Origin of the sequence: Flavonifractor sp. An4 (assembly GCF_002161755.1) — a bacterium.
GTDB lineage: Bacteria > Bacillota > Clostridia > Oscillospirales > Oscillospiraceae > Flavonifractor > Flavonifractor avicola.
Window position 1 is genome coordinate 1 of record NZ_NFIL01000001.1, and the last position, 57,671, is coordinate 57,671.

Genomic DNA, 57,671 nt, shown 5'->3' on the forward strand with positions numbered 1-57,671 from the left:
CTTCAAAGAAATTAAATCAAGAGCCTTCTTTCAAGCTTTGCTTGTCAGAAGGACTTCTCGTCCTTTCTGGTGCTTCGTGTTTCTTTCACGTTGTTTAATTTACAAGGTACACGCTCTTGCCAGCCATTCGGGCTGACGTGCTATTTATTTTAGCACACTCTGTTTCGCTTGTCAAGGACTTTTTCAAGTTTTTTCAGGGCTTTTTAGCCCCGAACCGCTTGTTTCGGTTCTTTTTCAAGCTCGTTCGTGCCTTCCGGCGCGAACTCATTTAGTTTACCACGCACACTCGCGTTTGTCAAGCACTTTTTTCTGATCTCTTTCCGCAAGGCTGTCCAGGTTCCCCTCGGTTTCTTCCGGTTTTGGTCAGATTTTCATGCCCTCTCGCAAGGCGCTCAGATAGAATATCACCCTCAACTCCATTTGTCAACACCTTTTTTCACTTTTCTTTCGACTTTTTGCGCCGCTCCAAACACTACCTATATATAGTAGAAAATCAGAGCCTTACCCACAAGATGCCCCTCTACCCTCTCTTACGGAACAGAGAGATGACAAACAGCAGCAGCGGACCGCCCAATCCAAAGAGGATACCGCCCCACAGCACCGGCCCTTCCAGAGCCCGATCCAGGGCAAAGGCGTCAGGAAAGAGCCAGATGGCTCCTGCCGCAGCCGCCAGAATGATGGGCAGCACGGCGGTGCTTCTTTTCTGAATCGCAAACCCTTTCTGGGCCAGTTCCGAACAGGCACAGGCCAACAGGGACAGCAGGGCCAGATCCGCCAGTACCCACAGGGCAATGATGACCGACTCCATCCGCTGGAAGGTGCCTTCAAAGCCAATGCCTTTTACCATCATAAAGAAGGGGGTATCCATACGCCCGGCCAGGCCGGGCCCAAAATTACCCAGGCATACCACCTGCAGAGCGGTCAAGGTGAGGCACAGGCCCACTGCCCAGCGCAGGATCTTTCTCCGCCCCCCCTCCTCAGGCACCACATGGCCCCCCAGGCAGGGGGCAAATACCACATAGCCCAGCAATCCCAGCACCGGCAGGGTGGCAGAGCCCACAGCGGGCAGATCCTCTACCCACACGGGCAGCAGATTGGCGGTATCCACCTGAAAGGCACCCAGCAGCAGGGACAGGGTCAGCCCGGCGGCCAGGGTGAGAAAAAACACTTCCCCCGCTCGGGCCAAAGCCCGCACCGGCTTGCGGACCAGCCAGAAGGTCACCCCCAGCAGGGCCAGCAGAAAGAGCACCATAGGGGCGTTGCGGTAGCTGATGGTAAGAAAGCGCAGGGCCACCTGCCGAGCGTTGGCCGCCAGCAGATAGAGCCCCCACAGAAAGTAGAGCAGGCAGAAAACCCGCCCCAGGGTGGGACCCAGCAGCTGTTGGGCGGTATTGGGCAGACCACCCCCGTCCGGGCCGCCCCTGAACAGCCGCCACAGCAGCCAGCACAGTCCCAGCAGCACCGGCAGAGCGACTAGAGTGGCCAGCCACCCAGCCTCCCCGGCCCGCCGGGCGGTGCTGCCGGGCAGCAGCTGAATGGCGGGGGACAGCAGGGCCGCAAAGGTCAGGGTCAGCAGCTGCCGCAGAGAAATGCGGTCGTCGGGCATGGTGTCACCTCCTACATATAATAGTGAATCGTCATTACCCGTCAGCGTGGTAACTGCGCTGGATTATCGCCTCGGCGGTGGCCTCCAGCTTCAGGTCTTTCATGGAATAGCTGCCCAGCAGCACCTCCTTGTGCCAGGGCACGGCAAAGGCGGCGGATTGGCGCAGCCCCAGATAGTCGGCGTCCAGCGCCCGGGACAGCTCCAGCGCCCGGGCCATCCGCTCCGCCTCCACCTGAGTCAGCTCCACCTCCAGGGCGTCCAGGGTGGCCTGGTCGGGCATGGCGCTCCCCTCCGCCAGATTGGCATCCACCTTACAGTGGACCTTTAACCCGGCCAGAGTGTCCCCCTGCCAGATGGGCCGCACCGAGGCGGCGGCCCCCACCACACGCAGGGCGGCGGCGGTGCCGTCGGGGGCCTGTACCTCCACCACGTCGGCGTCCACCTTGCCGAAGATCAGATTGACCCCCAGGGCGGCGTCTCCCTCCGCCCAGCCCACCAGCACCCCATCCTTCAGGATGCCGTAACCGGCGGCAGTCAGCCCGCCGTCCGCCAGCACTGCCGGCAGAAAGGAGGCCCCCTGCCGGTCCAGCTCGGCCAGCACGTCCTTCACCGTCCGGGGCATGGAGTTGGCGGTGAGCCCGGCGTCGTCGGCCAGGGCCTCCAGCCGGTCGGTGGCAGAGCCGTCGGCGGCTGCAGCCTCAATGGCCTGACCCGCCGTGCCATTGCGCACCACATAGAGGGCGGTCTCCAGGCGCATCTCCACATCCCGCAGCACATAGTCCAGAGAGGGCATGACCCCCCGTTTGGCCAGCCCCTCCCCCAGCAGCAGCTGGGTGACGTGGCCGAAATAGAGGTAGGAGGACCCCTCCCCCTGGAGTTCCAGCACGGCGGCGCTGATGGTACCCGCTTCCCCGGCCACAACCTCAGTCTCCTCCTGAGAGGTGCCGCCGGAGGCGGTGATGGCCACCCCGGCATCCCCAGCCGTATCCACTCCCAGGGTGCGGATCAGCTCCATGTCCTCGATCTCCCGGGCGTATGGCAGAAAACCGGAGTACCGGCGGCAGCCGGTGAGCAGGAGCATAAGGAGCAGCACCAACAGAACCTGTTTTTTCACCGCTGTTTCCTCCTATTCCTGGGTTTGAGGGCGGCAGGCCGGTCCTTGATCTGGGGCATGGGCCGCCGCAGCAGCACGTGCTCCCGGGGCCTGCGGCCGGTACCCACCGCAAAGGGGGTGAGATAGGGCACCCCAAAGCTCTCGATGCCCGCCAGATGGACGATGAGTACCGCCGCGCCCATAACGGTGCCGAAGAGCCCCGCCGCGCTGGACAGCAGCACCAGCACAAACCGCCAGATCCGCAGGGCGCCCCCCAACTCCTGAGAAGGCATGGTGTACCCGGCGATGCCGGCCACCGCCACCACAATAAGCACCGCCGGGGAGACGATCTTGGCCTCCACCGCCGCCGAGCCCACCACCAGACCGCCGATGATGGAAACCGTCTGACCGATGGACTGGGGCAGCCGCAGCCCCGCCTCCTGTAGGATCTCAAAGGCGATGAGCAGGACGATGACCTCAAAAGCCGAACGGAAGGGCACGTTCTGCTTGGCGGCGATAATGGACAGGGCCAGTCGGGTTGGGATCATCTCCTGATGGAAGGTGACCATGGCGATATAGAGGGCGGGCAGCAGCAGGGTGGTAAGCATACAGAAGTAGCGCAGCACCGTCAGGGCGGTGGCCAGCAGCCAGTTGGAGGACTTGTCCTGGGGGGCCTGCAAAAAGTTGCCCAGCACCGCCGGAGCCAGATAGCCCAGAGGGATGCCGTCGATGAGGATGCCCACCCTCCCCTGGGCCAACCCGGCGCAGAACCGGTCGGACCGCTCGGTGTACTGGATGAGGGGAAAGGGGGTGTGGGCGGCGGGCACGATATACTCCTCAATGGCCCCGGTGGAAAACACCCCGGCAATGTCGATGTCCCGCAGCTGGGCGGTCACCTGCTCCACCAGATGGGGATTGGTGATTCCCTCTATATATAGGATATCCACCAGCGTGGCCGACTGGCGGCCCACGATCTGCTCCTGAATCCGCAGCTCCGGGGCCTTCAAATGGCGGCGGACAATGCTGGTGTTGGTGCGCACGCTCTCCACAAAGGCGTCCTTGGACCCCTTGAGCACCGTCTCGTTGTCGGGGGCGGACACAGACCGCTTCTCCTCGGTACCCACAAAGCAAGACAGCACCGTGCTTTCCCCGGGAAACAGAAACACGCACCATCCGGCCACCAGGTCAAAGACCACCTGATCCAGCCGGTCCCGCTCCTCCACCGTCAGGTTGTACAGAGCCCCCTGGCGCATCCGCTCCATCATGGGCGTGGTTCCGGCGCATCGGGCCAGCTCCGGGTCTTGGGCCATGGGCCGCAGGAGATAGTCGCTGATGCGCTCCATCCGTACCATGCCGCTGAGGTAGCACAGGGTCAGGCTGTGCCTGGGGTCCTCCCCCACCCACACCGTCCGGTGGACGAAATCCACGCAGTCCCGGAAGATCTCCTCCAGCCGAGCCAGGGTGATGGCCCCCGGATAGCGGGGCTCCTGCCGGGGGTGGGGATGGGTCTGTCCGTCGGAGCGATCATGGGCCATGGCAAGTCCTCCTTTGTCTGAATGTGCGCATCAACGCTCTCTGCGTTTCCCCATTCAGAGCTCTTTTTTACAGTCCCACGGCCCTGTTTGGGTGAATTTGACGAATTGAACTTTTTTATACTGCCCTGTTTTCGCCTTGTTATACAAACTTGAAGGTAACTGTTGCAATTTTCCAAAAGAATTGATATACTTGAAAAAACTCCCCGGTTCATATGGTAAACTAGTCACCTTCCGGTAAGTATCCCGCCGCTCCGGTGGAGCAATTCTAACAAAGAGGAGGAGCCCCTATGAAGCCCTTTACCCAAGCCGCCGACGTTCTAGACAAGGAGCTGGCGGACAAGATCGACGGCATCATCTCCGCCCACAACGGGGACACCACCCAGCTGGTGGGTATCCTGCTGGACGTGGAGGCCGCCGTGGAGCGGCACTACATCCCGGAGTCCGCCGCCTACTATGTGGCCGAGAAGCTGGGCGTCAAGCCCACTCAGGTCTACGATGTCATCTCCTTCTACACCGCGCTCCATTCCAAGCCCCGGGCCAAGTTCACTCTGGAGGTGTGCAACTCCGCCCCCTGCCGGGTGAAGGACAGCGACACTCTGGTGGAGACCCTCAAGCGCCTGCTCAACCTGGAGGTGGGCGAGGTCACCTACGACGGCCGCTTTTCCATCGAGAAGGTCCCCTGCTTCGGGGCCTGCGACGTGTCCCCCGCCGTGCGGGTCAACGGCGTGGTGTACGGCCATCTGGACAGCGAGGAGCGTATCCTGGATATGCTCCAGCAGCTCAATTAAGGGGGTGCCGGTATGAGCAAGAAAGTCTGTTTTATCACCCGTAACTTCGGGAAGTACGATCCGGACAGCCTGAAGAGCTACGAGTCCATCGGCGGCTTCACTGCCCTGCGGAAGGCTCTGACCATGGACGGCAACGAGATCGCCGACGTGCTGGCCGCCAACGGCGTTCAGGGCCGCGGCGGCGCCGCCTATGACATGGGCAAGAAGTGGCGCCAGGCCCGTGAAGTCAAGGGTGCCCACAAGTGCGTGGTGTGCAACGCCGACGAGGGCGAGCCCGGCACCTTCAAGGACCGTGAGCTGCTCACCAACGATCCCTTCCAGCTGCTGGAGGGCATGATCATTGCCGGCTGGTCCGTGGGCGCCGACAACGGCTACATCTATATGCGTGAGGAGTATTCCCACCTGCGTCCCCGCCTGCTGTCCGCCATCGCCCAGTGCGAGGAGGCCGGCTACCTGGGCGACGATATCCTGGGCTCCGGCCTGAACTACCGCATCCACCTCTACTCCGGCGCCGGCGCATACGTCTGCGGCGAGGGCTCCGCTCTGGCCGAGTCCGTCGAGGGCAAGGCGGGCCGTCCCCGTATGAAGCCCCCCTTCATCAAGCAGTGCGGCGTGTTCCACCTGCCCACCTGCGTCAACAACGTGGAGTCTCTCTCTCTGGTGGCTCCCCTGCTGCTGGACGACGAGGGCTACTACAAGAGCCAGGGCACCGAGGACTGCCCCGGCACCAAGATGATCTCGGTCTCCGGCAACGTGAAGAACCCCGGCGTGTTTGAGGTGCCCTTCGGCATCACCATCCGGGAGATCATCTACGACCTGGCCGGCGGTATGGAGAACCCCGAGTATCCCCTGCGCCTGGTGCAGCTGGGCGGCGCTTCCGGCCGGATCTGCGCTCCCTCCCAGCTGGACACCCCCTACACCTACAAGGGAATGCGGCAGGCCGACCTGACCGCCATCGGCTCGGGCGCCGTGCTGGTGGTGGACGAGCGCACCAGTGTCATCGGCTTCCTGCGGATGACCCAGGAGTTCTTCTCCCACGAGAGCTGCGGCCAGTGCACCCCCTGCCGGGAGGGCAACCGCCACATCGCCATGCTGCTGGATAAGATCGCCGCCGGCGAGCACACCCAGAAGGATGTGGACACCCTGAAGAAGTTTGCCGACATCATGTCCTGCGCTTCCCTGTGCGGCCTGGGGGAGACGGCGCAATCCGCCCTGCTGTCCGCCATGAAGCGCTTCCCTGAAGTCTTTGCCGTCAAAGAGGAGGTCGCGGTCCGATGAGCAATACGGTACATCTTACCATTAACCATATGCCGCTGGAGGTGCCCGCCGGCACCCGCATCATCGAGGCGGCCAAGATGCTGAACATTGACATTCCCCATCTGTGCTATCACCCCGACCAGACCATCAAGGCCCACTGCCGGATGTGTATGGTGGAGGTCACCGGCCAGCGCAAGCTGCTGGCCGCCTGCTCCACCGTGGTGTGGGAGGGCATGGAGGTCTTTACCGACACCAAGAAGGTGTACGACGCCCAGGTTGGCGTGCTGGACCTGATTCTGGCCGACCACAAGCAGAACTGCCTCTCCTGCGCCCGCAACGGCAACTGCGAGCTGCAGAAGCTGTGCCGCCGGTTCAACCGCCTGCTGCCCGAGCTGCCCGACATCTCCTCCAACGAGCCTCTGCGCATCGACAATCCCTCCATCGTGCGGGACCCCTCCAAGTGCGTCAAGTGCGGCCGCTGCGTAAAGGTGTGCGCCGAGGTCCAGGGCTGCGCCGCCCTCACCGCCGCCAACCGCTCCGGCGACTTCAAGATCACCACCGCCTTTGACCTGCCCATGGACCAGACCGACTGCGTCCTGTGCGGCCAGTGCTCCCTGGTGTGCCCGGTGGGCGCCATCGTGGAGGTGGACAACACCAACGACGTGGTCCGCGCCATTCAGGACCCCCGCAAGCACGTTGTGGTACAGGTGGCTCCCTCCGTCCGCGTGGGTCTGGGCGACGAGTTCGGCCTGGAGCCCGGCGCCATCGTCACCGGCAAGATGGTCACCGCCCTGAAGATGATGGGCTTTGACAAGGTGTTCGACACCAACTTCACCGCCGACCTGACCATCATGGAGGAAGGCAGCGAGCTGCTGGACCGCATCAAGAACGGCGGCAAGCTGCCCATGATCACCTCCTGCTCCCCCGGCTGGGTCACCTACATGGAGAAGCATCACCCCGAGCTGTGCGACAACCTGTCCACCGCCAAGAGCCCCCAGGGTATGTTCGGCGCCGTGGTCAAGACCTATTACGCTCAGAAGATGGGCTGGGACCCCCACGACATCGTGTCCGTGTCCGTCATGCCCTGTACCGCCAAGAAGTACGAGGCCTCCCGTCCTGAGCTGGGCCGGGACGGCTACCGGGACGTGGACTATGTTCTCACCACCCGCGAGCTGGCCAAGCTGATCCGCTACGAGGGCCTGGACCTGTCCGTGCTGCCTGAGAGCGAGTTTGACTCCCCCTTGGGCATCGGCACCGGCGCCGGCGCCATCTTCGGCGCCACCGGCGGCGTGATGGAGGCCGCCCTGCGTACCGCCTATGAGGTGTACACCGGCCAGACTCTGCCCCGTCTGGAGTTCGAGGACGTCCGCAACGACGTCAACGCCATCAGGGAGGCCACCATTGACCTCAACGGCACCCCGCTGAAGGTGGCCATCGCCAACGGTCTGAAGAATGCCGAGGAGATCATCCGCCGGGTGGAGAGCGGCGAGGCCGACTACATCTTCATCGAGATCATGGCCTGCCCCGGCGGCTGCATCGGCGGCGGCGGTCAGCCCATCGGCACCAACAACGCCGTCCGGGACGCCCGCATCAAGGCCCTGTACGAGATCGACCGGTCCCTGCCTCTGCGTAAGAGCCACGAGAACCCGGAGATCAAGACCATCTATGAGGAGTTCTTCGGTGCGCCTCTGTCCCACCGCTCTCACGAGCTGCTCCACACCCACTATCACGCCCGTCCCAAGAAGCACGACTTCTCTCACCTGAAGTAAGCAGAAGGGTCTGCTGCAAAACCGCTGTCTTACACAAGCCTGTCATTGCGAGCCAGTGCGCACACTGGCGTGGCAATCCGTTTCCCCGGCAAAAGGGGCGGATTCCCACGAAAAACGGCCGCCCACCGGGCGGCCGTTTTTCTCGGAATGACGGGTCTTTGTACCGGCTGCGCAGTTTGCAGCAGGTCCCCATTTTGTCATCCTGAGCGTCAGGGTCGGATCTTTTCTGCCAGTTTGTCTGCCACAGGAAGATTCTTCGCCCCGCTGGGGCTCAGAATGACCGCTGTATTCTATTTTGCAGCAGGCCTTTTTTGTGCTTCACCCTGTAGGGGCGGCCTTTATGGCCGCCCGCCATATCCCCCATCCACGCAAAAAGGCCGGCGCTGACGCGCCGGCCTTTTACCGTATGGACTTACTTCTGCTGGGTCTTGCGCCACTCGTTGAGGACGGCGCAGAACACCAGGGACAGGAAGCTCTCCTCCGCCTTGGCGGAACGGGAGGTCAGGGCGATGGGCACCTTGGCGCCCACCACGGCGCCGCAGGTGGTGGCGTGGGCGTGGATGAGCCAGCTCTTCACCAGGATGTTGCCGGCGATCAGGTCCTGGGCGATGATGCCGTCGAAGCCGCCGCCGGACCAGGGGCACTCGTAGTTCTTCAGCCGGCAGGCCTCCTTGGAGATGATGAGGTCGTAGGAGATGGGGCCCCACAGCTCGCAGTCGGCGAAGGGGTGCTGCTTCTGCTCGCTCACCAGGCGCTGGGCCTCGATGGTGTCGGGCATATGGAAGTTGACGTTCTCCACCAGAGCCATCAGAGCCAGCTTGGGATTCTCATAGCCGAAAGCCTTGAGGGCGTCGGCAGTGTTCTTGATGATGGCCTTCTTCTGGGTGGGGTTGGGGCTGACGATGATGGTCATGTCGGACAGAGCCAGCAGCTTGGGATACTCGGGGATGGAGGCCAGAGACACATGGCTCATGAGGCGCTCGGTCCGCAGGCCGTTCTTCTTGTCCAGCACGGGCATCAGGAAGTCGCGGGTAGGCATATTGCCGCGCATGAGGATGTCGCCCTCGCCGCAGTGGATCACGTCGATGGCGGCCTGGGTCACATTGTGGCCGGGAGCGGTGTCCACCATGGTGTAGGGCTCCTTGTCCAGGCCCAGCTTCTCCAGCTGCACCATGGTACGGGCCCGGTCGCCCACCAGCACGGGCTGCACAAAGCCCTCCTTCTGAGCCTGGAACAGGCCGCGGAGCATATTCTCGCCGTCAGAACCGGCCAGGACCACGCGCAGAGGAACATTCAGCTTGGGAACACGGCTGATGATATTGTCAAAATTCTTCAATTCCATGGGATGATCCCTCACCTTTCCATTGATGCCGCGCAGCGGCGTTTGTTCTATTATTATACCGGATAGTTTCGGAGAATACAAGGTATTTCCATAGGAATCGGAACAATATTTCCCCTTATAGCGGGGCAATCCCCCCTTCTTTCTCCGGTGTTTCCGTGCCGTGCACAAAAAGACCGCCGCGGGAGGATTTCCCGCGGCGGTCCGGATAGTATTGCTTCTTACTTTGCCACGTTCTCGCAGAAGCGCATAAGGATGGTGGCAACCTCAGCGCGGGTGGCGGTGCCGGTGGGATCCAGCTTGCCGCCGTCCTTGCCGGTGATGAGCTCAGCGCCAACCGCCCAGGTCATGCCGTCGGCCGCCCAGGTGGACACGGTGCTGCCGTCGGCGAAGGTGGTCAGGTCGCCCTTGGCGGACACGTCGTACTCCTTGTACTCGGCATAGCGGTACAGGATGGTGGCCAGCTGCTCACGGGTCACGGTGTCGTCGGGGGCAAACACGGTGTCGCTGTAGCCCTTGACGATGCCCTCGGCAGCCGCCCAGCGGACCGCCTCGGTGTACCACACGCCGCTCTCCACATCGCTGAAGTTCATGGCGTAGTTGACCACAGGGCTGCCCGCCTGACGCCACAGAATGGTGACGATCATGGCCCGGTTGGTGGTCATGAGGGGGGCGAAGGTGGTGGAGGAAGTGCCGTCCATCAGCTTGTTGTCGTAGGCGTACTTGACGGCCTCATAGAACCAGTCGTCGGCCTTCACGTCGGTGAAGGGCAGGCCGGTCTCCACAGGGGTGTCGTCCTTGGTGAAAGAGGCTTCCACGGTGACAGCGGAAGCGGGCATGGTGAAGGTATACTTGCCGTCGCCCTTGTCGGTGAGCTTGAGCTCATTGCCGTTCTTGTCGGTGACGGTGATGGTATCCAGCTTGTAGCCCTCGTCAGCCTTCACGGTCAGGGTAATGGTCAGACCCTTGTTGGCACGGGTCCGGCTGGCGGTAACGGTGCCGTTGTCTGCCTTGCTCACGGTGATGGCGTAGGAGGTACCGGAAGAAATCACGCTCCACTGGGCAGTGAGGGTCTCCGTCTTGCTGACGGCGTAGGGGCTCTCCACCTTGTTGCCGTCGGCGTCATACCAACCCAGGAACACATAGCCGTCCCGGCTGGGCGTGGGCAGGGGAACCTTGGTGTTCTCCTCCACCGTATACACAGAATCCGCGGTGGCGTTGTCGTTGTACTTCAAGGTCAGGGTGTGCGTGGTGGTGGTCGCCTTCAGATCGGTGATGCTGTCGCCCTGCTGGGCAGCCTCCAGGGCAGCTTCCATGGTGGTGTAGTAGCTGTGGGTGTCACCGCTCTGCACCTTGGCGGCGGCTCTATCTGTGTCGTCAATAAATTTGTCCACGCTGGCGCCAAAGGAGCCACCGTTGATGGTAATATTCGGCTTAAGGCTTTCCACGACCTGCTGCAACTCATCATCAGAGTTGGTCTGCTTCCCAATTATCAGATCTCCGGTGATGGTACCGCCGTTGACGGTCAGAACACTCTGATTCCCCTCATATGCATCCTGACCCCACAGGCCAAGTTCCACATTACCTTCAACAATTGCACCCTCATTTACAGTCACGCGGGCGCCATCCTCATAACTTGCCGCCCAGCAGACATCCATGGCGATATCATCATCTGTACGGGGGATAATCGTTGTCCCGGTGTTCAGGTTGATTTCACCGTTGTTGTTGGACAGGGTGTAGTTGAGGCCGGTATAATCCGTCATGCCGGTGCCGTCCAGCGTGACATTTTCCAGGGTGAGGTTGGAATAGTTCTGGATCAGGATCTTGACTTGCTGTCCCTCCTCAGGATCCGCGGCAATGGTCCCGTTCTTAAAGGTAATGTTGTTATTTTTGATTAGCTGGAACCCGTTGGTCTCAGTACCGGCAGAACCTACGCCGCTGGTGATTGTATAGGTATGTCCGCCCAGGTCAAAAGTAAGATTTCTCTTCACGGTGCCATTCACGACTACGCCAGCGCCGGCAGTATCTTTCAGCAGAGTAATCGTCGTATTCTCAGTCGTGGTCACCGCGTCAACGGCATCCTGGAGAGTATTATAGCCTGTGGTGCCGATGCGGGCGACATAGTCATCGTTGATGGTTCCACCCTCTTCAGCAACAACATCGCCACCGTTCACAGTACCGAGCTGCTTAAAGGTCGCGCCGGTATCCACAGTCAACTTGGACGCAGCATCCATGTCGATAGTACCCACATTGGTAAGCGTATTGTTCTCCGCCACCGTTGCGGTCACACCGCTGAGTTTCAGCGCACTTCCCTCAGGCACGGAGAAAGTGTTCAATGTTACAGACGGGGTACCACTACTAGTGTACACCGGAGAAAAGTCACTGATCGCTGCGGAAATCGGAGTTCCCGCCTTCTGGATGGTCAGGTTTTCGTAGGTGGTAGCATAGGTGGCATTGCTGGAACTCCCGGTGCGGACGACCAGGGGAGTAATCTGCGCAGCAGTTACGTTGGTAGCTTCGTCGATGTTCCAAACCGAGGAACCTGTAACACCACTGCCGTCCGGCGTACCAGAGTCAGTGCTAAAGCAGCCGTTGGCCGCGCCGAAATTCAGCTTTCCGGTAATATCGCAGTCATTCAGATCCACATTGGCCGTGCCCACAAAGCCACGGTTTGTGGCGGAGAGATCCTCGATGGTACAGCCGGTGGCTACAATAGAAGAATCCACCACTTCTCCGTTGATGCCGCCAAGGTAGAGGTTGTTCAGCTCACAATTATTCAGCGTCACGCTGCTGGAACGCACCTTGGTGCTGCCGCTGCCGCCGCCGCCGAGCAGGTAGAACTTGCTGTTTTCGGCTTTAATGACGACCTTATCTGCCACAGCTTCGGTATCCATAGTGCCGCCCGCAATATTGCGTGTCCCTTCATTTCCGTTTCCCCAGGACCCGCCGTTGACATAGAGTTGGCTGCTGGGATCAGAGAGGTCAACGTCGTCAAACTCCATGGTTATGGTGCCGTTTACACAGGTATTGCGGGCGCCCGCTCCGTGAAGAAGGTTCTTCACAACGGCGTCGCCGGAAAGGGAAATGTTCACATCTCCCGTCACAACGGAGCAGTAATCTGTCGTAGAGCCCTCTTCTCCGTAGTTGCCGCCGAACAGTCTCCAGATCGTGCCGCCGGTCATGGTGATGCTGGTGCTTTCCACCGACACCGCCTCCGTCCGGCCATCGGCGCCGCCAAAAACATTGACATATTTAGCCGCGTCAACACCTATGTATTTGGTCGTGCCGTTGTCATCCCAACTGATGTAGGCGCTTTCGCCCGTGGCGGTGAAATCATTGAATGTCGCCGCCGTTCCATTCTCCGGCGCCGCGGCCGTGATAGTGATGGGCGTACCATTGGCAAAGAAGTATGTGCCGCTGGCTGTGGGGGCCCCATCCGCAGGCTTAGGCTCCGCCGCCAGCGCCGTTACCGGCAGCAGCGACAGCATCATGGCCAGCGCCATCGCAATGGATAGCATCTTTCTTTTCATTTGTCTCACGCTCCTTATTTCTATTCTACCAACATCAAGCCATTTTTCTTTGGCCTGACCGCATCTAGTTTAGCGTATCTCTTTGTCAAAATCAAGTGCTGTCCGGTAAATGTATCCATTTCGTAAGAATTGTTCTTACGCCGCATCCTATATCATACATTTTTCAACAAAAAACGAGCCAGCCGCCAATTTCTTGCAGCTGGCCCGTCCGGTCAAATCCCTTTATTTTGAGGAATGTCAGGCAGGGAGTCAAAGCCCTTTTGCAGATCCTCGTCGGTGGGGATATAGTCGGTCATCTTGCCGGTGAGGTAGTTCTCATAAGCAGTCATATCAAAGTAGCCGGTGCCCGTGAGGCCGAAGAGGATGGTCTTGGCCTCGCCGCTCTCCTTACACTTGAGGGCCTCGTCGATGGCTCCCTTGATGGCGTGGGCCGACTCGGGAGCAGGCAGGATGGTCTCCTGCTTGGCAAAGAGCACCGCCGCCTCAAAGACCTTGGTCTGCTCGTAGGCCACCGCCTCCATGTGCCCGTCGTGGTACAGCTTGGAGAGGACGGGGCTCATGCCGTGGTAGCGCAGGCCGCCGGCGTGGTTGGCGGAGGGGATGAAGCCGCAGCCCAGAGTGTACATCCGGGCCAGAGGGGTCACCCTGCCGGTGTCACAGAAATCGTAGGCGTACTTGCCTCTAGTGAGGGAGGGGCAGGAGGCGGGTTCCACCGCCACGATGCGGGGGTTCTTCACGCCCTTCAGCTTGTCGGCCATAAAGGGGGCGATAAGGCCGCCCAGGTTGGAGCCGCCGCCGGCGCAGCCCACCACCACGTCGGGGTACTCCCCCAGCTGCTCCATGGCGATCCTGGACTCCAGGCCGATGATGGACTGGTGGAGGAGCACCTGGTTGAGCACGCTGCCCAGCACATAGCGCTTGGTGCCGCCGCTGTTGAGGGCGGCCTCCACCGCCTCGGAGATGGCGCAGCCCAGGCTGCCGGTGGTGCCCGGGTTCTCCGCCAGGATCTTGCGGCCCACCTCGGTGAGGTTGGAGGGGGAGGGGGTGACGTCGGCGTCAAACACCCCCATCACCGCCTTGCGGAAAGGCTTCTGCTCGTAGGAGCACTTCACCATAAACACGTCGCAGGTCAGCCCGAAGTAGGAGCAGGCCTCGCTGAGGGCGGTGCCCCACTGGCCGGCCCCCGTCTCGGTGGTGACGCCGGTGAGGCCCTGCTGCTTGGCGTAGTAGGCCTGGGCCACGGCGGAGTTGAGCTTGTGGGAGCCGGAGGTGTTGTTGCCCTCAAACTTATAGTAGATCTTGGCCGGGGTGCCCAGGGCCTTCTCCAGGTTGTAGGCCCGGATCAGAGGAGATGGCCGGTACATCTTGTAGACCTCCTGGATCTCCTCCGGGATGTCGATAAACTCGGTGGTGCCGTCCAGCTCCTGCTTGGCAAGCTCGGTGCAGAAGATGGGGGCCAGATCGTCCACCCCCAGGGGCTGGAGGGTGGCGGGGTGAAGCATAGGGTCGGGCTGCTCTGCCATGGCGGAGCGCAGGTTGAACCAACGCTGTGGCATCTGGTCTTCGGTGAGGTACAGGCGGTGAGGGATCTTGGTCATGTTCATGCACTCCTTCAAGTCTGGTTTTGCGGGAGAGGGCATGAATTTTTTCTGCAAGGCAGGCATGAAAAAACGCCCTCGTCCCAAAGATTCTCTGGGACAAAGGCGTGATAAAAACCTCTGCGGTGCCACCCGGATTGACGCATTCAAACAATGCGCCCGCTCACTTTCGCGTGCCTGCCAGCACACGCTCCCCTGATAACGGGTGGAGTCCCCGTCGCGCTACTCGGTTTCCCTTTCGCAAAGCCCTCAAAAGTCCATTCACCCGGACGCCGCCTGCCGCGATCCCACCACCCGCGACTCTCTGTGAGGCCTTGATACCGGACTACTCCTCTTTCTCATCGGTTTGACGATTTAGTTTGGCATAGTATACCGCCCCGTTTTCTCTTTGTCAAGGGGTAATTTTGATTTTTTTGCGCTACCGGCCCGCCGCCGCCTTGGCGGCACTCACCCGCTTGCCCGGTTTGTGGCTGCGGCGGAAGGCCTTGGCCGCCTCGCACACCACCACCGGCGTCACCGCCAGGCAGGCCACCACCCCCCAGGCCCGGGGGGACAGAGACACGGTGGAGAATACAGTCTGGAGCGGGGGCACCAACAGCACCGCCAACTGCATAGCAAGGCCGATGAGGAAGGCTTTGTTCATAGCCGGGTTGGAGGTCACTCCCAGCCGGAAAAGGGATGCCTCCTCGCTGCGCACGTCAAAGGCGTGGAAGAGCTGGCACAGGGTGAGGGTGGCGAAGGCCATGGTGCTGCCCGCCGCCAGGGAGCAGCCAGGCAGCACCCAGGCCCCCAGCACATAGGCCGCCAGGGTGAGGGCCCCCACCATCACCCCCTGCCAGGCCAGCCGGAAGGCAAAGCCGTGGGCAAAGAGGGACTCCCCCGCCTGCCGGGGCGGCCGGTCCATCACCCCCGGCTCCACCGGCTCCACCCCCAGGGCCAAAGCGGGCAGGGAGTCGGTAACCAGATTGAGCCACAGCAGCTGGACCGGGGCCAGGGGCATCTCCGGAAACCGGAACAGGGTAGCCAGAGCAATGGTCAGAATCTCCCCGATGTTGCAGGAGAGCAGATAGTGGATGGCCTTTTTGATGTTGGCGTAGATCCCTCTCCCCTCCTCCACCGCCGAGACGATGGTGGCGAAGTTGTCGTCGGTGAGGATCATGTCCGCCGCCCCACGGGCCACGTCGGTACCCCCCTTGCCCATGGCGCAGCCGATGTCGGCGGCCTTGAGGGCGGGGGCGTCGTTGGTGCCGTCGCCGGTCATGGCCACCACCTTCCCTCTGGCCTGCCAAGCCTTTACAATCCGTAATTTATGCTCTGGAGATACCCGGGCGTATACCGCGAATTTGTCCACTTCCTCCTCCAGAGCGGGCTGGGGCAGAAAGTCCAGGTCCTCCCCGGTGAGGGCCCGGTCCCCCGCCCGGCAGATGCCCAGCTCTTTGGCCACCGCCACGGCGGTGAGCTTGTGGTCGCCGGTGATCATCACCGGCCGTACCCCCGCCTTGTAGCACTGGTCCACCGCCCGTTTCACCTCCGGCCGGGGCGGGTCCATCATGCCCAGCAGTCCCACAAAGGTGAGGCCCTGCTCCACGCTGTCGCTGTCCAGGCTGCGGGGCTGTACCTCCACATCCTTGTAGGCCACCCCCAACACCCGCAAAGCCTTGCCCGCCATGGCCTCGTTGCGGCTGGTGATCCGCCGCAGGGCGCTCTCGGCCAACCGACACCGCCGGGCCAGCACATCGGGGGCGCCTTTCACCATCACCCGGTATCCCCCGCCCGGCCTGCTATGTACGGTGGTCATGAGTTTACGTTCCGAATCAAAGGGAATCTCCCCTTTTCTGGGCCATTCCTCCCCCAATTTATTCTTATCCAGTCCGGCCCGGGCTGCCGCCTCCACCAGGGCGGCCTCGGTGGGATCGCCGGTACACACCGGGCTCTTCCCCTTCCAATTCAGCTCGGCATCACCGCACAGGGCCCCGATGGTGAGGGCCAGATCCCGCTCCCCCTGGGAGAGCGTCCAGATGTCCACCACCGTCATTTTGTTCTGGGTCAGGGTGCCTGTTTTGTCGGAGCAGATCACCCCGGCGCACCCCAAAGTTTCCACCGCAGGCAGCTTTTTGACGATGGCCCGCCGCTTGGCCATGCGGCTTACCCCCAGGGCCAGCACAATGGAAATAATGGCGGGCAGGCCCTCGGGGATGGCGGCCACCGCCAGAGATACGGCAGTGAGGAACATTTCCAGCAGATTCCGCCCCTGGAGCAGCCCCACCCCGAACATCACCGCGCACACGCAAAGGCACAGGAAGGACAAACTGCTGGAAATCTCCCCCATCTTCTTCTGTAAAGGTGTTTCACTTTCCCCCTTATCCATCAAGAGACCGGCGATATGACCCACCTCCGTATCCATTCCGGTGGCGGCTACCAGGCAGGTGGCCCGGCCCCGGGTGACCACCGTGGCGGAGAGGAGCATATTGCGCCGCTCCGCCAGGGGGGTGTCGGGGGGCAGGGGGCCCAGGGCCCCCTTGCTCACCGGGGCGGACTCGCCGGTCATGGCGGATTCGTCAGCCTGGAGTCCTGCCGCCTCCAGGATGCGGCAGTCGGCAGGCACCAGGTCCCCCGCCTCCAGGCGGATCACGTCGCCGGGCACCAGCTTGTCCGCCTCCACCCGGGTCAGCACCCCGTCCCGCAGGGCGTGGGCCGCCGGGGCGGACATCTGGCTCAGGGCCTCCATCGCCTTGCGGGCGCTGTCCTCCTGGGACAGGGAGATAATGGCGTTCACCGCCACGATGCCCAGAATGATGGCGGCGTCCAGCCAGTCCTCTCCCCCGCTGGCCCACAGGGACAGGGCCGCTGCCGCCAGCAGCACCAGAATCATGGGGTCCTTCAGCTGGCCCAGCAGCCGGGCCAGGAAGGACTTGTCCTTCTTGTGGGCCAGTTTGTTGGGCCCGTGAGCCACCAGCCGCCGGGCGGCCTCCGCCCCGGTCAGTCCGCCCTGATTGCTTCTCAATTCCTCCAGCGCCTGCTTGGCGCTGTACGCATACCACTGTGTCATGGTGACCGCTCCTCGCCTGTTTGTTTTCCAGCTTTTGGATACAGTATAGCAGGCCTGTCCCCCGGAATTGGGGGAAACCTGGCGGGGCGGACACGCAAAAAGCGGCCCCCGCGTGATGCGGGGGCCGCTGGAGACTGTCGAAAAAGTGGCACACCACTTTTTCGAGGGGGGTGCAGTCTGCCGCGCGCAGGGCCTGTCCGCTGGAGGCGGACAGGCCCCACACTTGCAGCCTGAGAAGTGTTTTCATCCACGCACAGGTCGCGGCTGAAAACGGATTTGACTTTATTCGCGCCTGCGGGCGCGAACTCTGCGAGGCTTTTTTCGCAAACGGAAGCGGCCCCCGCGTGATGCGGGGGCCGCTGGATTCATTGTGCGATCTCCCAATAGGCAAACTGGAAGAACAGATTCTGCTGGGTGGGCGTCATATTGGAGACGGCGTTCCACTGGGAGAGCACGGACCAGTTTTTGAAGCAGATCACCGCGAAGGGTGGCTCCTCCGCCAGCCGGGCGTAGAGCTGACGGGCGCTCAGGTCCCGGCTCTGGCCGTTGGTGGCCCGATAGGTCTGGAGCAGCTGGGCGGCCTGAGTGTCGCTGTAACCTCCGTAGTTGAGGGAGCCCCCGGCGGTGATGAGGGCGGTGAGATCAAAGTCGGCGGTAAGCCGCACCTCCCCCAGGTAGAGGTCAAAGTTCCCACTCTGAAGGGCGGAGACATAGGCGTCCCAGTCCAGCTTGGTGAGGGTGGCCCGGATGCCCAGATCGTTGAGGCCGTTGACCAGGTGCTGGGCCGCCGACACCCGGTCCTGATTTTCGGCGGACACTACCAGCTCCAGGCTGAGGGTCTGCCGTCCGTTGACCCAGCCGCTGTCGGTGGCAGTCCAGCCCGCGGCGGTGAGGGCCTCGGCCACCGCCTGGGAGGAGTAACTGAGGGCGGAGGCCTGATCCTCATGGTAGAGGGCGCTGCCAGGGTGGACCGGCAGGGCGGCAGGCTGGGCGTGGCGGGAGAAGATGGCGGTGGATACCGACTCCCGGTCAAAGGCCCGCAGCAGGGCCTTCCGCACCCCGGCGTCGGCGCAGGGGCCGCTGACGGTGTTGAAGCCCACATACACCATGGTGGAGGTGGGATAATCCAGGGTATCAAAGGAGCCGGAGAAGCCCAGGGCATTGGTGGCGGTCAGGTCGGTGGACACCAGGGAGATCTCCTTGGTGTCGAAGGCGTGGATCAGATCGTCGGCCTCCTGAATGGCCTGGAGGGGAATGGTGTCCACCGGCAGCTTCTCCCCCTGCCACCAGCTTCCGTTGGCGGTGAGGGACAGGTCGTTGCCGCTGCCGGTGAGCACATAGGGCCCGGTGCCCAGCGGGGTGCCGCCGGTCTCCTTGACGATGGGGATGTCCAGCAGGGCTGGCAGGGACCCGTTGGCCCGGGTCAGGGTCATGGTCACCGTTCCCTCCCCCGCCGTGATGGCGCCAATGTCGGCAAACCGGGCGGAGTAAAGGGCGCTGGTGCGGGCGGTCTCCAGGGAGGAAACCACCTCCGCCGAGGTGAGGGGGCTGCCGTCGGAGAAGGTGACGCCGGAGCGCAGGGTGAAGGTCCAGGTCAGCCCATCCTCCGAGGCGGTATAACCGGAACACAGCACCTGACTGACCTCAAACTGCTGATCCAGGGCAAACAGGCCCTCATACATCAGCCCACCCAGAGACAGGTTGGTGCGGTTGCCGCCGGTAATGGGATGGAATCCGGCCTGAGGGTAGCAGGCCAGGGTAAATTCCGCCGTCTCAGAGGTTGGGGCGGCGGAGACGGTGGGTTCCGGCGTGGGGGTAACCTCCGGCTCCGGCCCGCCGGTACAGCCCGCCAGGACCAGGCAGAGGGCGGCCCCCAAAGCCGCCAGCCGCAGTGGTATTCGTTTGTTCAAGGGCAGCCCCTCCTTGTCTGTTTGCGGTATAAAAAAATGTCTTTCCGGGAATTCACTTCCCGGAAAGACACCCCGACCCGCGCCACGAGCGCGAAACCGGGGGTATCGAGCCAAGTCGCCGGCGTTTCGTCGGCACGCAGGCTCGTATCTAGGGGGTATTGGGTACCCCCTAGATGATTGCGATCATTGCAGCCTGGCTGCCCCGTTCGCCCTTGGTAACCCGGTGAGACCAGTATTTCTCCGGCAGGCAGGCGGTACAGTCGCCGGACACGGCAATATGCTCGGGGTCCAGACCGGCGTTCTCCAGCCGCTTGGCGTTGAGAGCCTTCAGATCCACATGGAACTTGCCGGTGGGCAGCACCTGGATGCAGTGGAGGGCGGAGGCCCCCATAGCCTCGGTCATAGCGTTGGGCACGTCCTCGTGGGTCTCAAAGCAGCACTTGGAGATGCCGGGGCCGATGGCGGCCAGAATGTCCAGCCGGTCGCAGCCGTAGCAATCCACCATCCGCTCCACCGCCTTGGCGGCGATGCCCAGAGCGGTGCCCCGCCAACCGGCGTGGACCGCCCCAACCACCCGGCGCACCGGGTCGTAGAGCAGAATGGGCAGGCAGTCGGCGGTAAAGACGGTGAGCACCACGCCGGGGATATCGGTGACCAGGCCGTCGGCCTGCCAGGGTTCCGGCTCATCCAGGGCAATGCCCAGGTCGGCGGTGGTGACGGAGCGCACCGTGTCCCCGTGGACCTGGCTGGCGCACACCACACCCTTCACATCGGCGCCGATGGCGGCGCAGAAGCGGCGGTAATTCTCCGCCACTTTGGCCGGCTCGTCTCCCCGGTTCATGCTCAGGTTGAGGGAGGCAAACTTCCCCTCCGACACCCCGCCCAGCCGGGTGGAAAAGCCGTGGGCCACTCCGCCGGCGGCCTCAAAGCCGTCGCAGGACAGATAGAGCAGGCCATTTTTGTTGTGTTCAATGATGTTCATGGGGTCCTCCATCTGGGACGGGCGACCGCAAGGGTCGCCCCTACGGAATCATTAATCGTGGGGGCGGCCTTTACGGCCGCCCCCTGACAACCATCAGTCCTCTTCGTGCATCCCGCAGCACTTCTTGTACTTCTTGCCGCTGCCACAGGGGCAGGGATCGTTGCGGCCTGGCTTCTTGCCCTTCTTGACGGGCTGCTTCTTTACGGTGCCGTCGGCGCCGGCGCTCTCGCCGGTGACCTTGGCCACCCGTTCGCGCTTGACGGTGGAGCCCACCTGCACCCGGGCCAGGAAGATCCGGCGGAGGGTCTCCTCCTGGATGGCGGCGATCATGCGCTCGAACATCTCGTAGCCTTCCCGCTTGTACTCCACCACGGGGTCGTTCTGGCCGTAAGCCCGCAGGCCGATGCCCTGGCGCAGCTCCTGCATGGCGTCGATGTTGTCCATCCAGTACTCGTCCACCACCCGGAGCATCATCACCCGCTCCAGCTCACGCATGAGGGGCTCGCCCAGCTCGGCTTCCTTCTTGCTGTAGACCTCGGCGGCCTTCTCCAGCAGCAGCTCCTCCAGCTGAGAAGCGGTGTATTTCTCCAGTTCGGCGTCATCGAACTTGAACTCGTCGGGGGTGAGGAACAGGCCCCGGAACTGGGCGCACACCTCCCGCCAGTTCTCGGCGTCCATGTGCTTCTGCTCGCCCATATGGGCCGCCACCTCGTTGGAGATGACGGTGGACAGCATGGTCTGGACAGCCTCCTTCAGGTTCTCGCCGTCCAGCACCTTGCGGCGCTGCTCATAGATGACCTTACGCTGGGTGTTCATCACGTCGTCGTACTCCAGCACCGTCTTACGGGTCTGGAAATTCCGGGACTCCACCTGCTTCTGGGCGTTCTCAATGACGTTGGACAGCATCTTGGAGTCCAGGGGGGTGTCCTCGTCCACACCCAGCCGGTCCATCATGCCCATGACCCGCTCGGAGCCGAACAGGCGCATGATGTCGTCCTGGAGGGAGAGGAAGAACCGGCTCTCGCCGGGGTCACCCTGACGGCCGGCACGGCCCCGCAGCTGGTTGTCAATGCGGCGGGACTCGTGGCGCTCGGTGCCCAGAATGAACAGGCCGCCGGCGGCACGGACCTTCTCGGCCTCCTCCTTGATCTCGTCCTTATACTTGGCCTCCGCCTCGGTAAACATCCGGCGGGCCTCCAGGATCTCCTGGTTGTCGGTGTCGGCAAAGCCGGTGGACTCGGCGATGAGCTCGTCGGACAGTCCGGCCTTCCGCAGCTCGGCCTTGGCCAGGAACTCGGCGTTACCGCCTAGCAGGATATCGGTACCACGGCCGGCCATGTTGGTGGCCACGGTGACCGCCCCCAGCTTACCGGCCTGAGCCACGATCTCGGCTTCCTTCTCGTGGAACTTGGCGTTCAGCACGTTGTGGCGTATGCCCTTGCGCTTGAGCATCTCGGAGATCTGCTCCGACTTTTCGATGGAGATGGTGCCCACCAGCACAGGCTGGCCCTTGGCGTGGCACTCCTCGATCTGCTTGATGATGGCCCGGTATTTGCCGGCCTCGGTCTTGTACACCACATCGGGGTTGTCGATGCGGGCCAGGGGCTTGTTGGTGGGGATCTCCACAATGTCCAGGGAGTAGATGGTACCGAACTCCTCCTCCTCGGTCATGGCGGTACCGGTCATGCCGGACAGCTTGTGATACAGGCGGAAGTAGTTCTGGAAGGTGATGGTGGCCAGGGTCTTGGACTCCCGGGCCACGGTGACGCCCTCCTTGGCCTCGATGGCCTGATGGAGGCCCTCGTTATAACGGCGGCCGTACATGAGGCGGCCGGTGAACTCGTCCACGATGATGACCTCGCCGTCCTTCACCACATAGTCGATGTCCCGCTTCATCAGGCCCCGGGCCTTAATGGCCTGGTTGATGTGGTGGGAAAGGGTGGTGTTCTCAGGATCGGCCAGGTTCTCGATCTGGAACTGCTGCTCAGCCTTGGCAATACCGCGGGCGGTGAGGGTGACGGTGCGGGCCTTCTCATCCACGATGTAGTCGGCGTCCACGTCCGGGTCCTCTTCCTCCTTGGTGTCCACCTTGGCCACCCGCTGGCCCTTCAGGCGGGCCACGAAGGCGTCCACAATGGTGTACAGCTGGGTGGACTTGTCACCCTGGCCGGAAATGATGAGGGGGGTACGGGCCTCGTCGATGAGGATGGAGTCCACCTCGTCCACGATGGCAAAGGCGTGGCCCCGCTGCACCATCTCGGTGGCGTAGATGCACATATTGTCCCGCAGGTAGTCGAAGCCGAACTCGTTGTTGGTGCCGTAGGTGATGTCGGCGGCGTAGGAGGCCTTGCGGTCCTTGGGCTGGATGTCGTGGATCACCAGACCCACGGTGAGGCCCATGAAGCGGTAGACCTTGCCCATCCACTCGGAGTCACGCTTGGCCAGGTAGTCGTTGACGGTGACGATGTGGACGCCCTCGCCGGCCAGGGCGTTGAGGTAGGCGGGCAGGGTGGCCACCAGGGTCTTGCCTTCGCCGGTCTTCATCTCGGCGATACGGCCCTGATGGAGGATGATGCCGCCGATGAGCTGCACCCGGTAGGGCTTCATACCCAGCACACGCCAGGCCGCCTCCCGGCAGGCGGCAAAGGCCTCGGGCAGGATATCGTCCAGGGTCTCGCCATTGGCCAGACGCTCTTTAAATTCAGGAGTCTTGGCCTTGAGCTGCTCATCGGTGAGCTTGGAGTACTCCTCATCCAGGGCCTCGATCTTGTCCACGATGGGTTTGATGGCCTTGAGCTCCTTGGCGGAGCTGGTGCCGAACAGCTTTTTCAACAGTCCCATGTGATTGTTTCACCTTTCTGATCTTCCACAGCGCAAAACGCGGCTGTTGACATTGATTCAGTTTCCTAGTATAGCATAACCCCTGAAAAGAAAAAAGAGTAAATTGTGAACAAATTGCATGATCTACCCTTTTCTGTTCCAGATCGCGGATCTTATTCTCTTTATGCAATAAGTGTGCAATTCTGCACACCTGCCGGTGGAGAAACTATGATACACTCTTTCCAAGTCCCCGACCGGGTAGTATAATGGATGACAGTTACCTTTTTGTAAATTGTTTCTATCCCATAAAGAAAGGAGGGGCGCTGTGAAAACCACGGATGAACTGCGCAATGCCATGCGCTCGTCCTCGGATCCCGCCATGCTGGCGGGGGGCGCTTTTACGCCGCCGGACTTCACTTTTTATCTGTGCAACCTGCTGGAGCGGCGGGGCTGGCTGGTGAAGGACGCCATCCGGGCCTGCTATCTGGAGCGGTCCTACGGCTACCAGCTCTTTAACGGCACCCGTCCTCCCACCCGCACCTTTTTGCTGCGGCTGGCTCTGGCCCTGGACCTGGGGGAGGAGGAGACCCAGAAGCTGCTCACCCGCTGCGGCAGGGCCTCCCTCTATCCCCGCAGCCGGTTTGACGCGGCGGTGCTCTACGGACTGACCCACCACCTGACCCTGGAGGAGACCGACGAGCTGCTCCTCTCTCTGGGAGAAGGGGGGCTTCTGTGAGCCGCGCCGAGGAATTCCGCAATCATTACCGGCAGGTGGTGGACAGTCTGGCCCTGCCTGACCGCATCGCCCTGGTGTACCGGCCGGAGGCCTGTCTGGCGGAGCGGGAAAGCCGCAGCGTGTGGCTCCTCCGCCGCCGGTGCGACGAGGCTCCCTATGTGCTCAAGATTGCCCGGGAGGGGGGCGAGGACCTGGAGGAGGAGTTCCGGCTGCTCACCCAGCTCTACCCCGCTCTGGCGGGCCGTGTGCCTTTGGCCGCTGACTGCTTCCGGCAGGAGCAGACCGTCTATCTGGTCCGCAGCTACCTGCCCGGGCAGTCTCTGACCCGTTATCTGGACCGCACCGGCCCCTGTGACGAGGCAAGCTGCCGTCAGATGGGACTGAAGCTTCTGTCCCTGCTGGACCAGCTCCACCGGATGGACCCGCCCATCATCCACCGGGACATCAAACCGGACAACATCATCATAGGACCCGACGGAGATGTGGGGCTCATTGACTTCGGCATCGCCCGACAGTACAAGCCTCACCGGGACAGCGACACCCGCATTATGGGCAGCTCGGTCACCGCCGCCCCCGAGCAATACGGCTTTGCCCAGACCGACGAGCGCACCGACCTGTACGCCCTGGGCGCCACCCTGATCTGGACCCTCACCGGCTCCTACGACCGGGACAGTCTGGAGGCGGCTCCGGTATCCCGGCAGCTGAAGGGGGTCCTGCGCAAATGCACTACCTTCAGTCCCGAAGACCGCTACCCCACCGCCGCAGCACTGAAGGACGGGCTGGGCGGCAAGGCCCGCGGGAGGCAGCGCAAACTCTTAGCGGCGGTCTGTGCCCTGGCCCTGTGTCTGGGGGCCGCCGGAGCTGTGGCTCTTCCCCAAATGCAGGGGTCCCAGCCGGTGGAATTTTCCTCCTACTGCCTGGAGCTGGCGGTGCGGGAGGAGCTGGACCGGCCTCTGGGAGAGATCACCTACAGCGATCTGGAGCAGGTGGAGCGGCTGGCACTGCTGGGTAATGAGGTGCTGGAGGACCCCTCGTCCTACTCCTATTATATGAATGATATGACCGGCGACACCTCCTACGGCGATGTGTCCGACGGAGACTGGTCGGTGCTGGGCACGCTGCCCCTGCTGGAGGAGCTCTCCCTGTGGGCGCCGCCGGAGGAGGCGGTGGCCGCCCTGGTGGAGCGGGACCAGCTGCCCATTCTCAACGTGGGCCTGCTGCCCTGTGAGGACCTGTCCATTCTGGCGGGCTGCCCGGTGGTGGACCTGCGTCTCCACGCCGGACAGAACTCCCTGGAAGGCGCGGGGGACCTGCCCCGGCTGCGCAATCTGGGGCTGTTCAGCTCCAACGTCACCGACCTTTCCCCCCTGGCAGAAGCGGATCTGCTGGAGACCTTCTGCTTCAACGGCCCCGCCATCCCCGACTTTTCCCCCTGTCCGCCCTGCCCCGGCTCAATACGGTGCTGGTGCCCCAGTCCATGACGGCAGCGGCGGAAGCGGCCTGCCCCGGCCGGGTCAGCCTGCTGAACTGAGTCGTACACAGTGTGCGTATATGCACACCAATCCTGCCAGGAACTATGGTATCATCACCATAGTTCCTGGTTTTTTATTCATATTTTTTCACAAAAGGAGGTACACGGATATGAAATTCCATTCCATTCGGGGCACGCTGCTGGCCGTGGTCCTGGCGCTGGCACTGACGGTCCCCGCTCTGGCCTACGACGACACCGCCGGTCACTGGGGCGCGGAGGCCATCGACCGCTGGAGCGAGGAGGATGTTCTCCAGGGCTATGCCGGCCAATTCCGTCCCGACGCGCCCATCACCCGGGGCGAGCTGGCGGTGATCCTGGACCGGCTGATGGACTACCAGACTCTGTCCGACACCGCCTACCCCGACGTGGAGGCGGACAGCTGGTACGAGGAGGCGGTACTGGGGGCCGCCGCCGCCAACATTCTCCAGGGGGACGGTACCTCCCTGCGGCCCCTGGACCCCATCACCCGGCAGGAGGCGGCGGTGCTGCTGGGCCGGGCTCTGGGCGTGACGGAGAACGCCGCCGGGTTGGAGGGTTTTACCGACAGCGGTGAGGCGGCCAGCTGGGCCGCCGGCTATCTGGGCGGCATGGCCCAGGCCGGCATCCTCAACGGTTATCAGGGCAAGATCATGCCCGCCGCCACCATCACCCGGGCGGAGGTGGCCCAGCTACTGGACAACGCCATTACCGCCCGCTATGATGAGGCAGGCAGCTACACCGCCGACGCCGACGGCAACGTGATCGTCAGCGCCGCTGGGGTCACGCTGTCCGACATGACCATTGACGGCAACCTGATCGCCACCGAGGGCATCGGCGACGGGGACCTGATCCTGGACAACGTCACCGTGAAAGGCGCCTTGGTGGTCCGGGGCGGCGGCGAGCACTCCATCATTATTCGAGGCAACTCCTCCGTTAGCACCATCACCGCCCAGCGGCGGGACGGCGGGATACGCCTGTCGGTGGAGGACGACGCCTCGGTGGAGATCATCACCATTGACGACGGCTCCGACGCCGTCATCGTGGCGGGTACCGTGGGCACCCTGAACGTGGCCGGGACGGAAGCCCAGGTCACCGTGGCGGGCACCGTGGACACCCTCACCGTCTCTGAGCAGGCCGAAGGTGCCAGCATCACCGTCTCCGGCGGGGCTACGGTGAACAATCTGACCGCAGCCGCCCCCAACACCGCCGTTACCGTGGGCAAGGGCGGTACGGTGGAGAGCGTCACCGCCGACGGTGCGGGCACCACCGTCACCGGCTCCGGCAAGGTGAATAACGTCACCGCCAACGCCGACAACGTGGCCGTATCCACCCCCAACACCAAGGTGGAGGCCTCCGAGGGCACCTCCGGCGTCACCGCCGGGGACAAGGATGTGGCCGGCGGCTCCTCCGCCACCACCCCCGGTATTTCCGGCGGCGGCTCTTCCTCCGGCGGCGGCAGTACCCCTGTCACCTACTACACCGTCACCTATCAGTTCCTGGATGAGGTGCTGGGCACCGAGCAGGTGGCCAGCGGCGGCCATCCCACCGCCAGCGGCATCACCGTGCCCGGTAAGGCGGGCTATGACTTTATGGGCTGGAAGGTGGAGGGTGAATGGCCTCCGGTGGAGCTGAGCGATATTACCGTCACCGGCAATGTGACTCTCTATGCCCAGCTGGCCGCCGTGCCTGACGGCACGGTGACGGCCATTACCGAGGGCATTACCATCGGCGAAACCGACCCGGATACCTTCCTCAACCCTGTCACCGGCAACCTGGCTCCCAACGAAGAGGGCGACTATGTACTTACCCTCCAGCTCAAGGCCCCGGAGGGGGTGGAGTGTGAGCCCATGGTGGATGTGCTGCTCCTCACCACCTCGGCAGACGGCTATGAGGGCGCACAGGTCTGGTATCCTTACGATGCTTTTGACGAGAACGGCATCCTGACGCTGGACTATGTGGTGGCCCCGGCAGGCACTACTTCCTGCAATCAGGTCCTCACTTTCTTCCTGAAGTGGCACGGCGTGAACAGCGATGCCGATATGGGCGGCTGGGCCATGGATCTGGATCTCAGCAGCCTGACTCTGGTCGGTGTCGATCCATCCGATACGGTGGCCACCGTGGGCGGCGTGGGCTATCCCACCCTGAAGGCTGCTGTGGATGCCATTCTGAAAGATCCCGGAAGTGCGGGTGAATTCTATCTGGTAAGCGACTACACCCTGACCGAAGATGTGACCCTCCCCGACTACTGGACCCTGGGCATCCATGAGGGAGTCACCCTGACCATTCCGGAAACTGTCACCCTGGACAACCTGTACGCCATCCTGAACCACGGCACCATCAGCGGCGAGGGCACCCTGCGCAGCGGCAACACCATCTGGAACCGTGGCGTCATCGACTGTACCGTGGTCAACTACCAGCCGGAAGGCTCGGACTGGGCCGTGGAGTACTACCAGTACGCCCAGTGGAACGGCGAGGGCTGGACTCTGGCCCCCCTGCCCAATATGGCAAATGAAATCGACTGCTCCATCTTTGCCGCCTTCAATTTCGAGGAGGACCTGAACGGCAGCGATACCGCTCTGGCTAAGGCCATCGACCGCATCAACGACATCCCTGAGAGCGCGGGCTATACCTTCCACCTGCTGGAGGCCCGCTGCCAGCTCACCGTCAACACCCCCCTGACTCTGCCCGGAAACACCAGTCTGGCCCTCATGGGGGGCGAAAACCGGGGCATTACCATTGAGTCCGGCGGCAGCATTCTCAACGGCAATGTGGAGATCATCACCTTCGATGGCCATCCCGTGGCCCAGCTCACCGTGAAAAACGGCGGCGCCCTGACCGGCGAGCTGTACATTACCGGCAACATCAACGACTGCCTGGTGCTGGAGGACGGGTCCACTGTACAATGCCGTCTCTTCCACCGGAACACCCAGGAGGAGGAGTACCGCCCCGTCGGTGAGGCGGAATATGACGGTCGGTTCTGGCTCACCCTGGAGGATGCCCTGAATGCCGCTCAGGCCAACGGCGGCGGCGAGGTAATCCTGCTCCAGAACGCGGCGGTAGAGGGCAATCTGGTAATCCCCGCAAACGTGGTCCTGTGGAACGACCGGTTTGACCTCACCGTCACCGAGACCATGACGGTGGACGGTGAAGTCCACATCCAGGGCGGTACCACCGTCACCGCCGACTCCCTGGCCCTCCCCCTGGAGGGGCAGAGCCGGGTCTATGTGGACTATGACGCCGCCCTGAATGTTTCCGGTCTCCTTACTCTGGATGGTGAGCTGTACATAGACGGCACCGGCCGCGTCACTGCCCAGAGCATCGATATAAGCGCCGGGGCCTTCTATTACCACGGCATCGGCGTCAACGAGAACGGCGGCTGGACCATTCCCGACCATCCCCCCATTGACGCCGAGGACCTCAGCCGGGTCAACTGCGCCCTGAACTTCCCCGATCTGGGGAACGACAACGCCGCTGTGGACGCCATGATCCGTGCCACTATCGAAGCCGTACAGAACAACAATTCCTACAGCAACTACTACCTGGAGCTGCGCAACAACTACACCCTGGCCGCCGGGGAGACCCTGACCCTGCCCGACAATGTGACCCTGCTGGTCCGGGACAGCTCCGACAACTGGGAGCTGGAGGAGCAGATCCCCTACCTCATCACCATCGCGGGCACCCTCACCGGCGGCAAGCTGGACTCTGCCAGCAGCGGCTTTGAGGGCTTTGAGGGCCACACCTCCCTGATCATCAAGGACGGCGGCACCGTCTCCTGCAACCAGTACTGGCTGGAGGGGGACGACAAGCTGGTGGTGGAATCAGGCGGTAAGCTTATGGTCCCCGACTTTGTCGAAGCCGAAAACGACGGTGGCTGGATGTACCTGGTGGACGGCATGAACCTGGTGATTGACCAGGGCGGTACCATGACCTGTTCCGGCATCCTGCGCATCTGGCCGGGCAGCACCCTAACCATCAATGGCACCATGGAGCTGGCCGGCGACGCCCACGCGGGCTACCAGGGCGATATCAACGGCACCGGTTCTATTACCGGTACCGGCACCCTCCAGAATCGAGGCGGTAACCTTACCGTTACAACCATTGGCTCTGATATCATCCAGGATGCCTATAATTCCGAACCCTAAATCTTTCCAAACTTCCTTCCCTTCCCAATGCAGCAGGGCCCGGCGTGATACGCCGGGCCCTGCTGTTTTCCTTCCGGTGTGTACGAGTGTGCTGTTATGCACACCACTTTCTTACAGTACTGTGGTATGCTGGTTTTAGCTTGCAAAACCCGCAGTTCACGAAAGGAAGTGTCTCTATGAAGAAAAAGACCCGCATGGCCGCCCTGGCTCTGACCCTGGTGCTGGGCACCGGCACCGCCGCCCTGGCCGCCGGTAATCTGGTCAACATCGCCGTCAACCCCGGCATGAAGCTGTCCATCAACGGCGAGGCCTTTGTGCCCACCGACGTCAACGGCAAGGAAGTGGACGTGTTTGCCTACAACGGCACCACCTATGTGCCCATCCGTGCCATCAGTGAGGCTTTCGGCAAGGAGGTCAGCTACGACGCCTCCACCCAAACCGCTGTTATTGAGTCGGTGCTGCCCCCCTATGATCCCGACGCGGTGGACTATGTGCTCAGCGTAGCCCCCGAGACCTATACCGACGAAAACGGCAACCCGCAGACCTGGTACAACGGCGTGGGCTACGAGTTCCGCTGGTGGCTGCCCGAGGAGCAGCAGAACAGCTTTACCGTCAAGCAGGTGTCCGGCCAGCTGCCCGACGGCATCACCCTGGTGGGCGACCACCTGGAGGGCGAGTGCCAGGGCGTGGCGGAGGCCGACGTGACCTTTACCGTCACCCCCAGAAACGGCGAGGCCGTCACCCGCACCCTCCACTTCCAGTTTGTGGAGCCCAGTGAGTTTGCGGTAGCCCCCATCATCCTGTGGGGCAAGGTGGGCGACACCGTGGACCGGGCCGGCATCAACTCCTTCTATGACGGCATCTTCTACACCGCCGACGACCTGACCGCCGACCGGGAGATCCCCGGCTCCTCCCCCATCGGCACCCAGGAGGCCCTGGACGCCCTGGCGGAGTACGGCCTGTCCCTGGACTATGAGGTCCAGGAGAATGAGGACGGCTACCGCTGGGCCGACAAGTACCTGACCGGCACCTTTACCCAGGCCACCGACGGCTGGGTCAAGATCTCCATCCCGGTATACGCCACCGCCGGTTCCTCCAACCCGGACTTCCCCATGGAGGAGAATTTCTGGTACGCCAACGATGCCGACGGCAATCCCTATGTGGTGTCCGGCACGGTGGACGTGTATCTGAACATCGTCGGCTTCTGATCCACGATTCCCATCTTTCTTTCCCTATACAGAAGGGGCCCGGCGCAATGCGCCGGGCCCCTTCTGCCTGTTTTACGGTTGGTCTGCCGGGCTTTACGCCCCGGTCTTGCTGTAGTCCTCCATTACCTTCCGGCCCCACTTCAGGGGGTCCTCCCCCTTCTTGAGCCGCAGGGCCAGGTAGGGCTTCTCTCCGGCAGAGAAGAGCAGCCGTCCCCGGTAGTGCTCCAGGGCGCACAGGGCGCTCACCCGCTGCAGATCAAAGCCGTCCAGGTAGAATTGCAGGCCGCCCCCCTGCTGGCGGATCTGCACCACCCCGTTTTCGGCGGCAGCGGCCCGCAGCAGCGCCACCGAGATCAGGTTGTTCACCGTCCTCGGCGGATCGCCGTAGCGGTCGATGAGCTCGTCGGTCACGTCGTCGGCGTCGGCCTCGGTGCGGATGGCGGCGATCCGCCGGTACAGGTCCATCCGCTCCTCCGGGGAGGGGACGTACCGGTCGGGGATGGAGGCCGCCACACTCAGGTCGGCGGCGCACTCGGTGCGCTTGGGGATGGGCTCGCCCCGCTCCTCCAGCACCGCCTCCTCCAGCAGCCGCAGGTACATATCGTAGCCCACGCTGAGCATGAAGCCGGACTGTTCCGGGCCCAGGATATTGCCCGCGCCCCGGATCTCCAGGTCACGCATGGCGATCTTGAAGCCGGAGCCGAACTCGGCAAACTCCCGGATGGCCCCCAGCCGCTTGGAGGCCACCTCGGTGAGCACCTTCCCCTGGCGGTAGGTCAGGTAGGCGAAGGCCCGGCGGGTGGACCGGCCCACACGGCCTCTGATCTGGTGGAGCTGGGCCAGACCCATCTTGTCCGCATCCTCAATAATGAGGGTGTTGGCGTTGGCAATGTCGATGCCGGTCTCGATGATGGTGGTACACACCAGCACATCCACCTCGCCCTCGCTCATACGGGTCATGACCTCGTTCAATTCTTCCTGACTCATCTTACCGTGGGCCACCGCCACCTCCACGTCCTCCCCCAGCATCTCCTTGATGCGGGCGGCGGTGCGGGTGATGGTGTCCACCCGGTTGTGGAGGTAGTACACCTGGCCGCCGCGCTCCAGCTCCCGGCGGGCGGCGTCCATCAGCACACCCCAGTCGTGCTCCAGCACATAGGTCTGCACCGGCTGGCGGTCCATGGGGGGCTCCTCCAGGGTGGACATATCCCGGATGCCCGAGAGGGCCATGTTCAGGGTACGGGGAATGGGGGTGGCCGACAGGGTGAGCACGTCCACCTGCTTGGACAGCTCCTTGAGCCGCTCCTTGTGCTGGACGCCGAAGCGCTGCTCCTCGTCGATGACCAGCAGCCCCAGGTCCTTGAAGGTCACATCCTTCTGGAACAGCCGGTGGGTGCCGATCAAGAGGTCGATCTGCCCCGCCGACAGCCGCCTTAAGGTCTCCTTCATCTGGGCGGCGGTGCGGAAGCGGCTCACCACGTCGATCTCCACCGGGTACTTGGCAAAGCGCTGCTTGGCCGACAGGTAGTGCTGCCGGGCCAGCACGGTGGTGGGCACCAGAATGGCGGCCTGCTTGCCGTCCAGTACGCACTTCATAATGGCCCGGAAGGCCACCTCGGTCTTGCCGTAGCCCACGTCGCCGCACAGCAGCCGATCCATGGGCCGGGCGGTCTCCATGTCCCGCTTGATCTCAGCGATGCACCGCAGCTGATCGTCGGTCTCGGCGTACTCGAACTGCTCCTCAAACTCGTGCATCCACTCGGAGTCGGGGGAGAAGGCGAAGCCGGGCTGCCGCTGCCGCTGGGCGTAGAGCTGGATCAAGCCCTTGGCCAGGTCCTTCACCGCCTTCTTGGCCTTGGACTTGGCCCGCTCCCAGTCGCCCCCGCCCAGCCTGGACAGCTTGCGCTTCTCGTTGGCGTCCTCGCCGCCGCCGATATACTTGCTCACCAGGTCCAGCTGAGTGGCGGGGACATACAGGATATCGGTGCCGGCGTAGGCGATCTTGACGTAGTCCTTCTCCACGCCGTCCACCACTTTCTTGGTCATCTCCACGAACCGACCCACGCCGTGGTGCTCGTGGACCACCAGGTCCCCGGGGGACAGGTCGGCATAGGATTTCAGCTTCTGCCGGTTGGTGGCGGGCTTGCTCCGGCGCTTTTTGCCCAGGGCAGACTGGCCCTCGGTGAGCACCGCCAGCCGTCCCACCGGGTACTCCATACCGGCGGTGACGCCCCCCACGGCGATGACCGCCTTGCCGTAGCCGGGCAGGTCATGAAGCTCGAAGTCCACGGCGGTGGTCATTTTCTGCTCCCGCAGCAGGGCCTGGAGGTTGAGGGCCCGCTGCTGGCTGCTCACCAGCACCACGGTGCGGAAGCCTTCGGAGACGTAATGGGCCAGGTCGGAGACGGCGGTCTCCAGACTGGCGCCGTAGGAGGGCAGCTGCTTGGCCAGCAGGTTGAGCACCGTCCGGGGCCGCCGGGGATAGGTGGAAGCGGCGAAGGCGTCCAGGTAGCACACCGGCCACTCCTCCAACACCTGCCACAGCTCTTCGGGGGTACGGGCGAAGTCGGCCAGATCCCCCGCCAGCTCGCCCCGCTCCATCAGGGACTTGGCGTCCTCCCCCAGCTGCCACAGGTAGTTCTTCCCCCGCTCGGCCACCCGGCCGCTCTCGCTGAAAATCACCACAGCGTCCTCCGGCAGGTAGTCGGCCGCCGTGGCCATCTGGGGGTAGATGAGGCTTACATACCGGTCCATGGCCGGGAAGGAGGTACCGGCGTCCAGCCGCTCCCTGTCCTCCTCCAGGGTCTGGACCAGCTTTTCCGCCCCCTTGCGCTTGCGGGTACGGGCGATCAGCTTGTCCAGGCCCTCCAGCAGCCCCGCCCAGCCGCCGGGAGTAAACTGGGGCAGCACCTCGGCAGCGGGCAAGATCTCCGCCTCGCTGATGTTCTGGATGCGCCGCTGGGTGTCCGGGTCGAAGAAGCCCATGGCGTCCACTTCGTCCCCGAAGAACTCCACACGCACCGGCTTCTGGTGGGCGGGAGAAAAGAAGTCCAGAATGCCCCCTCGCAGGGCAAACTGGCCCACACCCTCCACCTGCTGGCACCGGGCGTACCCGGCGGCGGTGAGAGTTTCGGTAAGCTCGTTCAGGTCATGGGCCTCCCCCATCCGCACCACCTGGGCGGCCTGGGTGAGGAGGGTCTTGGGGATGGTGCGCTGGAGGAGGGACTCCACCGTACACACCAGCAGGGGGCACTCCCCCGCCGCCAGGGCCCGGAGGACAGACAGACGCCGGTGCTCATACTGCCGGGACACCACCGCCGCGTTGTGGAAGGTGAACTCCCGGGCGGACAGGGTGGCCACCTTCTCCCCGGAGAGGGCGGCCAGGTCCTTCTCCATCCGCTGGGCCTCCCCCTCGTCGGCGCACACCACCACCACCGGCCGCTCCAGCTCCTGGTGGAGCCCGGCGGCAAAGTGGGCCCGGTGGACCGCCGACAGGCCGGAAAAGGCCACCGGGCAGGCCCCGTTGTCAATGGCCGCCGTCAGGGCACAGTATTCCGGGATATCCTTCAGCGCGGACAGCAGTTGTTTCATGGTACACCTCGAAGATATAGAAAAATTTGGAAGTCATAAGCGCACCTTACCCCGGTGCAGGGGTCCGTCTCAGGGGGCCTCCCCCTCCGCCTGCCGGCAGAGGGCCAGAATGCCCTCCACCGTGCGGAAGGTATCCCTGGGCACCCGGGTGGGCTGGATCTGGATGCCCAGATCCTCCAGTCCCTCCAGCAGGTCGATCATAGCCAGTGAGTCCAGGATACCCTCCTCCAGCAGGTCGGCTCCGGGGCGGAGGGCATCCTGGGTGCCGCAGACCTGCACCAGCAGGTCCCGGATCACATCGTCACCTATCATCATAGCATCTCCTCCAGCCGTTTCCGGTCGCATTTTCCGTTGGGGGTCAGGGGCAGCCGATCCAGCAGCTTCCACTGACCGGGGATCTGATAGGGGGGCAGCAAATCCCCTAAAGCCTGGGCCAGCTTCTCCGGCTCCAGCCCGGCCCCCTCCACAAAGGCGGTCAGGCCCTTCACCTGTCCCGCCCGATCCCGCCGGGGAAGCACCGCCGCCCGTTCCACCTGGGGCAGGGCCTCCAGCGCTCCTTCGATGCGGGCAGGTTCCAGCCGGTACCCCTTGTACTTCAGCTGTAAATCCCGCCGTCCCGCCCAGTAGAGCAGTCCGTTTTCCACATAACCCAGGTCCCCTGTGGAATACTTCCCCCCAAACCGGGGAGAAACACTGGCTCCGGTGAGGATAATCTCCCCTTCCTCCAGGGAGATATCCACAGCCCCCTCCCCAATTGTGCCGATGGGCAGAGGCCCACCGCACATCTCCCGGGAAATAGGAACAGCACATACGGCGCAGGTGGCCTCGGTGGGACCGTAGGCGTTGAGGAGGGCCACCCCGGGAAACCGGTCCAGCAGCCGCCGGGCGGCGGCGGGGGGCAATACCTCTCCGCAGGAAAAGACCGTCCGCAGACGGGGCAGCCGGTCGGGACCGAAGGAGGGCTCCGTCAGGCAGAGGCGCAAAAAGGAGGGGGTAGCCACCAGCAAAGACAGGTCGCTTTCTTCCAACCGGCGGAACAGGGCGGGAAAGTCCTCCTTTTCCGCCGGGGTGAGGGCCACGTGGGTGCCGCCCCCCAGCAGGGACAGATAGAGGTCGGCCACCGACAGATCAAAGGACCAGGCCGCCTGACCCACCGCCGTCCCGCCCAGGACGGCGGCAATCTCCGGCAGAGCGGAGGCCCATCGGAGAAAGTGCTCCAGATTGCTCAGGCTCACCTCCACCAGCTTGGGCCGGCCGGTGCTGCCCGAGGTAAAGATCTCATAGGCAATGCGGTGGGGGTCGTCGGGGAGCGGGCAGGACAGGCCGGAGGAAAAGCCCTCCTCCGCCGTCCGCCGGTCCAGCAAAACCGCCCCCGCCTGCTCCAGCAGCTCCCCCTGTCCCGCCGGGGGCAACAGGGGGTCCAGAGGCAGGTAGGGCCGCCCCGCCAGCAGGCAGGCCACAAAGGCCACAGGTACCCAGACCTGACCCGGGTCCCCGATGAGGGCCACCGGGCCGGTCCCCTGCTCCCGCAGTTTGGCCGCCAGCCCCTGGGCCATGGGCCACAGTTCTCCCCAGCGGACCATTTCTTCCCCTGCCATCAGGGCAGGCCGGTCCCCCAGGGCGGCGCTGTAGGCCTTAATTCGTTCCAGCAGCATAGCGCACTCCTTTCAGCGCTGTAACATCTGATCCGCCGGGATGAGGGCAGGATCAAAGAGCACCTTGGAGTGGTTGTCCAGCAGCAGCTCCCGGCCCACTTCCTCGCCGGTGGTCCGGTCATAGGCAATCCGGTAGACCTGGCTCACCCGGTAGTATTCCTCGCCCTCCCGGACATAACCGCTCCCCTCCTCCCGCAGCCGGTAGCGCAGGGGGAAGGGGGCCGTCCCCCGCAGCTCGCCGCACAGGTCGTCCTCCTCCAGCCACACCCGCAGCTGGACAGGCTGGTCGGTGTCGTTGCGGAAGCGGTAATCCACATGGGGGTAAAAGATGGAGGTGCCGGTGCCGAAGGGCACCCGGCGGCGGTCGTCAGGAAAGAGGGCGTCCGAGTGGTGGTGCAGCTCGGTGACGGTGAGGGGGCTATGGAGCACCAGGTAGTGGATCAGGTTGGCCAGCTGGCACAGCCCGCCTCCCACCGACCAGCCCAGGTTCCCGCTGGCGATGGTGAGTCCGTCCTGGTAACCCTTCCGGGCGGAGGGCTTGCCCACCAGGCGCCAGAAGGAGAAGCTCTCCCCCGGCGCCACCACCACCCCGTCGATGCAGGCGGCGGCCAGGGCCAGATTGGTCCGCTTGCTGCGCTGCAGGTCCATATCCACTCCGGTCAGACGCCGGAGCACCGGGGAGCGGTGCCCCTTGAGGAGCACGGGCAGCTCCTCTTCACACCGCCAGGTGGACCAATGTACCCCACCCCGCCGGTCAGCCAGGGCCTTGCGTGCCCCCTCTTTCCACAGGGAAATCCGATAGCACACCGGACCACACTGACAAAACAGCCTGCGTCTCGCCATGGAGACCACCTCCCAAATCCGGCGCGCCCCCTGCGAAAAAGGAGCGGGCGCGCCCGCTCCTTCTATCCTAGCATCCCCGTCGGGAATTGCAAGTTACGATTTGGCAACAGCCTGTCAGCCGTTGAACTTGTTCATGGCCTTGTCGGGCCCTTCCGCGATGAGGCACTCCACCGCCTTGCCCGCCTTCTCGATGGCGGCGGTGATGGTCTTCAGGTCCTCCCCCACGAATTTGGAGAGCACCCAGTCTGCCATATCGTAATCGGGATGGGGCTTCTCTCCCACGCCCACCTTCACCCGGGGGAACTGGTCGGTGCCCAGGTGCTGGATGATGTTCTTCAGGCCGTTGTGGCCCCCGGCGGAGCCCCCCTTGCGGATGCGCAGCTTGCCGATGGGCAGGGACACGTCGTCGGAGATGACCAGCACGTGGTCGGCGGGGATCTTGTAGAACCGGGCGGCCTCCCCCACCGCCTCGCCGGACAGGTTCATATAGGTCACCGGCTTCATGAGCAGCACCTTGGCGCCCCCCAGCTCCACCGTGTTGGTGAGGGCGCGATACTTCAGCTTCTGCACCGGCACCCGCTGCTCCTCGGCGATGTGGTCGATGGTGAGAAAGCCCACGTTGTGCCGGGTGTTCTCGTACTTGTCCCCGGGATTGCCCAGGCCCACCACCAGCCACTCCACGCCGGAGGATCGATTTTTGTTGAAAAACATAATGGCTCCTTAAACAGGCAAAGGCGGGGGCAAGCCCCCGCCCTACCTGATGGTATGGTCAGATTTCGTCCGGAGCAGGACATGAGCCTGCGCAGGACACCTATACTCGTGGCCGCGGCGGCCACGACCACCCGCGCTGTGCGCGGGTGAGGGGGGTATCGAAACCATTGTGCCGCATAGCGGCGCGGTGGTTTCGTATCTAGGGTCGAACCTGCCAGGGGCAGGTTCGATACCAATCAGGCGCAAGCCACCTTTTATGGCAGACAACGTCCCCCCTGGACGGTCATTACACAAAGAGCTTGGACACGGAGACCTCTTCGTAGATGCGCTCGATGGCCTCGGCAAACATGTGGGCCACGGAGAGGTACTTGATCTTGTCACAGGTGACGCCCTGCTTGGGGGGGACGGTGTCCAGGAAGTAGAGCTCCTTGATGACGCTCTTCTCGATGCGCTCCACGGCGGGGCCGGAGAGCACGCCGTGGCTGGCGCAGGCGATGACGTCCACCGCGCCGCCCAGCTCCACCAGAGCCTGGGCCGCGCCGCACAGGGAGCCGGCGGTGTCCACCATGTCGTCAAAGAGGAGGACCTTCTTGCCCCGCACGTCGCCGATGATGTTCATGACCTCGGAGGAGTTGGCCTTCTGGCGGCGCTTGTCCACGATGGCCAGACCCATGCCCAGCTTCTGGGCGAAGGCCCGGGCCCGGGCCACGGAGCCCACGTCGGGAGAGACCACGATCATCTCATCCTCCTTGCCGGCAAAGCGGTCGTGGAGGTAGTTGGTGAAGATGGGGTTGCCCAGCAGATTGTCCACGGGGATGTCGAAGAAGCCCTGAATCTGGTTGGCGTGCAGGTCCATGGTGAGCACCCGGTCGGCGCCGGCCCGGGTGATCAGGTTGGCCACCAGCTTGGCGGAGATGGGATCGCGGGGCTTGGTCTTGCGGTCCTGGCGGGCGTAGCCGAAGTAGGGGATCACGGCGGTGATCCGACCGGCGGAGGCCCGCTTCAGGGCATCGATCATAATGAGCAGTTCCATCAGGTTGTCATTGACCGGGTGGCTGGTGGACTGGACCACGAACACGTCGGAGCCGCGGACGGTCTCATAGATGGAGACGTAGTTCTCGCCGTCGGAGAAGGCTCCTACCTCGGCGTTGCCCAGCTCCATGCCCATCTCCTTGCAGATGGCCTCGGCCAGGGGGCGGTTGGAAGTGCCGGAAAAGATCTTGATGTCCTTACCGTGTGCGATCATTGTGTAAACATCCTCTCACAAAATTAGTGTTCTCTGTCTTTCGTGCAGATCGAACTTATTTTATATTTTCTGTCCCATCAGCGGGACGGGTTCACTTTTTACGGGTCTGGCGGGCGGCCCACTGCTTCTTCACCGTCTGGCGGGGCCGGGCGATGGCCAGGGAGTCGTCGGGCACGTCGTCGGTAATGGTGGAGCCGGCGGCGGTATAGGCGCCGTCCCCCACCCGGACGGGGGCAACCAGATTGGTATTGCAGCCGATGAAGGCGTCGTCCCCGATGGCGGTGCGGTACTTGCCCACCCCGTCATAGTTGACGGTGACGGTACCGCAGCCCAGGTCCACCCGGCAGCCCACGTCGGCATCTCCCACATAGGTCAGGTGGGAGATCTTGGTATCCTCTCCCACGGAGGCATTCTTCAGCGTCACAAAGTCGCCCACCTTCACGTTGGCCCCCACATGGCAGTTGGGGCGGATGTAGGCGAAGGGTCCGATCCTGGCCCCGGCGTCCACGGTGCTCTCGTTGAGCTGGGAGGCATTGACCACCACATGGTCGGCCAGGGTACAGTCCCGGATCATGGTGTTGGGGCCCAGCTCACAGCCGGTTCCGATCACCGTCTCTCCCCGCAGGATGGTGCCGGGCAGGATCACCGTGCCCTTACCCACCCGGACCCGGGGTCCGGCATAACAGGTATTGGGGTCCATCATGCGCACGCCGCTTTCCAGCAGGCGGTAGGCGCCGTAGTTGCGGGCGGTGAGCTCGGCCTCCACCCGGCCCTCGGGGCTGCTCTTGATGAGGGCGGCGCTCTGATACCAGATGCTCCGGCCCCCCAGCTTGTCGGCGTTTTCCTTCAGGGCCTCGTCCAGGCCGCTGCCGTCGGCCAGAGCCTGGGCCAACAGGGCCGCGTCAATGCGGCACACGCCGGTATCTTTATTATCCAGAGGACCGGTGCTGCTGTCATCCACCAGCTGCCGGGCACTCTGCCAGGAGAGAAGCACCGGCCGGGTCAGGATGAGCACCTTTCCCTCCAGCTTACCCAGGAAGGCCATCAGCTGGTCCAGGGCGTCCTCGGTGCCGCCGGTAACGAACTCCGTTCCCACCGGGAAGCAGCCCTCGGCCTTTTCCCGGTCGTCACTGTGGCACACCACAAAAAACTGTTGCACGCCGGCGCTCTCCAGCGCCTCCGCCAGCCACAGGGCCGCCGGATCAAAGAGCAGGTCCTCCAGCATGGGGCACACGCCGGTCCCCTCCCGGGGTAGGAACACTACCGCTCCAGTCGCGCTCATACCTGAGATCACCTCAAAAAACAATGGATTTGCCTGTCCGCCCGGCGGGCAGGCTGCCGCAGGGCGTATTCTAAAGTCATTATAACAAAGTGGGCGAAAAAATGCACCGGGATTTTGAAAAAAACCCGTATTTTTTTCCAACTTGGGCCCCTTGCACAAGGAAAGGGCGGTCTTTACCGTTTCTTTACCGCGTTTCCACCGAAGGCAGGCCGGGGCAGACAGGCCGTCCGGTACAGGGCGGTCCGCCGCCAGATGCCCAGCACCTCCGCCGTGGCGCACAGCTTGTCGGCCACACACACCGCCGCCGCCGTCCGGCTGCGGGGGGCGCTGCGGGCCATGGGCCACATATGGGCCAGGATGCCGTTTTCCTCCTCCCGGCTCAGCTCCCCGCACAGGGCCCGGGCGTTTCGCTCCGCCGCCAGGGGGTGGGCAAAGCACTGTTTATAGGAGGGCAGGCTCTTGGGATCGTAGAGATACAGATCGTGGAGCAGCCCCGCCCGGGCCGCCGCCCGTCCGTCCCGCCCCCACCGCCGGGCCAGGCGGAAGGCCACATAGGACACAAACAGGCTGTGCTCAAAGCAGGACACCCCCGGATGGTGCCGGATCTCCTTCATGGCCTGCACCGGCTGGGACACCAGCAGCTCCCCCACGCAGTCCAGATAGGCCGCCCAGTGTTCTTCCCGCACGATACCACGCCTCCTTCTCCGCTCTTGTTCTTCCTTATTATATCCCCCTGCAACCCGGCCCGCAACCCTATCCTGCCCCTGCGCTTCTGGTACAAACTGGATACTCTTTGACACACCCCGCTTCCACACTTTCCACAGTTGATTTTTACTAATGTCGGATGTATAATGAAACGAAGGGTTTATTAGGGGAGAAATCGAAATAATCTGGAGGTCATTCACAATGAAAGAAGTCTACGTAGTCAATTGCTGCCGTACCGCTGTCGGCTCCTTCGGGGGCAGCCTGAAGGACACCCCCGCCACCGATCTGGGCGCTGTTGTCGTCAAGGAGGCCCTGAACCGCTCCGGCCTGAAGCCCGAGCAGGTGGATGAGCTGATGTTCGGCTGCATCCTCACCGCCGCCCAGGGCCAGAACCCCGCCCGTCAAGTGGGCGTGAAGGCCGGTCTGCCCTACTCCGTGCCCGCTTACACCGTGGGTATGGTGTGCGGCTCCGGTATGAAGTCCGTCATTGAGGGCGCCCGCGCCATCCTGTCCGGCGACGCCGACGTCATCGTGGCCGGCGGCACTGAGAATATGTCCGCTGCTCCCTACGCTCTGCCTGCTGAGCGCTGGGGCGCCCGTATGGGCGACAAGAAGGTCGTGGACACCATGATCAAGGACGGCCTGTGGGACGCTTACAACAACTATCACATGGGCACCACCGCTGAGAACATCGCCGACGTGTGGGGCATCACCCGCGAGGAGATGGACGCCTTCGCCGTGTCCTCCCAGAACAAGACCGAGGCCGCCCAGACTGCCGGCAAGTTCGTGGACGAGATCGTGCCCGTCATGGTGAAGAAAAAGAAGGAAATGGTGGAGTTCAAGGTGGACGAGTTCCCCAAGGCCGGCGTGACCATGGAGTCCGTCTCCAAGCTGCGCGGCGCCTTCCCCGCCGGTCCCGAGGGCGTGGAGGACGAGATCGTTCACACCTTTGAGGTCACCCAGGTCCACGAGGCTGACGCCAAGAAGCACGTCCAGCGCGTCACCGCTGCCAACGCCTCCGGCATCAACGACGGCGCTGCCGCCATCGTGCTGGCTTCCGGCGAGGCTGTTGAGAAGTACGGCCTGAAGCCCATGGCCAAGCTGGTCTCCTGGGGCCAGGGCGGCGTGGATCCCAAGATCATGGGCGTGGGCCCTGTGCCCGCCTCCCGTCAGGCTATGGCCAAGGCCGGCCTGAAGATCGACGACATCGACCTGGTGGAGGCCAACGAGGCCTTTGCCGCTCAGTCCATCGCCGTGGCCCGTGAGCTGGGCTTCGACATGAGCAAGGTCAACGTCAACGGCGGCGCTATCTCCATCGGTCACCCCGTTGGTGCTTCCGGCGCCCGTATCATTGTCACCCTGCTCCACGAGATGCAGAAGCGGCCCGAGGCCAAGAAGGGCCTGGCCACCCTGTGCATCGGCGGCGGCATGGGCGTCGCCACCATCTTCGAGAAGTGCTGATCCATTCCTGCCGGAGCAGGTCTCTCTGCTCCGGCAGGTCCCTATTTTACATTTAGGAGGGTAACGAACGTGCACAATAAGGTAATTTCCGTTGAGGAAGCCGTGAACATGATCCCCGACGGCGCCACTATTATGTTCGGCGGTTTCCTGGGCTGCGGCAGCGCCCACAAGGTTATTGAGGCTCTGGCCAAGAAGGGCACCAAGGACCTGACCATCATCGGCAACGACTGCGGTATGGCTACCGGCCCCCACGGCGAGGAGTTCTACGGCATGGCCAAGCTGGTCCACAACCATCAGGTCAAGCGCGTCATCGCCACTCACGTGGGCATGACCCCCGACGTGGGCACCCAGGGCATGGTGGAAAAGACCCTGCAGGTGGACCTGGTTCCCCAGGGCTCCCTGGCTGAGATGATCCGCGCCGGCGGCGCCGGTCTGGGCGGCGTGCTCACCCCCACCGGCGTGGGCACCATCGTGGAGGATTCCCCCCTGTGCCTGGGCAAGCAGACCATCAACGGCAAGGAGTATCTGCTGATGCAGCCTGTCCGCGCTGACTTTGCCATCATCAACGGCCACACCATTGATAAGTTCGGCAACATCTGGTACAAGGGCACCACCCGTAACTTCAACATCGTCATGGCCACCGCCGCAGACGTGGTCATTGCTGAGGCCGACCACCTGGTAGAGGTCGGCGACATTGAGCCCGAGAACGTGGTCACCTCCGGCGCCTTTGTCAATTACATTGTGGATGGAGGGAATGCGTAATGGAAAAGTCTGAGATCAAGGGCTTTATCGCCAAGCGCGTGGCCAAGGAGCTGAAGGACGGCGACGTGGTCAACCTGGGTATCGGCCTGCCCACTATGGTTCCCGCCTACCTGCCCGAGGGGGTCCACGTGATCCTCCAGTCTGAGAACGGTATCATCGGCACCGGCCCCAAGCCCACCCCCGAGGAGGCCGACCCCCGCTATAAGACCGATGCCGGCGGATCTCCCGCCCAGGCCGACGTCTTTGGCTGCTACATCGACTCCGCCACTTCCTTCGGCTTCATCCGCGGCGGCCACGTCAACGCCACCATCCTGGGCGGCCTGGAGGTCGACGAGGAGGGCTCCCTGTCCAACTGGATCATCCCCGGCAAGAAGATGCCCGGCATGGGCGGCGCCATGGATCTGCTGGTGGGCGCCAAGGAAGTCATCGTGGCTATGGAGCACACCGCCAAGGGCAATCCCAAGATCCTGAAGAAGTGTACCCTGCCCTACACCGCCGTGCACTGCGTCACCAAGATCATCACCGAGATGTGCGTCCTCAACGTGACCGACAAGGGTCTGGAGATGGTGGAGATCAACCCCGAGTTCACCGTGGAGCAGGTTCAGGCCGCCACTCAGGCTACCCTGATCATCTCCCCCGACCTCAAGCCCATGTGCTGACCGGCTTTTGCCGCTATCAAACGTCCCGCGGAAAACCGCGGGACGTTTTTTTATGCTCTGCCCGTCGCCCCCGCCGAAAACCGGAAGAAAAACGTCACACTTTTTTAAGGAATTCCCCCCTCTCACCCGTGTATACTAACTGTACTAAGATGTGTCATACACTTCCGGAAAGGAGATGCCAGGATGATCCAGCTGAATTACCGGGACGCCCGGCCCATCTATGAACAGGTAAAGGATGGACTGCGGCACCTGGTTGTGACGGGGGCCCTCCAGGCCGGGGACAAACTTCCCTCGGTGCGGGCACTGGCCACGTCGCTGGCCATCAACCCCAACACCATCCAGCGGGCCTACGAGTCCCTGGAGCGGGAGGGCTATCTGTACACCGTGGCGGGCAAGGGTTCCTTTGCCGCCCCCCAGGCGGACGTAAACGCCGACCGTCGGGAGCGGCTGCTGAAGGACTTTGATTCCTCCGCCGCAGAGCTGCTGTTTTTGGGTATGACGGCGGGGGAACTGGCCCGCCGTTTGGACGAGGCCGCCGCCCGCCAGGCGGCCAGAGAGGAGAGGAAACCATGATCGAAGCCAAGAATGTGGTCAAGACCTTCGACGGCTTTAAGGCCCTGGACGGTCTGACCATGACGGTGCCCCAGGGCTCCATCTACGGTCTGGTGGGCCCCAACGGCGCGGGCAAGTCCACCCTGCTGCGCCACGTCACCGGGGTGTACCGGCAGGACTCCGGCTCGGTGCTGCTGGACGGCAACCCCATCTACGAAAACCCCGCCGCCAAGGCCCGCATCGCCGACATTCCCGACGAGCTGTACTACTTTCTGTCCGCCTCCACCCGGGACATGATGCGCTTTTACAAGGGCTTTTATCCCCGGTTTGACACGGCCCGGTACCAGGCCCTGAAGGATGTGTTCACCAACGTGGACGAAAACCAGCCCATCCGCCGCCTGTCCAAGGGAATGCAGAAGCAGAGCGCCTTCTGGCTGGCTCTGTGCTGCCGGCCGGAGGTGCTGGTGCTGGACGAACCGGTAGACGGCCTGGACCCGGTGATGCGCCGCCAGGTGTGGTCCCTGCTGATGGGGGACGTGGCGGAGCACGGCACCACCGTGCTGGTGTCCTCCCACAACCTGCGGGAGCTGGAGGATGTGTGCGACCATGTGGGCATCCTCTCCCACGGCAAGGTACTCATTGAGCGCTCCCTGTCCGATCTGCAGGAGAACGTGGTGAAAATGCAGATCGTGTTCCAGGAGCGGGAGATGCCCCAGCTGCCGGAGGACCTGGAGGTGCTCCATGTGTCCCAGGTGGGCCGCATCCATACCCTCATCATCCGGGGCAATGCCACCGACGTCACCAACCGGCTGGCGGTGTACGCCCCCATTCTGATGGAGGCGCTGCCCCTCACCCTGGAGGAAATCTTTATTTATGAGTTGGGAGGTGAGGACTATGGGGTCCGGGACATCGTACTTTAATATGACCCTCTTCCGCAAAAATCTGGCCCGGTTCTGGCCCATCTGGGGGCTGTACGCCCTGATTTGGGTGGTACTGCTGCCGGCGGGGGTACTGCTGCGCCGGGACGTGTGGGACAAGGGGAACGCCTGGGAATTCCCCCTGGTCCTGCTGGACGGCAGCCGGAACATGGCCCTGGTGCTGGCCTTCCTCTTCGGCATCCTGTGCGCCATGGCGGTGTTCTCCTACCTCTATTCCGCCCGCTCGGTGGGGATGCTCCACGCTCTGCCCATGCGGCGGGAGGGCCTGTTCCTCACCAACTACCTGTCCGGCCTGGCCTTTCTGTGGGTGCCCAACTTCGCTGTCTTTCTGCTGGCCCTGGCGGCGGAGGCCCTCAACGGCACGGTGGTGTTCAGCTCCCTGTTCACCTGGCTGGTGGTCACCTGCCTTTTGTGCCTGTTCTTCTACTCCTTCGCCGTGTTCTGCGCCATGTTTACCGGCCACATTCTGGCCCTGCCCGCCTTCTACCTGATCCTCAACTTCCTGGCCTCAGTCATTACCTATCTGTTGGAGAGCATTGCCCGGGAATTTCTCTTCGGGTTCAACGGCGCCGTGTGGGCCGAGAAATGGGCCATGTGGTTCACCCCCTCCCTCAAGCTGCTCCGTTCCACCGGCCTGGACTACACGGGCAGCACCCCCCGCTACTTCGGCCTGGGCCTGGTGACTCTTTACGCCCTCATCGGCCTGGTACTGGCGGGGATCGCCCTGGCGGTCTACCATCGCCGGCAGCTGGAGCGGGCGGGGGATGTGATTACCGTGGGCTGGGTGCGCCCGGTATTCCGCTATGGCATGGCCCTGTGCTGGGCCATCGCTCTGGGCGCCTTCTTCTACTCCATCTTCTACACCCTGCTGCCCCGGGGGGCCTGGACTCTGCTGGGCTGGATGCTGCTGTGGGGGGCCGCGGGCTGCTTTATCGCGGAGATGCTGCTGAAAAAGCGGTTCTGGGTGTTCAAAACCAGCTGGAAGGGCTGCGTGATCTTTCTGGTGTGTCTGGTGGCCGCCATGGCCACTCTGGAGCTGGACCTGCTGGGCTTTGAGCGCCGGGTGCCCGACGCCGCTCAGGTCAAGACGGTGGAGATCAGGGGCATCAGCAGCGCCCCCTATGACAGCGCCGACTACCTGAACTTTTCCACCTCCGATCCCCAGACCATTGAGGAGATCACCAGCCTCCACTCCTCCATCACCGACCGCAAGGATGAACTGGAGGCGGTGCAGGCCAGCGGAATCAGCACCGAGTCCTGGATCAGCCAGTCCAACGGCCTGGACCTGCAGGTGGAGACCAGCACCTCCGTCCGTCTGTGCTATGAGCTGACCGACGGCACTGTGCTGGAGCGGAGGTATGATCTGCCCATCCGGCAGGAGGATCTGGAGGACGCCTCCTCCCCCGCCGCCCGGCTGGACCGGCTCATCAACCAGCCCCAGGTGGCCAGTGAGATCTATTTTGGCTCCATTGGGGAGACCGCCCGGCTGGTGGACGCCGCCCTGGTGAACCTGTATAATCCGGAGGACGACAGCTACGGCTTTGAGTACCTGCCCTCCGAACTGCTGGAACCCCTTTTGGAGGCCATCCAGGCCGACATGGCCGAGGGCAATCTGGGGCGCCGCTACCTGCTGGAGGACCAGGAGCGGATGGACAACTGCTGCTACGCCGACCTGGAGCTGACCTTCCGGCTGGACCAGACCGGCGTCTCCGGCGGCACCGCCCCCGCCGCCACGGCCTCCACCTACACCGTCACCATCACCCTGCAAAAGAGCGCCGTCCACACCATGGAGGTACTCAAGGATTACTCCTATGCCTTCCTCTCCCAGGCGGAGATGGACCAGCTTAACCGCAACTGAACCTTTCCCTTTTGGGGCGCGCCGTCCACAGCGACGGCGCGCCCCTTTGTTGTCTCTCCACAAATCCGACGGTCTTTTTCCCAGCGCTGTGGGATACTTTTCCTTGATTTCTCAGCGTCATGTGCTATCATGTTGGTAAGTATCTCGGTAAGGAGGCTTGTGTATGATCGACCTGACCGTCCATCGCCAGGGCCTGGAGCATAACATCCGTATTGCCCGGGAAAACGGCGTGGTGATTCCTACGTTTGAAAATATGATCCATCCGGAGACGGTACCTCAGCCTATCCGGGACCGGCTGACCCATGTGGGCCTGTGGGATGTGGACCCAGCCAACCTGTTCCGCATCACCTGGAAGAACGAGCCGGTGCCCACCGGCGGTCTGTACCGCTCCGCCCCCAACTACATCGAGCTGCCCCCCGCCCTCACCGGCGTGCCCGCCCGCATCCTGTGCCTGCCGGGCAAGTGGTTCCCCACCGGCTGCCACAAGGTGGGCGCCTCCTTCGGCTGTCTGGCTCCCCGGCTGGTCACCGGCCAGTTTGACGCCTCCTCCCAGAAGGCGGTGTGGCCCTCCACCGGCAACTACTGCCGGGGCGGTGCCTTCAACTCCAAGCTGCTGGGGGTCCACGGGGTGGCCATTCTCCCCGCCGGCATGAGCCAGGAGCGGTTTGACTGGCTGGCCTCCATCGACGCCGACGTCATCAAGACCCCCGGCTGCGAGTCCAACGTGAAGGAGATCTTCGACAAGACCAACGAGCTCAGCCGGGACCCCTCCTGCATGATCTTCAACCAGTTTGCCGAGATGGGCAACCATCTGTGGCACTACAAGGTCACCGGCGCGGCGGTGGCCGAGGCCTTTGAGGACGCCAAGCGCCCCGGCGACCGGCTGGCGGGCGCCTGCTTCACCTCCGGTTCTGCGGGCACCATCGGCTGCGGCGACTACCTGAAAGAGGTCTACCCCGCCATGAAGCTGGCGGTGGGCGAGGCCGTCCAGTGCCCCACCATTCTGAACAACGGCTTCGGCGATCACCGGGTGGAGGGCATCGGCGACAAGCACGTGCCCTGGATCCACGACGTGAAGAACACCGACATGGTGGTGGATGTGGACGACAACGACGCCATGGCTCTGCTGCGGCTGTTCAACGAGCCGGCGGGCAAGGCCCAGCTCATGGACGCCGGGGTGGACCCCCAGCTGGTGGAGCAGCTGTCCCTCATGGGCATCTCGGGCATTGCCAACGTGCTGTGCTGCATCAAGCTGGCCAAGTACTACGAGCTCACCGGGCACGACGTGGTATGCACCGTCCTCACCGACTCGGCGGATATGTACCGCTCCCGTCTGGCGGAGCTGACCCAGCAGCTGGGCGAGTACGACGCCAAAGCCGCCGCCTATGACTTTGCCCTCCACCTGATGGGCCTGAAAACCGACTGCATGGCGGAGCTGGGCTACTACGACCGCAAGCGGGTCCACAACCTGAAGTATTACACCTGGGTGGAGCAGCAGGGCAAGACCACCGACGAACTGGACGCCCTGTGGTACGGCACCGAATGGGCCGACGTCCACAGCCAGGCCGACGCCCTGGATGAGCTGATCCGGGCCTTTAACGAGGAGACCGGGGTGCTGAAGGGCCTGTAAAAGGAGGTTCCTCCATGAAATACGTTCTGGGCGCCAAGTGCGTCAAATGCGGCAGGGAGTATGCCGCCGTCTCCGACCTCACCACCTGCTCCTGTGGGGGCATTCTGGATATCCAGTACGACTACGCCGCCCTCCGCCGGGATCTTTCCCGGGAAAAGCTGGCCCAAAACCAGGACCGGTCCATGTGGCGGTACCGGTCCCTGCTGCCCATCGAGGAGGATTCCGCTCCCCCGCCCCTGCGGGTGGGCTGGTCCCCCCTCTATGAGGCGGACCGTCTGGGGGCGGAACTGGGGCTGAAAAAGCTGTACATCAAGGACGACGGCCAGAACCCCACTTCCTCCCTGAAGGACCGGGCCTCCGCCCTGGCGGTGGTCAAGGCCAAGGAGGCGGGGGCGGACACCATCGCCTGCTCCTCCACCGGCAACGCCGCCTCCTCCCTGGCGGGCAACGCCGCCGCGGCGGGCCTGCATACCTACATCTTCGTGCCCAGCCGGGCCCCCAAGGGCAAAGTGGCCCAGCTGCGGGTCTTCGGCTCCACCGTCATCAGCGTGGACGGCTCCTATGAGGAAACCTTCGAGCTGTCCAAGGCCGCCATCGGCAAATGGGGCTGGTACAACCGCAACGCCGCCATCAACCCCTACCTGTCCGAGGGCAAAAAGACGGTGACCCTGGAGATTATGGAGCAGCTGAACTGGCAGGCGCCCGACTATATCGCCCTCTCCGTGGGGGACGGCTGCACCATTGCCGGGGCCTGGAAGGGCCTCACCGATCTGTATGAGGTGGGGCTTATTGACAAGCTGCCCAGGCTCATCGCCGTCCAGGCCGAGGGCTGCTGCCCTCTGAACCGGGCCATCCAGACCGGACAGCCCTGGTCCCCCATGGAGGAGAACACCCTGGCCGACTCCATCGCCGTGGGGGTGCCCCGCAACCCGGATAAGGCCCTGGGCGCCATCCGGGCCTCCCACGGCGTGGCCGTCAATGTGTCCGATGAGGAGATTCTCGCCGCCATGCGCCTGCTGGGCCGCACCCAGGGGGTGTTCGGCGAGCCCGCGGGCGTCACCGGCACCGCCGGGGTAAAGAAGGCTCTGGAGCTGGGCCTCATCTCTCCCGACAGCACCGTGGTGAGTATTGTCACCGGCAACGGTCTGAAAGACGTGCAAAACGGCATCAAGGCCGCCGGGGAACCCCTGCTGGTATCCCCGAATATGGACGCGCTGCTCTCCGCCTTTGACCGGGCGGGCATCCGTCCCTGAAACCAACCAAAGAAAGGAAATCTATCACCATGAATGAACGCGCCGCCAAAATGGGGGTCTGGGCCCACTTTATCCTGACCCTGGCCAGCTTTATCCTCTCCCTCTATCTTCTGCTGTTCTGGCGCCATGACGGCACCCTCACCTTCGTGCTCATCGCCGTGTGGCTGGGCTATCTGGCCTACACCCTGTTCCGGGGCATGGCCGACCTGCTGGGCCCCCGGCGCCGGATGGCCAACTTTACCCGGATGCTGGACCGCTGGCAGGACGCCTTCGGCAAACGCTCCAGCGCCCTGGCCCTGCTCACCTTTATGACCCTCATCGTGGGCGCAATAAAGATCATTGTCCCCATCCTCATCATGCAGCTGTAAAAGGAGGTCTGTTCCATGTCTATCCTCATCCAAAACGGCACCCTGATCTGCCCGGGAGGTCCGGTGCAGGCCGGCTTGCGGGTGGATGTAGGCAAGATCGTTGAGATCGGCCCCGCCCTGCCGGTGGGCGACAGCCAGGTCATTGACGCCACCGGCAAGCTGGTGTTCCCCGGCTTTATCGACACCCACACCCACTTCGAGATGAACAAGGGCACCATCCGGGAGACCGCCGACAACTGGGAGAGCGGCACCAGGGCCGCCCTGGCCGGCGGCACCACCTGCGTGCTGGACTTTGCCGAGCCGGAGCGGGGGGCCTCCCTTCAGTCCGCCCTGGACGAGTGGCACGCCCGGGCCGGCGGCCACGCCAGCTGCCACTACGGCTTCCACATGACCATCAAGGACTGGGATCCCCGTATCATCGCTGAGATCCCCCAGATGACCGCCCAGGGCGTCACCTCCTACAAGGTGTACCTGGCCTACGCCAACATCCGCATCTCCGACGGCGTGGCCTATGAGGTCATCAAGGCCGTGGGCAAGGAGGGCGGCGTGGTGGGCTGCCACTGCGAGAACGGCGACCTCATTGACCGGGCCATCGCCGAGCTGAAGGCCGCCGGCAAGCTCTCCCCCGCCAGCCATCCCCTGTCCCACACCGCCGTCATGGAGGCGGAGGCGGTGGACCGCTGGCTGGCTCTGGCCGAGCAGGCGGGCTACCCTGTGAATGTGGTCCACCTGTCCACCCGGCGGGGCCTGGAGGCGGCCCGTGCCGCCCGGAACCGGGGCCAGAAGGTCTACCTGGAGTCCTGTCCCCAGTACTTCACCCTCACCGAGGACAAGTACCACCTGCCCGGCTTTGAGAGCGCCAAGTATGTGTGCGCTCCTCCCGCCCGGCCCCAGTCTGACGTGGACGCCCTGTGGGAGGCCCTGGAGAACGGTGAGATCGACACCATCGGCACCGACCACTGCTCCTTCAACTTCAACCCCACCAAGATGCTGGGCAAGGATGACTTCTCCGCCATCCCCGGCGGCATTCCCGGCACCGAGCACCGCCCCCCCATTATGTACACCCTCGGCGTGAAAACCGGCCGCATCACCCCCCATCAGATGATGCTGGCCCTGGCCCAGCACCCCGCCCAGCTCTTCGGTATGTTCCCCCAGAAAGGCGCTCTGGCGGTGGGCAGCGACGCCGATATCGTAATCTTTGATCCCAATTATACCTGGCGTATTACCGCCGAGGCCCAGTACCAGCGGGTGGACTACACCCCCTACGAGGGTATGGAGATGGCGGGCCGCACCGACACGGTGCTGCTGGACGGCCAGGTGGCGGTACAGGACGGCAAGGTGGTCCAGGAGGGTCTGGGTCACTATGTGTCCCGCGGTCCCTCCCAGTTCTGGCGATGAAGCGGGTGGGCGCCGTGCTGCTGGCCTCCGGTCTGGGCCGGCGGTTTGGCTCCAATAAGCTGTTGAGGTTGGTAGAGGGCGTGCCCCTCTACCGCCGCGCCATGACCGCCCTGGCGGGGGCTGGGCTGGACCGGCTGGCGGTGTGCTCCCTCTACCAGGAGGTGCTGGAGGCCGGGGAGGAGCTGGGCTTTCTCCCCCTGTACAACCCCAATGGTGCAGAAGGGATCTCCGCCTCCATCCGCCTGGGGGTCTCCCGGATGGGGGACATGGATGGGGTGCTCTTCTCGGTGTGCGACCAGCCTTTTCTGACCACAAAAAGTATTATTCGATTGAAAGATACCTTTGAGGAATCAAAAGACGCCATCTGTGCCCTGTCCTGGGGCGGAAAACGGGGCAATCCCGTCCTCTTCCCCGCGGATCTGCTGGGGGAGCTGGCCGCCCTCACCGGGGACACCGGCGGCGGCGCGGTGGTGAAGCGCCACCCGGACCGGCTGGTGCTGGTGGAGGTGGTTTCCCCAAATGAGCTGGCCGATGTGGATCGGCCGGAAGACCTGGGCCTATAACAACGCAAGGGCGGCTCTTCTGGAGCCGCCCTTGCGTTGTATCTTTTTTCCCAAACTCACAATGCTTTAAGATTTATTTCAGGTTGCCACCATTCCCCCGATATGCTATAATCTAGACTACGAAATAAATGTATTTCGTTTATTTCGACCTTCGCCGCATTGCGGCTGAAAAAGAAAGGAAGAATGTTATGAAGAAGCGCGCATTGACTCTGCTCCTGGCTCTGGCCATGATCGTCAGCCTGGCTGCCTGCGGCGGCGGCGGCGGGGGTCCTGCCGGCTCCTATAAGATGACCAAGATGAACGCTGCCGGCGTTGAGATGAACATTGAAGATCTGGCCGCCATGGCCGGCGTGGATATGACCGTTACCCTGGAGCTGAAGGCCGACGGCAACTTCACCCTGGACATGAGCGCTCTGGGCACCGGCAGTGTCTCCGGCACCTGGACCTCCAGCGGCAACACCGTGACTCTCTCCAGCGAGGGGGAGGATATTGCCGCTACCCTGAACGGCAATACGCTGGTCATGGAGCAGGACGGCCAGTCCCTTACCTTCGAGAAGCAGTAAGTCTTGTCTCTTACTTATTGAAAACGCCTGTAAACCGGACTGCCCCAGATGGGGCAGTCCGGTTTTTCTTCCAGTCTCTGACCTTGCGCCCTTTCGACCCTTCGTGCTATAATGGATCCCTATTTAAGGAAACACCGTCCCCCCTGCCATACCAGCCAGAAAGGAAGGACCTCATGAAGCTGATCCGAACCCGACTCCTTTTGCCCCTGTTGGCAGCGCTGTTTCTGACCGTGGGGCTGACTGCCTGCGGCAGCTCCTCCCAGCCCGCTCCCACCGACACCAGTGCCGACGTGGTGGGCATTTACCGCCTGCAGCACATCTCCGCCGCCGGGCTGGATCTGGACGCCGATGCGCTGAGCGAAACCATGGGCACCCAGATCTCTATCCAGCTGGAGGTGAAGGCCGACGGCACCTTTGTTATGGACTCCGCCATGCCGGAGCTGAACCGGCAGGAGACCATCTCGGGCACCTGGAGCCAGAAGGACGGCGCCATTATCTTTGCCACCGACAGCGAGGAACTGCCCGTCACCTTTTCCGACGGGGTCCTGACCCTGGAGCAGAACGACCAGAGCCTGGTATTTGAGAAGAGCTGAACCGAGAACCGCGGCAGACGAAACCCCCGTCTGCCGCGGTTTTTTGTAAAAACGGCAGAGGCCGGACGCCCGCTCCTGGCGCCCGGCCTCTGCCGAAGGAAAGAGGATACAATGAAATGAAAAGAAACTGTCTCTTGCAAGGATTATGATACCGGAGAGATGTTAACGAAAAAATCCCCAGGTGTTACAATTCCGTTAAATCTGCCATCCATTCTGTAAAGATCCTGTGAAGAAAAGCGAAACGGGCAGCGTTGCGCTCGCTGCCCATTTCTTATGATTGGAGGATAGAATGAAAAGAAGCTTTGTCTCTTGCAAGTGATATCCTAACAGTGGGTTGTTAAAAAAAGTAGCTCTGTTTGTTACAATTTGATTAAATGTACAAAAAAGCCGTCTTCTTTACCTCAAATTCTGGAAAAAGCTCTGGAGCAGTGCGGTACATTCCGCCTCCATCAGGCCGCCGTAGATGCGGGGATGGTGGTTGAACCGCTCCTCAAACAGATTGAGCACCGACCCGCAGCACCCGGCCTTGTCGTCCTTGGCCCCGTAGTACAGGGCGGGGATGCGGGCGTTGACGATGGCCCCGGCGCACATGGGACAGGGCTCCAGGGTGACGTACAGGGTGCAGCCCGTCAGCCGCCAGCCCCCCAGGGTGCGGCAGGCCTGATGGATGGCCTCGATCTCGGCGTGGCCCAGGGCGGTGCGGGCGGTCTCCCGCCGGTTGCGGCCCTCCCCCACCACCACGCCGTCCTTCACGATGACGCAGCCTACCGGCACCTCGCCCTCCTCCATGGCCTGACGGCCCAGCTCCAGTGCGCGGGCCATGTAATCCCGATGCTCCATCCGCTCTCCTCCTTCTCTCACACGGCTTTTGTGGTCATGTGTCCTTATATTTGTTATAGCATAATTTCAAAGGCTATGCTATACTATTTGAAGGAAACCTAACTTTTTTGCAGGTGATTGTTTTGGTCGAAATTTTCCTCATCGCCGTCAGTCTGGCCCTGGACGCCTTTGCCGTTTCGGTGTCCAGCGGCATCTCCATCCCCGGCTTCGGCGGCCGTCAGGCTGTGAAAATGGGGGTCTGGTTCGGTGGCTTCCAGTTTGCCATGCCGCTGATCGGCTGGCTGCTGGGCACCAGCGTCAGTCAGTACATCGAGGCGGTGGACCACTGGGTGGCCTTCGCCCTGCTGGCCATCATCGGCGGCCGGATGGTGTGGGGCGCTCTGCGCCGCGGCGCCGGCGAGGAGGAGGAAGCCCCCTCCGACCTGTCCGCCCGGCGGCTGTGCCTGCTGGCCATCGCCACCAGCATCGACGCTCTGGCCGTGGGCGTGTCCATGGCCTTTATGAATGTGCCGGTGCTCCTCTCCGCTGTGGTCATCGGTGTGGTGGCCTTTGTGCTGTCTGTGGTGGGCGGCCTGGCGGGCCGTAGGCTGGGGGCTCTGTTCCAGCGGCGGGCTGAACTGGTGGGCGGTCTGGTACTGGTGGGCATCGGCATTAAAATTTTGGTGGAGCATACGATGGGAGGCTGAACCGTGGGCATTTGGGAACGTCTGGACCTGGACCCGGCGGTCCACCGCATGGTGGCCCTGGTGGGGGGCGGCGGCAAGTCGTCCACCATGTACGCCATGGCCAAACAGGCGGCGGACAGCGGGCGGAAGGCGGTGGTCACCACCACCACCCACATCCTTCCCCATCCCGGCCTGCCTCTGGCGGGGGATCTGGCCCAGCTGGCCGCCCTGCTGAAGAAGCACCGGGTGGTCACCCTGGGGGCCTACGACAGCCGGGGCAAACTCACCGGGGCGGCAGATCCCGCCGCCTGTCTGGAGCTGGCCGACGTGGTACTCATTGAGGCCGACGGGGCCAAGCTGCGGCCTCTCAAGGCTCCGGCGGACCATGAGCCGGTGATCCCTCCCTCCTGCCACGCCGTTATCGCGTCGGCAGGCCTGGACAGCCTGGGCAAACCTGTGGAGGAGATCTGCCACCGGCCGGAGCGGGTATGCGCCCTGCTGGGGGTGGAGCCCGACCACAAAATCACCCCCGCCGACGTGGCGGCCATTTTGTCCAGCCCTCTGGGCGGACGAAAAGACGTGGGACAAGCCATGGCCTTCCGCTGTCTGCTGAACAAGGCGGACGACGATCAGCGGTGGGCCTGGGGCACGGAAATTCAGGGGCTGTTGGCCCAGCAGGGCATCCACAGCGCCATTACTTACTACAAAGAAGAGGAGCGGGGCGGATCATGCTTATTCTAGTGAAAGGCGCGGGAGATCTGGCCACCGGCACGGCGGTGCGGCTGTACCGGGCGGGCTTTCAGGTGGTCATGACGGACATTGCCCAGCCCACGGCGGTGCGGCGAACCGTGGCCTTCTCCCAGTGTATCTACGACGGTCAAACCACCGTGGAGGGAATTACCGCCCGGAAGGCGGAAAACCGGGACCAGGTCAGGGACATTCTGGCCGCCGGGGAGATCCCGGTGCTGGTGGACCCCCAGGCCGCCATCCTGGCCCAGCTGCCCTTTATGGTAGTGGTGGACGCCATTCTGGCCAAAAAGAATTTGGGCACCACCATCAGCGACGCCCCCATCGTGCTGGCCCTGGGCCCCGGCTTCACCGCCGGCACCGACTGCCACGGCGTCATTGAGACCAAGCGGGGCCACGATCTGGGCCGACTCATCCTGGAGGGGTCCGCCATCCCCAACACCGGCGTGCCCGGCGACGTGGGAGGCTACACCAAGGAGCGCATTATCCGCTCTCCCGCCGACGGGCCCTTTGAGCCGGTGGCTCAGATCGGCCAGCAGGTCAATCTGGGGGACGTGGTGGCAAAAGTCAACGGCATCCCCGTCACCGCCCAGCTCACCGGCATCGTCCGGGGGATGCTCCCCGCCGGTATCCCGGTAACCGCCGGGATGAAGTCCGGTGACATCGACCCCCGGTGCGAGGTGCGCCACTGCTTCACCGTGTCCGACAAGGCCCGGGCCATCGGCGGCGGCGTGCTGGAGGGTATTTTGTACTTTGGAAGGAGATTGCACCTGTGGAACGACTGATTCTGTGCGGCGGCGGCCACGTCTCCCTGGAGCTGGCCTATGTGGCCGCCCGGCTGGAGTTTGAGGTGGTCGTCATTGACGACCGGCCGGAGTTTGCCAACACTGACCGCTTCCCCATGGCCCATCAGGTGCTGTGTATGCCCTTTGACCAGGCCCTCAACCAGCTGGGCAGCCGGGACAGCGACTATTTCGCCATTCTTACCCGGGGCCACGCCTTTGACAAGGACTGCCTGGCACAGGTGCTGCGGGGGCAGTACGCCTATGTAGGCATGATCGGCAGCCGCACCAAGGTGGCCGCCGTGTACAAGGCCCTTCGGGAGGAGGGTTTTTCCCAGGAAATGCTGGACGGGGTATACTCCCCCATCGGCCTGTCCATCGGGGGCCAGACCCCGGCGGAGATCGCCGTGGCCATTGCCGCCCAGCTGATCCAGGTCCGCGCCCAGCGGGGCCCCGGCGCTGTCAAGCCGCCGGAGGAGTCCGGGGTGCTGTGCACCATCATCGAGAAGCACGGCTCCGCCCCCCGGGGTGTGGGTACCTGGATGCTGGTACGCCCCGACGGCAGCTGCGCCGGTACCATCGGCGGCGGCGCCGTGGAGTATGAGGCCAAAAACCACGCCCTGGCGCTGTGGCAGTCCGGCGGACGGGAGGAGGTCGTAGAGTACGACCTGTCCCACGCCGCCGCCGAGCTGGGCATGGTGTGCGGCGGCCGGGTGAAGGTCCGCTTTACGCCGAGAAAAATCTGACTGAACAGAGCCGCCGGGCGTTGCCCGGTGGCTTTTTGATACCCTTGACAGCCTCATGTTTCCCCGCTATAATCTTCTACATAAGAAGAACTTCTACAATAGACGAAGGAGGTGCAAACCATGAAGCAGGACATCCGCCGCCTGCCCGACAGCGAGCTGGAGCTGATGCAGATCATCTGGGACAGGGAGCCGCCGGTGACCCGGCCGGAGATCGAGGAAGCGCTGGCCAAGACCCATCCCCTGGCCCCCACCACCATCCTCACCTTCCTCACCCGGCTGTGCGACAAGGGCTTTCTCAAGCTGGAGCGCCGTGGCAAGGTAAACTACTACACACCGATTATCACCAGAAAGGCCTATCTGGCCCAGGCCAGCCGTGGGGTGCTGGACC

At 63.2% G+C, this 57,671-nt stretch carries 44 protein-coding genes (1 of these 44 running past the window's edge); 25 read left to right on the forward strand and 19 right to left on the reverse strand.

Annotation, left to right across the window (positions count from 1 at the left end; genetic code table 11):
- Nucleotides 1-520: 520 nt before the first annotated feature.
- From B5F94_RS00005 to B5F94_RS00015, 3 genes are read right to left on the reverse strand one after another with little or no spacing between them, the layout of a single operon-like run.
- Nucleotides 521-1,606, reverse strand: coding sequence for a GerAB/ArcD/ProY family transporter (locus tag B5F94_RS00005; RefSeq protein WP_087326289.1), 1,086 nt, complete (start codon nt 1,604-1,606; stop codon nt 521-523).
- 34 nt (nt 1,607-1,640) lie between these two features.
- Nucleotides 1,641-2,720, reverse strand: coding sequence for a Ger(x)C family spore germination C-terminal domain-containing protein (locus B5F94_RS00010; RefSeq protein ID WP_087326292.1), 1,080 nt, complete (start codon nt 2,718-2,720; stop codon nt 1,641-1,643).
- On the reverse strand, nt 2,717-4,234 hold the full coding sequence (locus tag B5F94_RS00015) for a spore germination protein (RefSeq protein ID WP_087326295.1): 1,518 nt from the start codon (nt 4,232-4,234) through the stop codon (nt 2,717-2,719). The genes B5F94_RS00010 and B5F94_RS00015 overlap by 4 nt, the downstream gene beginning before the upstream one ends.
- A 287-nt stretch (nt 4,235-4,521) precedes the next feature.
- Between B5F94_RS00015 and B5F94_RS00020 the strand changes: the two genes are divergently transcribed.
- From B5F94_RS00020 to B5F94_RS00030, 3 genes are read left to right on the forward strand one after another with little or no spacing between them, the layout of a single operon-like run.
- Nucleotides 4,522-5,022, forward strand: a complete 501-nt coding sequence (locus tag B5F94_RS00020; RefSeq protein WP_087326298.1) for a complex I 24 kDa subunit family protein — start codon at nt 4,522-4,524, stop codon at nt 5,020-5,022.
- A gap of 12 nt (nt 5,023-5,034) precedes the next feature.
- A complete protein-coding gene (locus tag B5F94_RS00025; RefSeq protein WP_087326301.1) occupies nt 5,035-6,300 on the forward strand; it encodes a complex I 51 kDa subunit family protein in 1,266 nt (421 codons plus the stop codon).
- Nucleotides 6,297-8,048 (forward strand): NADH-dependent [FeFe] hydrogenase, group A6, encoded by a 1,752-nt coding sequence (locus tag B5F94_RS00030; protein WP_087326304.1) that lies wholly within the window; start codon nt 6,297-6,299, stop codon nt 8,046-8,048. Before B5F94_RS00025 ends, B5F94_RS00030 begins: the two co-directional genes overlap by 4 nt.
- 412 nt (nt 8,049-8,460) lie before the next feature.
- Here the strand turns inward: B5F94_RS00030 and B5F94_RS00035 are convergent, their stop codons facing one another.
- The 7 genes from B5F94_RS00035 to secA form a co-directional block, all read right to left on the reverse strand.
- Nucleotides 8,461-9,390 carry a phosphate acyltransferase gene (locus B5F94_RS00035; protein ID WP_087267454.1) on the reverse strand — a complete coding sequence of 310 codons (930 nt, stop codon included), beginning with the start codon at nt 9,388-9,390 and terminating at the stop codon, nt 8,461-8,463.
- 218 nt (nt 9,391-9,608) lie between these two features.
- Nucleotides 9,609-12,917: an S-layer homology domain-containing protein gene (locus B5F94_RS00040; protein ID WP_087326307.1), complete on the reverse strand. Its 3,309-nt coding sequence runs from the start codon at nt 12,915-12,917 to the stop codon at nt 9,609-9,611.
- A 212-nt stretch (nt 12,918-13,129) separates the two neighbouring features.
- Nucleotides 13,130-14,515, reverse strand: a complete 1,386-nt coding sequence (locus B5F94_RS00045; RefSeq protein WP_087326310.1) for a TrpB-like pyridoxal phosphate-dependent enzyme — start codon at nt 14,513-14,515, stop codon at nt 13,130-13,132.
- A 418-nt stretch (nt 14,516-14,933) separates the two neighbouring features.
- The gene (locus tag B5F94_RS00050; RefSeq protein ID WP_087326313.1) at nt 14,934-17,564 is read right to left on the reverse strand and encodes a cation-translocating P-type ATPase; all 2,631 of its coding nucleotides are present in this window, start codon (nt 17,562-17,564) and stop codon (nt 14,934-14,936) included.
- A 365-nt stretch (nt 17,565-17,929) separates the two neighbouring features.
- A complete protein-coding gene (locus B5F94_RS00055) occupies nt 17,930-19,474 on the reverse strand; it encodes an ABC transporter substrate-binding protein (protein WP_242965501.1) in 1,545 nt (514 codons plus the stop codon).
- A gap of 169 nt (nt 19,475-19,643) precedes the next feature.
- Nucleotides 19,644-20,456 carry a peptidoglycan editing factor PgeF gene (pgeF, locus tag B5F94_RS00060; RefSeq protein ID WP_087326316.1) on the reverse strand — a complete coding sequence of 271 codons (813 nt, stop codon included), beginning with the start codon at nt 20,454-20,456 and terminating at the stop codon, nt 19,644-19,646.
- Nucleotides 20,457-20,549: 93 nt separating this feature from the next.
- Nucleotides 20,550-23,297, reverse strand: a complete 2,748-nt coding sequence (gene secA / locus B5F94_RS00065; protein WP_087326319.1) for a preprotein translocase subunit SecA — start codon at nt 23,295-23,297, stop codon at nt 20,550-20,552.
- A gap of 304 nt (nt 23,298-23,601) precedes the next feature.
- Here secA and B5F94_RS00070 point away from each other — a divergent pair, with 304 nt between their 5' ends.
- The 4 genes from B5F94_RS00070 (at nt 23,602) to B5F94_RS00085 (ending at nt 30,872) form a co-directional block, all read left to right on the forward strand.
- Complete coding sequence (locus B5F94_RS00070) at nt 23,602-24,012, forward strand: hypothetical protein (RefSeq protein WP_087326322.1); 411 nt, start codon at nt 23,602-23,604, stop codon at nt 24,010-24,012.
- Nucleotides 24,009-25,493: a serine/threonine protein kinase gene (locus tag B5F94_RS00075; RefSeq protein ID WP_087326325.1), complete on the forward strand. Its 1,485-nt coding sequence runs from the start codon at nt 24,009-24,011 to the stop codon at nt 25,491-25,493. Before B5F94_RS00070 ends, B5F94_RS00075 begins: the two co-directional genes overlap by 4 nt.
- Nucleotides 25,494-25,653: 160 nt before the next feature.
- Entirely contained in the window at nt 25,654-29,664 is a 4,011-nt protein-coding gene (locus tag B5F94_RS00080; protein WP_158100229.1) for an S-layer homology domain-containing protein, read from the forward strand.
- A gap of 176 nt (nt 29,665-29,840) precedes the next feature.
- Nucleotides 29,841-30,872 (forward strand): stalk domain-containing protein, encoded by a 1,032-nt coding sequence (locus B5F94_RS00085; protein ID WP_087326331.1) that lies wholly within the window; start codon nt 29,841-29,843, stop codon nt 30,870-30,872.
- A 93-nt stretch (nt 30,873-30,965) separates the two neighbouring features.
- Here B5F94_RS00085 and mfd read toward each other — a convergent pair whose 3' ends face one another.
- The 8 genes from mfd to B5F94_RS00125 form a co-directional block, all read right to left on the reverse strand.
- Nucleotides 30,966-34,463 (reverse strand): transcription-repair coupling factor, encoded by a 3,498-nt coding sequence (gene mfd, locus B5F94_RS00090; protein WP_087326334.1) that lies wholly within the window; start codon nt 34,461-34,463, stop codon nt 30,966-30,968.
- A 69-nt stretch (nt 34,464-34,532) separates the two neighbouring features.
- Nucleotides 34,533-34,778 (reverse strand): phosphopantetheine-binding protein, encoded by a 246-nt coding sequence (locus tag B5F94_RS00095; protein WP_242965503.1) that lies wholly within the window; start codon nt 34,776-34,778, stop codon nt 34,533-34,535.
- Nucleotides 34,775-36,118 carry an AMP-binding protein gene (locus tag B5F94_RS00100; RefSeq protein WP_087326340.1) on the reverse strand — a complete coding sequence of 448 codons (1,344 nt, stop codon included), beginning with the start codon at nt 36,116-36,118 and terminating at the stop codon, nt 34,775-34,777. Before B5F94_RS00100 ends, B5F94_RS00095 begins: the two co-directional genes overlap by 4 nt.
- A gap of 12 nt (nt 36,119-36,130) precedes the next feature.
- A complete protein-coding gene (locus tag B5F94_RS00105; RefSeq protein WP_087326343.1) occupies nt 36,131-36,961 on the reverse strand; it encodes a VanW family protein in 831 nt (276 codons plus the stop codon).
- A 114-nt stretch (nt 36,962-37,075) separates the two neighbouring features.
- Entirely contained in the window at nt 37,076-37,672 is a 597-nt protein-coding gene (gene pth / locus B5F94_RS00110) for an aminoacyl-tRNA hydrolase (protein ID WP_087326346.1), read from the reverse strand.
- Between the two features lie 286 nt (nt 37,673-37,958).
- The gene (locus B5F94_RS00115; RefSeq protein ID WP_087267501.1) at nt 37,959-38,918 is read right to left on the reverse strand and encodes a ribose-phosphate pyrophosphokinase; all 960 of its coding nucleotides are present in this window, start codon (nt 38,916-38,918) and stop codon (nt 37,959-37,961) included.
- Nucleotides 38,919-39,009: 91 nt separating this feature from the next.
- Nucleotides 39,010-40,200, reverse strand: coding sequence for a DapH/DapD/GlmU-related protein (locus tag B5F94_RS00120; protein WP_087326349.1), 1,191 nt, complete (start codon nt 40,198-40,200; stop codon nt 39,010-39,012).
- A gap of 173 nt (nt 40,201-40,373) precedes the next feature.
- Entirely contained in the window at nt 40,374-40,886 is a 513-nt protein-coding gene (locus B5F94_RS00125) for an HD domain-containing protein (protein WP_242959304.1), read from the reverse strand.
- Nucleotides 40,887-41,106: 220 nt separating this feature from the next.
- On the opposite strand from B5F94_RS00125, the gene B5F94_RS00130 reads away from it, so the two are divergent.
- The 13 genes from B5F94_RS00130 (at nt 41,107) to B5F94_RS00190 (ending at nt 53,503) form a co-directional block, all read left to right on the forward strand.
- Nucleotides 41,107-42,366 (forward strand): acetyl-CoA C-acetyltransferase, encoded by a 1,260-nt coding sequence (locus B5F94_RS00130; RefSeq protein ID WP_087326352.1) that lies wholly within the window; start codon nt 41,107-41,109, stop codon nt 42,364-42,366.
- Between the two features lie 69 nt (nt 42,367-42,435).
- A complete protein-coding gene (locus tag B5F94_RS00135; protein WP_087326355.1) occupies nt 42,436-43,128 on the forward strand; it encodes a CoA transferase subunit A in 693 nt (230 codons plus the stop codon).
- Nucleotides 43,128-43,787 (forward strand): 3-oxoacid CoA-transferase subunit B, encoded by a 660-nt coding sequence (locus tag B5F94_RS00140; RefSeq protein ID WP_087326358.1) that lies wholly within the window; start codon nt 43,128-43,130, stop codon nt 43,785-43,787. Before B5F94_RS00135 ends, B5F94_RS00140 begins: the two co-directional genes overlap by 1 nt.
- Nucleotides 43,788-43,970: 183 nt before the next feature.
- Nucleotides 43,971-44,360, forward strand: a complete 390-nt coding sequence (locus B5F94_RS00145) for a GntR family transcriptional regulator (protein ID WP_087267516.1) — start codon at nt 43,971-43,973, stop codon at nt 44,358-44,360.
- Entirely contained in the window at nt 44,357-45,259 is a 903-nt protein-coding gene (locus B5F94_RS00150; protein ID WP_087187309.1) for an ABC transporter ATP-binding protein, read from the forward strand. The genes B5F94_RS00145 and B5F94_RS00150 overlap by 4 nt, the downstream gene beginning before the upstream one ends.
- Entirely contained in the window at nt 45,234-47,135 is a 1,902-nt protein-coding gene (locus tag B5F94_RS00155; RefSeq protein WP_143383217.1) for a hypothetical protein, read from the forward strand. Before B5F94_RS00150 ends, B5F94_RS00155 begins: the two co-directional genes overlap by 26 nt.
- Before the next feature lie 163 nt (nt 47,136-47,298).
- Nucleotides 47,299-48,765 carry a pyridoxal-phosphate dependent enzyme gene (locus tag B5F94_RS00160; protein WP_087326362.1) on the forward strand — a complete coding sequence of 489 codons (1,467 nt, stop codon included), beginning with the start codon at nt 47,299-47,301 and terminating at the stop codon, nt 48,763-48,765.
- Between the two features lie 14 nt (nt 48,766-48,779).
- A complete protein-coding gene (locus tag B5F94_RS00165) occupies nt 48,780-50,018 on the forward strand; it encodes a threonine synthase (RefSeq protein WP_087326365.1) in 1,239 nt (412 codons plus the stop codon).
- A gap of 29 nt (nt 50,019-50,047) precedes the next feature.
- Nucleotides 50,048-50,386, forward strand: coding sequence for a hypothetical protein (locus B5F94_RS00170; RefSeq protein ID WP_087326368.1), 339 nt, complete (start codon nt 50,048-50,050; stop codon nt 50,384-50,386).
- Nucleotides 50,387-50,401: 15 nt separating this feature from the next.
- Nucleotides 50,402-51,784, forward strand: coding sequence for a dihydropyrimidinase (gene hydA, locus B5F94_RS00175; protein WP_087326371.1), 1,383 nt, complete (start codon nt 50,402-50,404; stop codon nt 51,782-51,784).
- On the forward strand, nt 51,781-52,347 hold the full coding sequence (locus B5F94_RS00180) for a nucleotidyltransferase family protein (protein ID WP_242965507.1): 567 nt from the start codon (nt 51,781-51,783) through the stop codon (nt 52,345-52,347). The genes hydA and B5F94_RS00180 overlap by 4 nt, the downstream gene beginning before the upstream one ends.
- A 188-nt stretch (nt 52,348-52,535) precedes the next feature.
- Entirely contained in the window at nt 52,536-52,910 is a 375-nt protein-coding gene (locus B5F94_RS00185; RefSeq protein WP_087326374.1) for a lipocalin family protein, read from the forward strand.
- A gap of 173 nt (nt 52,911-53,083) precedes the next feature.
- Nucleotides 53,084-53,503 (forward strand): hypothetical protein, encoded by a 420-nt coding sequence (locus B5F94_RS00190; RefSeq protein WP_087326377.1) that lies wholly within the window; start codon nt 53,084-53,086, stop codon nt 53,501-53,503.
- Between the two features lie 396 nt (nt 53,504-53,899).
- On the opposite strand, the gene B5F94_RS00195 is transcribed toward B5F94_RS00190, so the two are convergent.
- The gene (locus B5F94_RS00195; RefSeq protein ID WP_087267535.1) at nt 53,900-54,343 is read right to left on the reverse strand and encodes a nucleoside deaminase; all 444 of its coding nucleotides are present in this window, start codon (nt 54,341-54,343) and stop codon (nt 53,900-53,902) included.
- Nucleotides 54,344-54,465: 122 nt separating this feature from the next.
- On the opposite strand from B5F94_RS00195, the gene B5F94_RS00200 reads away from it, so the two are divergent.
- The 5 genes from B5F94_RS00200 to B5F94_RS00220 all read left to right on the forward strand — a co-directional run.
- Nucleotides 54,466-55,029 (forward strand): manganese efflux pump MntP, encoded by a 564-nt coding sequence (locus B5F94_RS00200; protein ID WP_242965510.1) that lies wholly within the window; start codon nt 54,466-54,468, stop codon nt 55,027-55,029.
- A 3-nt stretch (nt 55,030-55,032) separates the two neighbouring features.
- On the forward strand, nt 55,033-55,749 hold the full coding sequence (gene yqeC / locus B5F94_RS00205; RefSeq protein WP_087326380.1) for a selenium cofactor biosynthesis protein YqeC: 717 nt from the start codon (nt 55,033-55,035) through the stop codon (nt 55,747-55,749).
- Complete coding sequence (yqeB, locus tag B5F94_RS00210) at nt 55,737-56,540, forward strand: selenium-dependent molybdenum cofactor biosynthesis protein YqeB (RefSeq protein ID WP_087326383.1); 804 nt, start codon at nt 55,737-55,739, stop codon at nt 56,538-56,540. The genes yqeC and yqeB overlap by 13 nt, the downstream gene beginning before the upstream one ends.
- On the forward strand, nt 56,528-57,283 hold the full coding sequence (locus B5F94_RS00215; protein ID WP_087326386.1) for an XdhC family protein: 756 nt from the start codon (nt 56,528-56,530) through the stop codon (nt 57,281-57,283). Before yqeB ends, B5F94_RS00215 begins: the two co-directional genes overlap by 13 nt.
- Nucleotides 57,284-57,403: 120 nt before the next feature.
- Nucleotides 57,404-57,671, forward strand: the 5' portion of a protein-coding gene (locus tag B5F94_RS00220) for a BlaI/MecI/CopY family transcriptional regulator (RefSeq protein WP_087326389.1). The gene runs 110 nt beyond the window's last position; only the first 268 of its 378 coding nucleotides appear in the window; its start codon is at nt 57,404-57,406; its stop codon lies off the right edge, out of view.

Excerpts from the sequence above, each read along its gene's own strand:
- pth (WP_087326346.1), bottom strand. The coding sequence starts at position 37,672 with ATGTTTTTCAACAAAAATCGATCCTCCGGCGTGGAGTGGCTGGTGGTG.
- yqeB (WP_087326383.1), top strand. The coding sequence starts at position 55,737 with ATGCTTATTCTAGTGAAAGGCGCGGGAGATCTGGCCACCGGCACGGCG.
- B5F94_RS00100 (WP_087326340.1), bottom strand. The coding sequence starts at position 36,118 with ATGCTGCTGGAACGAATTAAGGCCTACAGCGCCGCCCTGGGGGACCGG.
- B5F94_RS00145 (WP_087267516.1), top strand. The coding sequence starts at position 43,971 with ATGATCCAGCTGAATTACCGGGACGCCCGGCCCATCTATGAACAGGTA.
- B5F94_RS00115 (WP_087267501.1), bottom strand. The coding sequence starts at position 38,918 with ATGATCGCACACGGTAAGGACATCAAGATCTTTTCCGGCACTTCCAAC.
- B5F94_RS00035 (WP_087267454.1), bottom strand. The coding sequence starts at position 9,390 with ATGGAATTGAAGAATTTTGACAATATCATCAGCCGTGTTCCCAAGCTG.
- B5F94_RS00165 (WP_087326365.1), top strand. The coding sequence starts at position 48,780 with ATGAAATACGTTCTGGGCGCCAAGTGCGTCAAATGCGGCAGGGAGTAT.
- B5F94_RS00030 (WP_087326304.1), top strand. The coding sequence starts at position 6,297 with ATGAGCAATACGGTACATCTTACCATTAACCATATGCCGCTGGAGGTG.
- B5F94_RS00095 (WP_242965503.1), bottom strand. The coding sequence starts at position 34,778 with ATGATGATAGGTGACGATGTGATCCGGGACCTGCTGGTGCAGGTCTGC.
- B5F94_RS00160 (WP_087326362.1), top strand. The coding sequence starts at position 47,299 with ATGATCGACCTGACCGTCCATCGCCAGGGCCTGGAGCATAACATCCGT.
- B5F94_RS00015 (WP_087326295.1), bottom strand. The coding sequence starts at position 4,234 with ATGGCCCATGATCGCTCCGACGGACAGACCCATCCCCACCCCCGGCAG.
- B5F94_RS00120 (WP_087326349.1), bottom strand. The coding sequence starts at position 40,200 with ATGAGCGCGACTGGAGCGGTAGTGTTCCTACCCCGGGAGGGGACCGGC.
- B5F94_RS00045 (WP_087326310.1), bottom strand. The coding sequence starts at position 14,515 with ATGACCAAGATCCCTCACCGCCTGTACCTCACCGAAGACCAGATGCCA.
- B5F94_RS00005 (WP_087326289.1), bottom strand. The coding sequence starts at position 1,606 with ATGCCCGACGACCGCATTTCTCTGCGGCAGCTGCTGACCCTGACCTTT.
- B5F94_RS00190 (WP_087326377.1), top strand. The coding sequence starts at position 53,084 with ATGAAGCTGATCCGAACCCGACTCCTTTTGCCCCTGTTGGCAGCGCTG.
- B5F94_RS00155 (WP_143383217.1), top strand. The coding sequence starts at position 45,234 with ATGGGGTCCGGGACATCGTACTTTAATATGACCCTCTTCCGCAAAAAT.
- B5F94_RS00040 (WP_087326307.1), bottom strand. The coding sequence starts at position 12,917 with ATGAAAAGAAAGATGCTATCCATTGCGATGGCGCTGGCCATGATGCTG.
- B5F94_RS00105 (WP_087326343.1), bottom strand. The coding sequence starts at position 36,961 with ATGGCGAGACGCAGGCTGTTTTGTCAGTGTGGTCCGGTGTGCTATCGG.
- B5F94_RS00025 (WP_087326301.1), top strand. The coding sequence starts at position 5,035 with ATGAGCAAGAAAGTCTGTTTTATCACCCGTAACTTCGGGAAGTACGAT.
- B5F94_RS00140 (WP_087326358.1), top strand. The coding sequence starts at position 43,128 with ATGGAAAAGTCTGAGATCAAGGGCTTTATCGCCAAGCGCGTGGCCAAG.
- mfd (WP_087326334.1), bottom strand. The coding sequence starts at position 34,463 with ATGAAACAACTGCTGTCCGCGCTGAAGGATATCCCGGAATACTGTGCC.
- B5F94_RS00170 (WP_087326368.1), top strand. The coding sequence starts at position 50,048 with ATGAATGAACGCGCCGCCAAAATGGGGGTCTGGGCCCACTTTATCCTG.
- B5F94_RS00085 (WP_087326331.1), top strand. The coding sequence starts at position 29,841 with ATGAAGAAAAAGACCCGCATGGCCGCCCTGGCTCTGACCCTGGTGCTG.
- B5F94_RS00180 (WP_242965507.1), top strand. The coding sequence starts at position 51,781 with ATGAAGCGGGTGGGCGCCGTGCTGCTGGCCTCCGGTCTGGGCCGGCGG.
- B5F94_RS00130 (WP_087326352.1), top strand. The coding sequence starts at position 41,107 with ATGAAAGAAGTCTACGTAGTCAATTGCTGCCGTACCGCTGTCGGCTCC.
- B5F94_RS00080 (WP_158100229.1), top strand. The coding sequence starts at position 25,654 with ATGAAATTCCATTCCATTCGGGGCACGCTGCTGGCCGTGGTCCTGGCG.
- B5F94_RS00185 (WP_087326374.1), top strand. The coding sequence starts at position 52,536 with ATGAAGAAGCGCGCATTGACTCTGCTCCTGGCTCTGGCCATGATCGTC.
- B5F94_RS00050 (WP_087326313.1), bottom strand. The coding sequence starts at position 17,564 with ATGACACAGTGGTATGCGTACAGCGCCAAGCAGGCGCTGGAGGAATTG.
- B5F94_RS00020 (WP_087326298.1), top strand. The coding sequence starts at position 4,522 with ATGAAGCCCTTTACCCAAGCCGCCGACGTTCTAGACAAGGAGCTGGCG.
- B5F94_RS00195 (WP_087267535.1), bottom strand. The coding sequence starts at position 54,343 with ATGGAGCATCGGGATTACATGGCCCGCGCACTGGAGCTGGGCCGTCAG.
- pgeF (WP_087326316.1), bottom strand. The coding sequence starts at position 20,456 with ATGAACATCATTGAACACAACAAAAATGGCCTGCTCTATCTGTCCTGC.
- secA (WP_087326319.1), bottom strand. The coding sequence starts at position 23,297 with ATGGGACTGTTGAAAAAGCTGTTCGGCACCAGCTCCGCCAAGGAGCTC.
- hydA (WP_087326371.1), top strand. The coding sequence starts at position 50,402 with ATGTCTATCCTCATCCAAAACGGCACCCTGATCTGCCCGGGAGGTCCG.
- B5F94_RS00150 (WP_087187309.1), top strand. The coding sequence starts at position 44,357 with ATGATCGAAGCCAAGAATGTGGTCAAGACCTTCGACGGCTTTAAGGCC.